Genomic DNA, 57,671 nt, shown 5'->3' on the forward strand with positions numbered 1-57,671 from the left:
AAATTCATTATAACTTCCAACCAAAGGTGCTGTAAGATCGATCTTAAATACATTATCAAGTGAAGGAAGGCTATAAGCCATATTAGAGAATGAATAACTGTTATATCCATATCCTTCTCCCCAGGCACCATCTTTCTGATCTACAACACGATTAATGAAGCGGTAATACTTTATCAGGGCACCTGTAAAGTATGGTTCCAGATTTTCGGTTTCAGGTCCGTCTGCATAAACAGCAGCCATATTCATCAATGAGCCACCTAAAATCATAGCCAGCCAGTTTGATGTAGCGGCAGTTATATCATCATTATAAACATAGGTACGGTGCGCACCATCAACGATATTTGCCATGATTGCTTTTCGGATAATACTGCTTTCTTCAGGGCTCATCACATCATAGGTCAGGTCATATGCCTCAGCAACGCGGTGTGCCCAACTGCCTGTACGGTGCTCACTAAAACGGCCCCGGTTTGTTTGCCACGGATGGGTCCAGTTTGGCCAGCCGGCTAACTTAACCAAAACATCTTTAACATAAATACCGGCTTCCTTATCGCCATGAAAAGCATAAGCTCTGGCATTTGTACGAAGGGCTTCACCTGTATGATAAATTTTATTGCCCCAGGCATTCCAGGTTGGAAGCCAGTCCTCTTTTGGGAACTGATCAAGATCAAATATCAGGCTGTTAACCGGAATCTTTTCACGCTGTTCCTTCGCATTCTTTAATATATTTTCATATACTTGACTAAACTCAGGTTGTTTAATTTTCAAATCCAGTTCTTTCTTCTTTTCAGCATCAAACAATAAGCGGGGATGCTTTCCTGCCATATTCTGAGGGGCAATATGGATTGTAAATTCTGTAGTTGCCAGTTCCTTTAAACCATCCAAAGCCTTGATTTTCCCAATATAAAGTCCTTCAGGAAAATTAAGCTTTAATGGCCTTGACGACCAATCAGAACCCGATTTGGTTAAATCGCCTTTAAAATATGCTTTAGACTGATCTGAAAATGAAACTATCTCAAGAGTCACATTTTTCGCATCCAGCGGCCATTTTCCGTTCAGAATGAAGTCATCTCCTGGAGCATAGTGTTTCTTTGGAATATACTGGGCATATTCAGGCAATTTATACATTTCCGGAGTATTGAAACGGAAAGCTGTTTCGCGGGCGGCGCTGAAGGCAATGTCATCAATTCCAAAATAGATCGGCATATCCGGATCTGCTGAAGGGAATTTAGTTATAAAGGCCAATGCATAAATCCTAACCTTATCTTTACCTGAGATCTTGGGATTCTCAGACACAAGATCATTAAAGCTGACGCTAGCAGTTACCCACTTATTCCGTTCGGGATTATTGATGGTAAAATCTAGTTTTCCCAGGTCTCCTGCGGCAAACCTGACTTTATAATATTCGGAAGGTGTATTCGACTTTAAATAATACCTGAATTTAACACTCGCACCGGGTACCAGATACATGTCCAGTAGTTTCTGTGCACCTGCATAAGCATCTACATTAGTAAAGGCACGAACCGTTTGAACCACCGAAATATTAGGATCACCGGGTACTATTTCATTTGGTCGAAAATCCTGATTATAAGCGATATCCTGCCAATGAGGGTATGAAGCCCATGCTCCCAGCTCACGATCTTCAAAGTTTTCAGTATAAGTCCAGGGCTCAAGTATAACATTTGGGTTAGATGAGACCGGTGCAGCAAGCTGTGCACTGGCTAATGGTGCAGAAAAAATTGCAACAGCAGTGAATAGATAAAATAATTTCTTCATTAATTAATAAATTATATAAAACAAAATTTTATTCATAGAAATTTAAGAAGCCTAAGCTTTATAGAATATGTAAAGTACTGTCCAAAACAGACATTGACCGAAAACTGTTCAGCCGATTACAATCAGGCTTTTAGGTTTTTTCTCAATTTATAGAGTCCATTTCCGTAAGCGATAACCTCTAAAGGCGTAGAAAACAAGGTAGGCATAGCAAGGGAATAGAACCCAATATGCACTACGGGCATCCCATATATCCACAAAATAACCGTAAATTAAAGGAAGAATGGCGTTACCTGCAAGCCCCATTACCATCAGAGAAGCACCGATCTTTGTAAATCTGCCTAGTCCGTCTAATGCGAGTGGCCATACACCAGCCCAAACCAATGAGTTGGCTAATCCCAGCATAACTACAAACCAGATGGAGATATCAGTAGTATGACCCAGGAAGGTAACCTCTTTCTTGACAAAGACAATAAGTAAGGTTAAAATAATTCCCAAAACTGTGCTAACCTTTAATGCGGTTAACTGTGAAAAAAACTTTGGAATGAAAAAGATCCCAACGAAGTAAGCACAAATCTGGGCAGTAAGTGTATAGGAAGGGAATACCTTTGCCTCAATTAAATTCAGGTTCATGGTTGCAGCATAGCTGATCACTGTATCAATGGAAATAACCTGAGTGCCCACATGAAGAAATATTGCTATTGCTCCCAGAATAAGATGAGGAAACTGGGTGATACTTGTTTTCGAAGAATTAGCCTGTGCCAGTTCATCACTTTCATGTTCCGTATCAATTTCAGGTAATGGAGAGTAACGGATAAATAATCCAATAAGAAACAAAAAAGTACCTACAATTGCATACGGTACGATCACCCTTTGAATCAACTCATGAAACACCACATCCCTTTCAGCCTGTGACAAATTCGCAACATTATCCAGCATTGCACTATCTGTTGCCTTAAATATAACGGCTGCAAATAACAATGGCGCCAAAATACCGGCTCCCTTATTACAGATCCCCATAATACTAAAGCGTTGAGCAGCACGCTCTTTTGGTCCAAGTATGGTGATATATGGGTTCGCTGCAGTTTGAAGAAGGGCTAGTCCAGCACCTATTGAGAATAAACCAAGCAGAAACAATTCGTAGGTCATCGTAATTGCTGCAGGAACAAACAAGAATGCTCCGCAAGCCATGACCCAGAAACCAACCATCATTCCTTTCTTAAATCCCACGTTCTTGAGCAGGTATGAGGCAGGTACAGAAAAAAGTAAATAAGAGATATAAAAAGCGAATGTTACCAAATAGGATTGAACGTGTGAAAGTTCAAATGAAATCTTAAAATATGGAATTAATATTGCATTGATCCAGGAAGTAAAGCCAAACATGAAAAACATGAATGCAATGATCACCATGCCTGTGATGGTATCCCGCTGACTTAAAGATCCTACTGTGACTGTTTTGTTTATACTCATTTTTTTGGTTTTAATTTCCGGATTTGATGCCCAATTCTTAAATATAATATTTTAATAAATTACCTTAATTATAATTTGGAGGCACTGTCTTCATCAATAAATAAGATCGCATGATCATGTCTTCTTAGTATTGTGGAAGGGTATTTTTCACTGATTTCACTATTTATTGTATGATCAATAGCATTTGCCTTAAACTTTCCGGGCACAATCGCGATTGCATAAGTTGATTTGAATAATGCAGGCATAGTAATAGTAAGAGCATGCGTCGGAACCTCATCAATCGTGTTGAAACAGCCATCATTTACCTGTTGAACCCGGCAATCCTGATCAAGATCAACAACTTTAACAATCAATGGATCATTAAAATCGGCAACATGCGGATCATTAAAAGCCAGGTGAGTGTTTTCACCTATACCCAGACAAACAATATCCGTTGGATATTGGATTAGGAGATCCGAATATCTCTTACATTCTTCCTGTGGATCCGTATTTCCATTCAGATAATTAACTGTACGGCAATTCACATGGCTAAACAGTCTATCTTTAAGGAAATTACCAAAACCCTGTGGTGCATCCGGATGTAAACCAATATACTCATCCATATGGAAAGCATTGATTTTCCCCCATTCAATATCCTTTTTAAGCAATTCGGCCAGAAATTCATTTTGTGAGGGAGCAGAAGCAAAAATAATATTCACCTGTTCCTTTGACTTTAGTATTTCAGCAATTCTGGCAGTCAATGTTTCTGCTGCTGCAGCACCTAATTCCGGCCTTCCGGCATATATGTTTACTTGTAATTTATCCTTTTTAATCTCTCTCATATTGGTTTTGTATTAATCTAATTTATTATAAATAATGCGTCCCTGCACAATGGTAGTACTAACATTGATGTTGGAATCAAAAATAACAATATCTGCATCTTTGCCACTGATCAGTGAACCTTTGCTTGCTCCAAGACCCAAAATATTCGCTGGAGTGAGTGAGGCCATTTTAACTGCTTCGAGGATAGGGACATCAGCCATATTTATCATATTTCGTACCAGTCGGTCGAAGGTAGCCACGCTGCCGGCAAAGGAAGTACGATCAGGCAATTTCGCTACACCATCTTCAACAAGAACTTTGAGTCCGTTGTGCTTGCTGCCCAGGATACTATCTCCCGGTGGCATACCTGCAGCACGCATAGAATCTGTGATCAAGGCAATACGGTCAGGGCCTTTTATCTTATAAATCAGCTTTAACAATGGTGCAGGAAGATGAATACCATCAGCTATGATCTCTACGTCCATCTCATCCAACAGGTAAGCCGTTTCAATCACGCCTGCATATCTGAAACAGTTTCTACGACTTACTCCTGACATGCAGGAATAAAAGTGGGTACCCAGAGTGAACCCTGCCTCAAATGCTTCAAGTGCCTCCTCGTAAATAGCATCGGTATGTGCCATTGCTACCAGAATTCCTTTTGAACGAAGATGGTTTGCAAATTCAATTGCACCTTTCAATTCAGGGGCAGCACTCCATCTTTTAATATCATTCGATCGCGACAAAATATCCATATATTCTTCAGGATCAGGGTTATGAATATATCGGGGATCCTGTGCTCCGCGCTGAGACATCGCAAAATAGGGCCCTTCAAGGTGCATACCCAAAAATTGGGCTCCCATTTTATTATTTTTATCGGCTTTTTTGTATAAATCAAGTGTATTATACAATTCTTCCAGTTCACTGGTTAATGTAGTCGGCATCAGGCCGGTAGTTCCATATCTGGCATGAGTCTCGGCAATCTTTAGGAAAGCTTCTTCCGATCCATCCATAAAATCGTGTCCCCCACCACCATGAACATGAATATCAATAAAGCCCGGAGAGATATAATTTCCCTGCGCATCTATTTCAACCGCACCGGGAACATCAATATTCCCTTCTGCAACCTCTTTTATTTTCCCATCTACAACCACAACTGTACCACTGATGATACGATAAGGTGTTAATATTTTACCATTGTATATTTTAAGTTTGTTTTCCATAATTTAATTGTATTCTATAAAAACAGAGAATTTACCATCCCGGTAATTTTAGTAAAAAATATTTGAGTTTAACCCTCATCTCATAAATATTACCACTATTAATCCAAAAGAGAGGTATACTATATTTTAGGACTCCGGAAAGAAGAAATGTCCTACCCTAATTGAAAATAAATCCGAAATCACCAATTTCTAAAAACTCTAAAAAAAATTATCCTGCTTTAGGGATGTAATTAATATTAATTATACTCTTTGTACCGGAATTGCCCATAACATCGACCACGTAAATTTCAATCGAATTCAGCCCGGAAATCAGTTTAACCTTTGCTCCATTTACTTTAATCGAACTTTTCACTCCATTTTGCACAATATTAAAATGATCAAAGCCCGGAGAATATGTTGCGAGATCAAACCGGATTTCCCCATCCTGTATATATTGTACAGCAAAATCTACCTGAAACAAGCTACCATAAATATCTGAAGGTCTGCGTACATAATTCCGATGCTCCGGTGTTTCAGGAGTTTGTGAATCAGTCCATGCGTAATACCCATCCCATCCCCAATGGGTTCTTCCATGAGTTACCGGTAATGGAGATGTTTGGCTCAGCCAATTGCTCCGGGGTAGCCAACGAACTTCAGCAGTATTGTAAAATCCATAACCACCCGAATAACCTGGGTTTGCCTCATTAAATGTCACTTTCCACCAGACATAATCTTTGGTTATTTTACCTGAAAAGGCATTCCCTCCTGCTTCCATAGCAATAGGAAGATCATTAGGATCAATTCGGCTTGCACGACGATCCCTATCTTCAAATGACCATTTATCCCTGTCAATTATCTCCCCTCCGGGATAATAGGTTTTCAGAAATAAATCATGCAGTTCCAGAATATTTAAAGGGATTCCAGTTGTTTTGTCATAAAACATGGTATCAAAATTGGGATCTGCCATGATCCACTTTTCATAATCCCGCGACCACACTTCAACCAGTTCATGACCTCCCCATATTGCATAATTTGTATTTACAATCCGGGCAGGAATCCCAAAGCTCTGGCAAGCCTGCGCGAAAACAATCGCATAATGAAGGCAGTTACCGCCTTTTTTAGATAAATTTCCCGGTGCAAGCGGGCCGCTGAGTATTTTACTCGCGTCCCAGCTCAGCAAGTCTTCAAATTCTGAGTTTGGCAAAAACCAATCCCAATTTGCGGATGTCCATGCCCGCAGGCGCTTAATCTTTTCCCATTCTGTTGTTGCCCCTTCAACCACCTGATCAAGTTTAAATTGCTTCCTGAATTCCTGAAGCTCCGGTAAGGCGGGGTTCTCATGAACAAAATCAAATGAAGTCCTGATTAAGGGGTAATTCTTTACTTCAGATATAAAAATACTGCCGCTTGAGGAAGTTGTACGCCACTTACTTATTAAATCCAGTCCAAGAATTTTTGGTGTACTGTTTCCAGTACCCGGATCAATATTATACTCAAGTTGAACGAAACGATGATTCCCTTCTACTGGTATAGTTGAACCATCAAAATTCCGCCATGCAGTCCATTCTCCGGCTTCAGGCAGATGTGTATTTCCGCTTCTGATCCGCGTTTGCCATTTTGATCCTTCAGTATTTATGATGCGGGCTTTAATCACTGAAGATTCCAAAATCACCGGAAAATACACCACGCCTCCTAAAGCATTATCGGCAAGATTAATTACCGGAGTTTGCAGCCAGGCTTTCTTTGCATAAGCCTGCATCTTTAGACGAATTGGATATTCTGCTAAATTAGATGAGCTACCGGCATACCTCCAGGTTTTTCCATTATCAATGCTCCGCTCACTATTTCCTGTAAATGATGTTGGCTGTCCAATGATATTACGAATAATCGAACTCAAAGCCATTGGAACCCTGAATTTTTCATTCTGATTGTGCACCCTGACATCGATCTGGTTTCTACCCATTTTTAAATAGGAAACCGGAATGGGTACTGAAGTCCAGAAATGCCGGAGTTCGTAAACTATTGGCTTATTTCCATTTACAATAAACTCAAGTTTTCCGCCGCTCATGGGTTCAGCCGGAACCATAGGATAAATGAGCATACTTATCCACGCATTCTTAGCAGGCAACACCGGTAATTCCAGAACCTTCCTGATGATACGGCCTTTTGACAGCGTATCCCATGCTTCAGAACGTATAGAACCTAAGGTAACTGCATCATTTTCAATCAGTAGATTATCTTCAAGTACAATAGCATTGTCTTCCAGTTTTAGGTTCTGAGAAATTGATTGCGCCCATAACTCTGCAGCAGTCCAGGTTTCAACTTTAGATTTCAGGGTATCAGCTTTCATTTCTGACCCCAAATCAGATGGGCATAAAAATGAATTAAGAGACCTTATTTCAAAACGACTCTCAAGATCTGCAGAAAAACCATCTATTATTCCGGCAAGACTTGCAATTGAAATTAAGACAATTCTGAAAATGGGTTTTATGGTCATAGTATAAATTCTTAATTTTTAACCACATAGTACGCATAGATCATACCTTTCAAAAGCCAATGACAGCAATCAATTCTATGTTTCTATGTGGTTTAATTAACCCTAAATTGAGCTAAGGTTTTTAATTACCCACTAACAAAAATACCGGACCTCCATATTAGGATGAAGATCCGGAAATTTAAAATTTCAGGGATGCAGTTTTCTGTTAAACAGAAAACAGAACCTTTATTTATTGATTTTCAATGCTACTGTTCCTGCCGGTAATTTCACAGCTACAGTTTTAGCCACTGCATCAAAAGTCCAGTCTTTTATTGTCTGTCCGTTAACCTGAACAGAACCTGGTTTTCCGGATACCATAATTTTCAGTGAACAGCCTTTCCATGATTTGATTTCGGCATCTATACCTGATGAAACCAAAGCCAATGTACCTCTTGTGCCAACATCTGAACTTAAAGATAAACCGTTACCGGAGATCGAACTTCCTTCGTAGTAAATTTTCTGAAGAGCTCCTGATCTGTCATAGCTTGCAGTAAATCGTTTCGCATCAGTTGTAAAACCAGCAGCTACACCATTTTCTGTTCCGGTTCTGAAGAAACCAATGTCCGAACCATTGCTGTGTACCATTTTAGCACCAATCCATCCCGGAGCTTCTAGCTTTGTTGTTACCGGAGCAGCACCCGAAGCTGGTTTAGATTCAGGTAAAATAACTGCAAGGAAATTAACCTCGTTAAGATCAGGTTTACTTGCAAGATCAAGGAATGACTCATAAAACACCTTTCCAACTCCTTTATCATAAATTTTTGAGGCATCAATCTCCGGACTAACTACATCCATAGTCAGCTTTGCATTAGGGCGATCGATGACCATACGTCCTTTTTCATAAGTGATCGCAGTTGTATTATTCTCTCCCGGAGGGGCATGAAACAACCAATCGTAAACATGTCCTTTTGGTGATTTGCTTTTCACTTCATCAAACAAAAATATAGGTCCAGTCTTTGTGTAAAGTAAGGTACGTGAATACTCTTCAAGTTTACCTTTATAAACTGAACTCAGCTCACTTTCAATTCCATCAGCATCTTTACCATTGAACAAATGCTGTACTCTTGGCCAATCGGTAAGGGCTTTGATACCATTATCGTAATGAGCAGGGGCCTGACTTTCAGGATCATGATCAACAAGCATTACGTTGTGTGCATTGGCCTGAACATGATAGCTCAAATATTCAAGGTTTGCATAATAGCCCAATGGACCGTATGCAGGATCAGTAAGCAAAGTTTCACCATTTTTCATGATCTGGAAACTTCCCTGGTCATAATGATAATGATTTGAGTTAGGCCCAACACGGGTACTCAAAACCATGGATGCATCATCCCAGCCTGAACGCATCACCATACCTTGTGCTGAAAAGAATTTGGATGCAGGCAATGTTTCTCTTGATACCGGAGTAATATCATCCCTGTACCATAAATAACTTAGATAACCGCCTTTTCCGGCTTCCCAGAAGGGCTTTACATAACTGTAAAGGAAAGGATTTTTTGTCCGGTTTACTAACCACCAGGAATGTATCTGTCCACCAAGATCAACTCTTGATCCTTTTGCACCACCACCATCTCCATAATCCTGCATCAAACCATTTGAATAGCTCGCCTGAATAAGATATTTGTAAAAATCTTTAAAACTGGTTGTTGTAGAATAATCCACTCCAAAATTACGCTCCAAAGCCGGGAGTAATTCACCCATATCCCTGCTTGCCATATTCATATAGCCACTTTTTGGCTCACCATAACTTCCATCCTCGTAATACGTACGATCGATAAATGTTTTTGTTTTGGTCAGAATGCCTGAGATGTATGGTTCAAGATTTGGATTGGAAGGATCATCCCCGTAAATAGCGGTAGCAGCTAAACCCATACCACCAGCCAATACTGCAATGTGATTGGTTTGGTTAGACGGCATACGATTCATTTCAACCATATCACGATGGAACATTTTTAATCCTTTTTCCATAATGGCGGTCCGTACAAATGCACGCTCAGATTCAGAAAGCAAGTCGTAAAGCATGTCATAACCGTAAGCTACAGGCTTGATTGTATATCCTACCGGATAGTAAGTCCAGAATTTACGTTCCAGCATCCAATCGGCATTCCATTTTTTGAAGGAGCAAAGTTTCAGTAATGCTTTTTTGGCTTGCTCACCAGCTGCACGATCGCCAGTGAAGATATATTGAAAACTTCCCTCTTCAATTACATTACCAAGTCTGGAATTAGGGCTATTCCAAAGAGCATAAGAATTAAAACCAACAGAAGTTTTAGAATGTGGACCACCTACAAGGTTTTCGGCGGTTAAATCTACTCCCTCATTGATTGCATCTACATCTACTTTCATAAAGTCTTTATGACTCAAAGCATTGTCAAGAATGCCTTTAGCAACCGGCGACTTTTCATTCGCAAGGCGGTTTTTGATCTCATCAGCAGAGAAATATAGCCTTGGGTGACCATTTATTTGTTTTCCGGGCATCAGGAAACGTATGGCCCAGTTTACTACTCCACCCTGATTATCCTCGCCTTTCAGACGGATTTCCCATTGACCGCGGGCATCCTTTTCAGAAAGTTTATACATTGCTGTATTTGCCCATTCATTACCACTGCGGCTGAATGAAATATTATCTTTAACAATTTTTCCTTTGCTATCTACCAATGTTCCCTTAACCTGCTGCAAGCTTAAATTTCCTTCGGGTGCAACTTTAAGGCTTATGTTATCCCCGTAGAAAAAGTGCTTATTCAAAATAGTTACATCAAACATATCCAGATTGGTAGATGCCGGAGAAGTGGCAATAAATTGTCTGTCGCGCTCACCATTGATGCTGAAATCATCCATCAGGATAGTGTAGGTGAACAAATAATTTACGATCGGATAAGTTCCTTTCAGGGTAATAACCTGAATATGCTCATTAGCTCCAAGGGACTTTCCATCCAGCTTAAATGCTGAAATTGGCAGATCAAGTTCTAACCAGGAATTTGCCTTTGGATTGTTTATTTTGTGAAAGTAACGTCTGCCGTCAAAGGTTCCCAGAGATAGTTCAAGAGATTCTGCATTACGATCACTCTGGAAATATACAGCAGCTTTCACCCGTGTGTCTGAAATCGTATACAAATTTAAGCGTCTTGTAAATCCCTGATATAATTCAGTCACATCATGGGCTTTAAACGGACGAGCAAGTGCATATTTGCTGTCTTTATAGGTCGGGGATTTAACTGCAAAATACAGCGCATCAAAGGCTATATCCTGTGCATAGGGATAAGTTTCCCAACCGAAAAGTTCACCGGTTTCAAAGTCGTTGAATAAAGTGTAAGGAGTCCTGCCGACTGGATTTTGAGCATAAGCAAGATTAAGAATCATGCAAATGGCAAGCATTTGTAAAAGGAATTGTTTCTTCATTTGTATATTATTTGTTTTTAATTTCCGCTACTGCGGGATGTTTATTTTTATGTCCCGCTCGTGCGGGATAGCATACGCATCGCATTCCCCGACCATACCTTTTGTTTTTCAGTCTCGTTTATGGCCTTAAAAGCTCCGAGTCTTAAAAATGGTGAAGTATAGTCAACAAAAGGAGTCTCTGTTCCAAAGGCCAGCTTATCAGCTCCGAAATTCTCAAGCAAATAGCTTAAACTTTCACTATTCGGCCCTTTAACAGCCACTCCGCTACCTCTTGATGTGTCGAAAAGGACATCTGCTGCCTTCAGTATTTTAACAGACTCAGCTGTTGTTGATTCCTGTTCGTCAGTGATTCTGGCCTCAAGAATCATATATTTTGCATCAGGCACTTTACTGACCAAAGCAGCAATATCGTTATAACTGATCGCCTTATCCACATCCAGCCAGGATCGTTCCCTCAAATCAGTCATTCTGAGTGGAATTGAAACCGGCATGCCGAGATCCCTGGCAGCCTTTACCATTTCAATACATGCTTCATCAGTCAGCTTATAGTGATGATAAATGGGGAATATCCGTATTCCTTTCATCCCAAACTCTTTATGGCATGTCTCTAAAGCATCCTTCCACCAGGGCAGAACCGGATTTATCGTTGCAAACAGAATGAAGCGATCTTTAAATGAGGCATCGGAGTTCAGTTCAGCAAATAATTCTTCATTTGCAATTTGTCCATCCACATAAAAAATCCCATTCAGATTGGATACAATTGCTTTATCCACTCCATAGGTATTCATACGTTTCAGCAGGTCTTTGAGATTATTCCCTCTTAAATTCCGGTATGGCCAGTGACCCACAAATGCATTAATATCAAGCAGCATGATTACCCGCCTTTCTCAATAAATTGTTAAAGTTTTCGAAGAATATCTTTTTCCTGTCTTCTTCACTCAGATCAGCCCATATAATCTTTCCAACACCGGTTTCATAATTCATATCGGTAGCAAATAACAAACGGTCTGCACCCAGATATTTAACCGCCATATCAATCATACCCTCATCACTAACACTACCACTCGTATCCAGATATAATGTTGGAGCCTTCTTTAAAATCCGGCACATATACTCCCAGTTACCTCCCCCACCGATATGACCACAAATAATCATGGCTTCGGGATAGCGGTTAGCTATTTCAACAAAATCTTCAGGAACAGAGGAGTTTGGGGGATTAGCAGGTAAATATCCAGGACGCCAGTTTCCAAGGGTGGTAACCCCGTGAAGCATCAATGGGATTTTATGCTGGATACATCGTTCAACAATCGGGTAATAAAGCGGATCATTGATCTTAACTGCATCATAAAGTTCGCCAAGCATCACCATACCATTGTCTACACAACGGTCTATTTCATCCAAAGCTTCTTTTTTATATAAAGGATTGATATAACATTGTCCTATAATCCTTTTGGGATGAGATTTCATAGCCTGAATGATGATATCATTATTGGCACGGATTTCTGCAACTGTTTTACCTCCGGGAATAGAGCAAGCTGCTTTTGTAATACCAAGCGCTTCACAACTTTCATCTACCTGAGCTGCATTACTGCCGGACCATACATGGTTATGAGCATCCAGCTTTGGATACTTCTTTGCCGATTCCATAATGGCTTTCCAGCCATCCTTCTGAAAGGTATTTGCAGCCTTTTCAGATTCTTCTTTTGAAGGTACACTACATAATACACCCGACATGGAAGCCCCCAAAAGCCCGAGACCACTGGTACTTAAAAATGTTCTTCGGTTTAAACCAAAATCAGTCCGGTTTTTCATGAATTGAAGTATAATTCAGATTTTTAAATCATTTGCTTAGATAAATGACCTGAAAAAAGGAAAAAGCCCCATTCGGAAAATAAAATATGTTGAAAAATATGGATAGACGAGTCTGTCCCGTAGGTACGGGATTGAATTTAATAATCCGTAGAGATTCTGTTAACTAGAACAGAGGAATTTCTTTCATTAGTCTTCGGGCATAAAGTCAGGGTTGTAAACTATTTCCCAAAGGTGTCCGTCAGGATCCTGGAAATAGCCTGCATAACCACCCCAAAAAGTGTCAGCGGCAGGTTTAATAATTTTTGCCCCGGCCTTTTCGGCAAGTTCCATTACTGCATTTACTTCTTCTTTACTGACAACATTATGTCCAATAGTAAACTCTAATGCAGAAGGCTTTTGGAAAGGAATACCTGTGTCGTTTACTAAACTTTTTCTTGGCCAAAGGGCTAATTTTAAACCATTTTGCAAGTTAAAAAATGCGACTGCACCATATTCAAATTCCTTCCCGATAATTCCTTCCGTTGATAATCCAAGTCCGTCTTGATAAAACCCGACTGACTTTTCCAAATCTGCCACTCCCAATGTCAATACTGAAATTCTTGGTTTCATAATTCGTTTGTTTTAGTTTACCTCCTGTTCTGTAGAGTTTAGGAAGCTCTACGGACTTTTCAATGACGAGGAGTCTCATGACTCCCCAAAATACAAATTGTCTTGTCTCTACATACAGTGGGGATATTTGATACTAGAAAAGGTCTTTTATTCTTGCTTGCTCATTCATATATTAAGTGATTTACCATTTCATTTCACCTGAAAATTTATGTTTGCTCTACTTTTTTGTCGCGTTTGTTCTTTGTCATATTAGTCCTGCCCCCAATGCAAATGAAATAATTATCAGCATTATTGCTATCGTTATTTGCAAAAATCGCAAGGTTATTTTCTTTAATAGCTTGTTGCCCAAATATGCTCCTGCAATTCCTGCAAGTGTTACACAAATTACCAAAGTCAAATTGTCAATCAGTCCTGATTTAGTGAACCTTGTCCCATAAATACTTAATCGGGTAAAATCCACAAAAGTTGAAACAACAACAGCTGTGGCAACAAATGCTTCTTTTGAAAGTCCTGCTTTAATTAGAAACGCACTTCTCAAAGCACCCTGATTGCCCGAAAGTCCACCAAAGAAACCACTTAAGGCACCTCCAATCGGAAGTTTGTCTTTTCCGAATTGTAATGTGTTGAAATACGGAATGAGGTCAATGCTTGCAAATATGATAAGCAAGATGGAAATGATTAATTTCACGGGATAAACTTCAAAGTGTTTTCCAAAGGCGTCATAAGAAAATAAAGGCTGTAAGTCGCTTATGTTTAATAAAATCCAGGAACCGGCAATTGCAGCAATAACTGCCGGAATTCCAAAACGCATCAATACTTCTTTGTTGGCATTGCGACCAACCAAAAATAGTTTGAAAATATTATTGAAAAAATGAACTACTCCTGTTAATGCGATTGCTAATTCAACAGGAAAGAATATCATAAAAACAGGTGTCAGAATTGTGCCAAGCCCGAAACCCGAAAAGAATGTAAGAATAGCAACTACAAAAGCTGCTAATGATATGACTATAATTTCCATTTATTTTTTGCGCTATTCAGTTTCTGTTGGAATTTGAATACCAAAAAATGGCTCTTTCCCTTCTGGTAGAGTTAAGCGAAGCGCCTCTACGGATTTTCCAATGAGGAGGAGTCTCCTGACTCCTCAAAATATAAATAGTAATTCTAATTTATTAAATAAAAGATAATTACATAAGTACTACTAGAAACTTACAATTTTGCTTTTTCATAGTACTAAACTATAGATTGATATCGTATAATATCGGCATTCTCTCCCCAATTACCTAATCCAAATTGCAATTAATAAGAGTAATTAACCCGGAAGCTTCAATTCTATATTGAACCAGACTTAAATTGTCAGGAAAGCACCCTTGTACAGCTATTTCAGGTTGAGCCAAATGGTACTTGTTGCCTTAGTTAAAGTATAGTTTAAGCATAGTCAAGGTATAGTTAAGGTATATTTAAGGTATATGATAAAAATATACTTAACCTATATTTTATTTTTATTTTGTATATTGTTTATTACCAAATACTTACACTATATGGCTATACTAAAAAACGGTCTTGAGTTTTCCGGGGGACTGGGAAACCTTTCGGCTTACAGGCTGCCGGGAATGAAGCAAACCATTATCCGTACTAAGGGGGGTGCCGATAAAAAGAAGATTCTGAAATCGCCTTCCTTTAAGCTTACCCGTGATAATTATACCGAGTTCGGTGCTTGTGCAAAAATGGGTGGATGCATCCGCAGGTCGATGCTGGCTTTAGCTCCTTTAGCGGATTATAATTATACCCCTATGCTGAACTCTCTGGCAAAAACCATTCAGCTTTTGGATACTGAAAGTCCGCGCGGTAAGCGGAATGTCTTTTTATCCCAACATAAACATTTGCTAACAGGATTCAGTCTGAACAGGAATACAATTTTTGAAAGTGTGGTCAGGCATCCGATGCAATTCAGTATCGACCGCGATCATAAACAGACCCATATTCAGTTTCCTGAATTAATGCCTGGTGTAAATTTAATGTTATCCAAACAGTATCCGCTGTTTCGTTTCATTGTCAATCTGGGCTGCGTACGCGACATGTGTTTTATTGGTAAAGAATATCATGCAGGCAATATAGCAAACAGCAGTGTGTACACCGACTGGTTTCATGCCAGCCAGCTGTTTCAGGCAATGGATGTTTCTGTGCAATTAAAGGATACGTTTGTAATTTCTGATCAGATGACGATAATCTTATCGCTGGGGATACAAATGGGGATTCAGATAACTGATACACTTGTCAATCCTGTGAAATATGGTGGCTGTGCGAAGATTATTGGGGTGGCCTGAGGTTCATGAAATAAAATTCAATCTAATATCACTGTGATCCCTCAGCTGCTGAAGCTACCGTGTACCCACAAATTTTATTTCATATAATCAGGCAACCGACCCCGAAGGTGGTCGCATGTTTATAGAAACGCTATAAAATACCATTTATCGACCCTGAAGGGCAATGTCATTAAGTTAAGGATAAATTACGCGTTAATTACAAAGGAGGTTCTCGCTTTCGCGAGAATGACAACTCCTTGGGTGTCGAGAGGAGATTCCGGCTCAAGGCCGGAATTGGAGTCTTATCGATAGCTGATTTATACATCGACAAGGCCTTGTTTCGGTCCTCACTCCGATCCTGACGAAAGTCAGGATCTCCCCTACTATTAAATATTGAACTGTCATCGTGGCGGAGGCCACGACCCCCTTTTCTTCTTAACTTAATGACATTGCCTGAAGGGGTCGTATGTGTCGCCTTGTTACATACGACCACCTTCGGGGTCGGGATTTCCGTGCTAACTTATGCTATAAACATTTGACCCTTTCCGGGTCATGTAAATTCAATTAAAAACCGTAGCTGGCAAATAGATGTGGGTACAAGGCAGGCTGCTGAAGGGTAGCTTTCGGGACGACAGTAATCTATTGCAACAGATCTCTCCTCGCGGAATATTTAGTGAATAAATCTAAATTCTGTCCTCGAAATATCTAACTTCTACAGAGATGACGGTATACAATCCCTCATGAGCGGGACAATCCCGCATGGGCGGGACTCTATCCCGTACGTACGGGACAATCCCTTTCGTACGGGATTATTCCTTCGATTTTTTAACCAATTCAGCCACCTTTTTACTGATTTGCTTTTCTACCGATTGAGTATAAGGTGCACGATGTCCGTACTCAGCCATTCCGCTGTCTCCTTCATATCCGCCTTCTTTCAAAACTCTCAGACTTGGGACATAACTTAAGAGATCATTGTTATAGCCAAAGACCCAGGTATCGTTCCATCCGTACAATCCTTTGAATTTGAGTGAGTAATCGACAACAGTTTCACCGGTTAAGGCAATAAAGGTAAATCCGGAGCCAAACCTCCAAACCTGAATGGGGTATTTCACACGATCAGGTGGCGCACCCAGGGTTTCATATTGATTGATCTGATGTTCAATTTCAGTTTTTGCCATACCGGTTTGGCCAGGTAGTTGTTTCTTTAATTCTGCAAGAGATAATCCCGGTTTAAGAAAGAGTTCCGTTTCACCCATTACAGCCTTAATCGGGCCGCTAATTGCTTTCATCGGGGCTGCAATCACTTGCTTAACGGATTCAGCAAGGATATGTCCGTACATCGAAGTAAGTTTCACAGCCTCAGCCTCATTTCCACGTATTCTGGGAAGTGGATTTGCATCTCCACCACAATTCTGAACAAACATCGCAAGCGATCCCGGATATTGCTTTTCCAGTTCAATCTGCGCAAAACCGGCATAATCGCCGCTGATGCTTAAGCCTCCCAAAGCAGTGGTATGGCATGAATAACCGAAAAGAATACCACGGAGTTGTCCCCCAGACTTAATAGTCAATACCGGAACATCCTGATCAACCTGTCTGCCGAATGCTCTTGTTTCAGGACCGCGTGATCTCCTGCGGTTCACGGCAATACCGGCCAGTCCCTGTTCAAAATTGATTTCTGCCGGAGAAAGATCTTTTAAGGCAGCAGCAATTACTTCATCATATCGCTGATAAACCATTTGGGTATACCGATCCTTCGCCGCCCTTTCCTGATCATTAAACTCATAATAGATCCATAATACATCTTCAGTAACCGGGCATGAATGATTATGAGAGGTATTTAAAATCAGGCGTTCTCTTGGTATTTTATACTTTTCTACTGCATTAGCCGCAATAATACCTACCATTTTATCACTCAGACCAACCAGGTCGGCAGTCACCATGACTGATAATTGCCCCGTTTCATCCCGCAAGGCCATTGCCTTAAGCCAGATCGGATGGACAATCTCATGCGACATCCGGGTTTTGCCTCCATAACCTGCCAGAGGAACGGATTCCGTGGGTGTGATATCTGCTTTGGCAACACCTGCCTGCCATTGGGCAAGAGCAGGGCTTGATAACAATATACTCGCCAGGATAATTTTACTCATTAGTCTATTCATTATCAAAATATAAAAACTGTTAACTAGTTAATTCGCATCTCTGCGTCACTGCGTCTTTGCGAGAGTCCTTCTAATATTTTATATTCCCTGTGTCAGTGCCCTCATCGCTCCACAAGAACTTCTCATTTTTTCTCTAGCAAAGACGCAAATAGTTAAAGATTATCCAAATTCATCTATTTGAGCCTTGGTTCCTAGTTCTTAGTTCTCAACACGTAATTCGTAATTCCGTAATTCGTAATTAATTATCCTTATTTCCTGAAAACAACAGGCACATTATACTCCGGCATATTCTTAATACAAGGTTCAATAACTGTATATGCATTTTCACCCAGGATCTTTTTCTTACTTGCCAATGGAAGGTTCGAAAATACCAGCCATCCTAACTGCTGACGCGGGTCACGCATAGGAAGGTCAGAACCATACATAATCCGGTCATCGCCCACGGCATCTACCATATATTCTATAATCCCCAAGGGAACCGGGGTAAGCGTAATTTCAGCAAAAACATTTTTATGCTTCTTCATCATAGCGATTGCCATATCAGCCATTTTGAAGCTTCCTCCGGCATGTGCAATAACCCAACGTACATTTTTATACTTTTCAGCCAGTTTATCTACCTCCAATAAATCGCCTCTGGAAGGATGGATCAGTGCATATAATCCGTTTTTATTTCCATATTCCCACCAGATATCATAAGCCGGATTATGGTATTCCATTCCATAGAAATGGTAAGGCTTCATTCCTATAATACGCTTATCTGAATATACCTGCGGAATCATTTCAGCCAGTTGCTCTTGAGTATAATGCGTCGGACTAAAAGTCGCGAGTCCCCAAAAACCTTTGGGAGAGGCATCCAGAGCCTCTTTGACTAATTTATTCCCCTGTACAGAATCATTACTCACCACTCCATTCCAGCTCATGAAGCCCCCTCCAACACAACCCAGTCGTTCCATCATCTTGAATATTCCCTTTGGTCCACCATTTTCCATATGGTATCCGGTACCTCCAGCCCCATGAATTCCTTCATGAAGCATATGCATATGCATATCAATCACAGGAACCGGAATAGGTTTACCATTCCGAACAGAGCTCATTAAAATATCTTCTGACCTGTTTGTATGAACTTTAGGAGGGCGTTGTCCACCCAGAAGTCGGATCAGATTTCCTCCTGCAATTTTGGCTTTTGCATCATCCGGTATATCTGCATAATCAATGTAGGTACGATGTGCCCCGGCCGACATAGTTGGTGCATCAGTGGCAAATATCAACTGATTAATATGTCCTTTTTTGTAGAGAAACTCTAAGCCTTCATTAATCTGCATGCGGTCAAAACTGATATGCAGATTAGGATGATCTTTCAATAATCCGATTGCATATCGCTGCTCCCCCCAGCTGATAGCAGAGACAAGCAGAGGAATTGATTTATATCGGGTTAGAAACTCATTCAATTCCTTCCAGCCACCAATTTCTGAAACTGTAGTAATGGTAAAAACCTTATTATCATTCAGATGCTTCATAAGCTCCTGACTCGATTGCGCGCTCCAATCCCAACCATTTGAGGCAGGATGAATCGTAACCGCCCGCACATTATGCTCAGCCATCTTAAGCTTTAACTGGGCCGGAGGAAGGCATTCATTCGTATGATGTGGCAATACATTCCATATTCCAAATAAATTGGGATAAGGCTTTAGATGATTGCTTAATTCCAAATTGGAATACATTGCATCGTAACTGAGGGATAAGGTAGAGGCAACCAGTGCCCCGGAAATGGAACAATGATCCAATTCCTTTATCAAATCTTCCAGTTGCCACTTTTCACCCGGATGTTTGTACCTTCTCGGACCAATGCGTGCGAAAGCATCGAAAAACAAAAGGTCTTTGGTCTGTGGCATCAAAAAATCGGCAGTAGAAGCAAGAAGGCTTCCTGATGTTGAAGCTAATACTGTGGTTCCTAAAAGGGTTATGGAATTTTTTTTAATGAATTCCCGTCTGGATTTATACATTGAATATTTCTTTATAGCTTTTGATTAGTTCTGTTAATTTCCTGGTTTATAAATACTGAGATCCCTGATCAGGCATGAAGCAGTTAATCCGGCAGTTCCCCGAATCCTGAACAGGATATTTCCATTTCCATGAGGAGTAGTATCCTGCATTTCCACAACCCGTTTCCCATCTATACTCATACGGATATCTTTACCAATTTTGGCGATCTCTACCTGGTAATAGATTCCCGCTACCATCATATCAGGATGTGAAGCATTCGCGATTTGCACAGATGCCGGATTTTTTAAAATGAAGGGATTTGCACCATGAGGGGCATTTTTATACGCAAAAAGGTAATTCTTACTATCTGCATTCAGCAATTTCATACCACCATCATAATCTGACGGTATAGTTAAGCCTTTTTTTTCTAAGGGATCTGAAGCGGATAAGATTGTTACAAGTACCGTAGCAGGAGTCAGTGCAAGGACTTTATATTTTAGAATAACATCGCCGTAAGATTCCGGGCTCATCAGCATGACTCCCTGACTATCTTCGGCTTCTGAAAGGCAGGTCTGTGCATTTAACACATTAAATACCTTCCCTTTTCCAAGCAATTTCCATTTCACGAGATCTTCGGCAGAAATCTTATGTTCCTGCCAATCAGATGGTATCTCTACCGAATTTCTAACAGATGCAAAAGAGATTTGAGCTGATAGAAGAAATAATAGAAGAAATCCGAGAGTTAAAATTCTATTGTTCATGGCTTATTTTGTATTTGTTTATTCTATTAATTTTATTTTTCTACCCATAACATTATGGTTGATGGCTTTATATTTCCTTTTAGGATTTTGCAAATAACCCTGAAACTTTACCTCCTCTGGCAATAATTCTTTCCAAAATTTCTATGGAGTAAAAAAATTGCCTAGGGGTATGCAATAAACCATTGGTGACAATCTTTTCGGGTTTGGCTGAGTAAACCTTGAAACAATCATTATAATAATCGATTACCAGCGGATCATGCGTATGTTCGATGGTCATAAGACCAAACACGAGAACATCATCCAGGGCACCCCAGGTATAATTCCCATTCTCAACTAATTTAGCTTTTGGATGACTTAGTGATAAACCCCCGAAATCGGGATTTGAGGGCATTCCCTTACCTAAAATATAGGTCTTTTCGAGCGTAGATATTCCCATTTCCATGCCTTTTCTAAAGGTAGGATAATGAGAAACCCGCAAGGCTTCATTCATAACCATCCAGCAAGCCTGAATCGAATGCCAGCCACTTACACCCTGAGGATAGAAAGCACCCCAATTTGGTGCATCAAAGGTATAGGGTCTGAAATAATCATCGAGTAATTCAAGTAAAACACCTTCATTAGGCTGCCAGTGATGCTCACAGATTACACGTACACAATAACGGGCAATCCGCTCAACAGCCGGATCACGGCTAACTTTAAGTAATGGAGTTAAAGCGGCTAAAAAGTGTTGCCAGCTTGGAAGACGGCGGGTTCCCGGCTCCAGCGCCTCGGTATGTGCATCAACATGCTGATAGGTTGGAGATAATAATCTGTCTTTAACAGATATGGCCGTTTTGATTGCCAGTTCAAGATCTCGAGGATCTTTTGTTGCGATATACAATTCTGCCAAACCCTGCATCATATAGATATCACCATAATGATCCAAAGGTTCTGTCAGTTTCTTTGTCCCATCGCGACTCACGAATGATGCCCATCTGTAGTCATCCGTCATTGCACTTTTGATCAGGAAATCACGGCCTTTTATGGCTGCGTCCAGATGCTTTTTATCATTTGTGATATGATTATACAGATAAGAGAACATCCAGACAGCTCTGCCCTGGAAGTACATGCCTTTCTTTTCAAAATCAGGTTCCTGACCCGGACTTATTGCATTGGCAAATCCACCGTACTTATGATCAATACCCCGCTCCCAGTTTGGAATGTAAATGTCTTTCAGATAATTACGGTGATACTTCAGCAGATCCGGAAGAGACATACCTCCCAATTGATCAATGCTTCCTTCGATAACTGTCTTATCACTTAGGTATTCAGTTTGTCCTTCTTCTCTAATTCTTTCTGAAGCAAGAATTTCCGGACTTAGCCCAAGTCCTATCATTGAAGCTAATCCCACTAAAGAATTCTTTTTCAGAAACTGTCGTCTTGAATATTCACAATTTTTCATATTCTAGTTTATTTCATTCGGAGCTAAAAAAGGTTATTAGTCCATTGATGCCAATCTGTAAACATATATTATTGCCTCTGGTCGGTGTTCTCACCGTACCATAAACGCTCTCTCATCTCATGGTCTGTGAAAACACCGACCAGAGAAAATAGTAATTACGGGCAAGCGACCCGATAGCTATCGGGTGACGAATTTAACCGGCATGATGCCTATGTAAATTCGTAAGTCGGAAAACTAATTCAAATTAGTAATTCATTGCCTTTATTCCTTGTTCTTTGCTCTTTGATCCCCATTATTTAAACACCAGTGTACCAAAATATTGCGGAAGATGAAACTGTGGAACAGGATTCTGAACAATATTCCAGGTTATGTAATGCGGATTAGTACTTCTGCTTGATGTTTTATAGAAATTGGCCTTCCATTTAACACCCTTTTCCGGTTGCGTGTAATTTCCATATTTTGCAAGCAATGAAAGAGGCATTTTAAACTCGAGGAACCAGGTTACGGGTTCGCTTATTTCCTGTTCCAGTTTTTTTGGCAAAGTATGTGCAATTTCTACGACATCAAAATCTTCCTCTTTTACATTAGTTCTTTTTCCATCCTTATGGTAAGCCATCAATCCTGTTCCCCCCGCATTAATCTCAACATTGAAATATCTAAGCGGCCAGTCCTTATCCGGTGAGAAAAAGAATTCAACACATGCATCTGTCGAAACAGAGCTGTTAAACTTTGTATTCTGAATTCTGACATGACGGTCCTCAACTTTATAGATCAGGTATACATTTTCAGAATCGTACATCATTTTTGCTGTGACCACAGGCTGAAATGCCGGTAGAGTCCCCATAAAATTCACAATTGGAATTTCCTTTACTTTCTTCCATTGCGGTTTATCCCAATTCGCATCAATTGTCAATGATCCTTTCAACTTCCTGACTTTGTAAACAGATGGCTTCTCAGATGAATATGCTACAGGCAGCATGTAAACCATGGCAATTAACAGTAAGAATGATATTTTTTTCATAATTATATATTTTTTGAGGTATGAGGTATGAGGTATGAAGTATGAGGTCTGAAGTATGAGGTCTGAGGTATCAGACATCCGACCTCAGACATCAGTTGTCTCAATTCTTCTCCAACCACTTCTTCGGCACCTTCAAACTCCATACCTCACTATCCAGCAAATAGTTTGGTTCTGCTGCGCCACCTGCAATCCAAATTTTATCTTTAAAAACAAATGCAGCCTGCTCATGCCTTTTGGTCCATTTTAAATCAGACTTTAACTCTGTCCAGTTTTTTCCATCCTTTGAATACCAAACATCACCCTTATTTCCTGATTCAGCCCAGCCACCCAGTACCCAAATCCTGTCTCTGTAAACCACTGTAGAAAACCAGATCCGTGGATCCCATGGAGCAGCGGCAGTGACCTGAGTCCAGTTTACCCCATCTTCAGAACACCAGACATCATTCAGTGATTCTGGTTTGGGAGCCCGAAGTCCTCCACCTATGATCCAGATCTTTCCGTCAAATACAAGGGCCTGTCCATGAGTTCTTTTTGACCAGGGTGCATTAGCCAGCTCAAGTTTCCATTCTTTGCCATCTGCTGAGGACCATACATCATTAAATAAGGTAGTGTCATTATTCTTATAAAAATCGCTGGTACCGCCCATTATCCACATGCGGTTTTTAAAAACCACAAATCCGGGTGCTAATCTTGGGCTCCATCCTGCATTGGGTGTTTCCAAAACCCAATCAGCTCCATTCTTTGATGACCAAACCTGATTGCTCGTATTTGTACCAGGTAATTTCCTTCCACCCATCATCCACATTTTCCCCTTAAAAACCATTGCTGCAGGAAGATCACTATGCTCCCAGGGTGCAGTTTCTGTAACCCTTGTCCAGTTCTTTCCATCCGGCGACTTCCAGACATCCCGCGGATTCGGTAATTGAGGTGTAAACCATCCGCCGAGAATCCACATATTACCTTTAAACACAAACTCCCCCTGAGAATCCCGGGCCTGCCAGGCAGCTTCAGGTGTTTCCTGCACCCAATTCAGGGTATTTGTTTGAGCAGATAAACCGGAACCTGTTCCGATTAAAATTGCTATCAATAGGATTAAATGCTTCATTTTCTTAAATTAATTGAACATATAAATGCCTATTCGCCTAGTTTATTGAAATTTTTGATTGGCCCTGAGGTATAGTCAGTGTCAGAATTTTTAAATTCTGATCATACTTCCAATTCTTTACACTCTGTCCATTCTGAACAACAGAAGACGGCTTTACCGGACTTACCATCATGAGTTCAGAAGGACTATCCGATTTTACTTCAAGAACTGTACCTCTATCTGAAAGGCTAAGAGAAGCGATAACAGAACTAGAAAATTTCAACCCTGAACCATAAGCATCAAAACTTTTGCCTTCAAAATAAGCTTCTTTTAGCTGATCTTCCGAAATTACTGCCGTAAATCTGCTTGCATCTGTTTTAAAACCCTCAACACTGGCATCTGAACTTTGATTCACCCTGAAAAATCCATAATACTTTGTGTTAACTTCATTCAACACAGCACCTATCCAGTCATTAGAATCAATCCGCGTAGGTTTTGGCCTTACTGCATAATCACCGTTAGCAGGTTTTCCTTCAGGCACCATTACCGCCAGAAAATCTGCATTATTTTGTTTCGCAGATGATATAGCAATAAAACTCTCATCCCGATCAGAGTTACGAATCACTCCCGTTAATGGCTGCGGGGAAAGTACATCCATAGTCAATCTAGCCGCAGGGCGATTTATGCTCATCCGATTATCCGCATAAGAAATTGAACTTTTCCCATTCGTGTGCTCGGCATGAAAAAGCCAATTGTATGAATGTGCATCAGGGCTTTTCACCTGATCAAAGAGAAATATCGGACCATTTTTAATGCTGAGTAAGGTGCGGGTATAATTTGACACAACTCCTTTGTAAACACTTGTGAGATCTCCTTCCACACCACTTGATCTTTCACCTGCAAATGAACTGGTAATTTTTGGCCAGGTCTTTAACGATGCTATCCCGTTATCAAAATCTCCGGGTGCCTGACTCTCGGCATTCATATCCACCAGCATCACATTATGTCCTACCGCCTGAGTATAATATCCGGGGAAATAAAGATTTGCATAATAGCTGCTGCTATGACCGGCGTCACTCAACAACTCTTCTCCATTATGTGTCAGCAGAATGGTACCCTGATCATAATGATAATGATTTCCATTAGGTCCGGCTTTATAAATCAGGATACTACCTGAATCATCCCAGCTTGAACGAATTACCATGTGGCCTTTACCTACAAAGTGCTTTGAAGTTGGAAGAGTCTCCCTGCTGATCGGTGTGATACCCTCTGTATACCAGAGGTATGGCAAAATACCTCCCCTTGCTACACCTGAATCCCATGATGGTTTAACATATTTATACATGAACGGATCTTTCATCTTATAAACAAGCCACTGCATGGGTTGCTGGGTAAAATTGTAGGTAGGAGAAACATCACCCAGATCCTGATATTTTCCCCTGTTATTCTGGGTTACATACAATGGATACTGGTAAAACTCTTTTAAATAGGTAGTAGAAGTATAATCTATCCCATAATTATTTTCGAGGGAAAACAGAAACTCTACAAACTCCCGGTATCCCATTTCCTGATAAGTATAGGGCTCATTGTAGCTACCTTCAGGCAGCATGGTGCGATCAATAAACTGTTTGGATTTAGCAAGGATACCCGAAAGATAAGGTTCAAGGCCAGGTAATTCCGGATCATCATTGGCAATCGCCATAGCCGCAAGCCCCACTCCGGAGAGGATCACACCTATGTGATTCGAATTGCTTGTTGGCATTCGGTTTAATTCAACCATATCGCGATAGAAAGGTTTGATGGAGTTTTCCATAATTCCTTTACGAATCTCTTTACGCTCCTGTTCAGAAAGAATTTGAAACAATAAATCATAACCCAATGCCGCAGCCATAGCGGCCGGAGCACCAGGATAATAGGTATGGTTTCCGTTTGCCTCCATCCATGGATGGTTCCATGATGGCATTGAGCAAAGTTCGGTAAGTGCTGCCTTAGCCTTCTCTCCGGCTTCTTTATTGCCGGTCAGATAAAATTGCCAGGCTTCATTATTAATAACCCTGGCAAGAGTATTCTGGGTGTTATACCAGCCACCCATGCTTGCACTGGCATAAGGACCGCCGGTAACAGATTCAGGAGCTACTGATGTAGGTTGAGGCAAGGAATTGATATCTACAGTTGATGGCTTATAAGTGTTGATAAAATTCTCTAATAATTTTTTTGCAGCCGGGGGTTCAAATCCGGCTCTTCTGGCAGCCAGTTCCGGGCCGGTAAAAAAGACCCTGGGATGGCTTGTTGCATTTAAACCCGGAACCTGAATGATAAAACTCATATCCCATGTAAAACCTTGTGCTCCTTCGGCAGTAATTCTTGCTTTCCACTGTCCTCTGGAATCTCCGGCTTTGATTGTATGTACTGCATTATTAGACCATATACCATCTCCTGCCCGGGAATCGCCATGTGTTCCATCATCATAAAATTTGACTTTTTTTAATCTGGTCTGCCCATCCGGACTTATAAGATCAGCGCTTACAGCATTAGGCTTCACACCATCCTCGGCCTTTACGCTCAATGATATGGTTTGACCTGTTGTATAATGGTTATGAATTACCGTCTGACCAAAGTGCTCCAGCCAGGTGGAACCTGGCTGGGTTGAAATAAACTGTCTGGGCCTTTCTCCGTTAAGCCGGAATTCATCCATCAGCATAGAATAGCTGGGTAAATGATTCACCACCGGATAAAAAGTTTTCATAACGACAACCTGAAGGTGCGCACCTGCACTCAGCGACTTACCTGAAGACTTGAAAGACTCAATTGGAAGGTCCACTTCAACCCAGGTGTTTGCTTTTGGCGAACTGATAGTGTGGGTGTACAATGTGCCTTCAAAAGTTCCCAGAGAAACATCCAGATTTGCCGGTTTTCTGTCACTCATTAAAAAGAAAGCAAACTTCAATCGCGTTGATGAAGTAGCATACATATCAATTCGCTTAGTAAATCCCTGTGTAAGATCATTAGCATCATTAGGCTTGGTTAAACGCCAAAGCGAACTCCCTTTTCCACCATAAGCAGGTTCCTTTTTGGTACTGAAGGCAGGATCGTAACCTGTGTCCTGTTGATAGGGATACGGCTCCCATGTGAACATCTCACCGGTATCGAAATTATCATAAATGACATATGGCACCCTGCTTCCTGATGTTTGCGCATTACCTGCACTTACGAAAAGGAGAAGTGACAGGAAAGGTGCTATTGCTTTTATTTTCATGGTGTGTTTCTGTTGTCTGTTGTCTGATGTCTGATGTCTGATGTCTGAAATCTGTTTTCTGTTATCTTTACCAATTGTCAGTAATTTATTGGTTCATTTTACACTTGGTTTTAATACCCTAGAAGGTTTTGTCAACTGTCAACTATCAACTGTCAACTGTCAGTTCATTTAACCCTATTTATCAGCTCCATCGACGCATCAATCAATACCTGCTCAGCCTGCGGTGCATAAGGACTTCCATTAACTGCATATCCGCCTTCTATATACTCTGCGGCGGTGGCGATATATCCATTAAATCCACCTGCCACACCCAAAATAAAGGTATTTGCATAAGGTGATTTTTGTTTAACGCTTAAACCAATTTCAGTAAAGACTTCAGCAGGGAAGGTTACCAAAACTGTTGTTCCGATACGGATGGCCTGCATAGGCATTAAATACGGTGCCGGATTAGCAGGAAGGGCTTCAATCCTTTTCGATTGACCGACCGCCTGGGTGGCAAGCCAATAATCAACTTTATACTTATCCAGTGTTCTTGGTCCGATGGTTTTACCTATATCGCCTTTAGCCACCAATTCACGGGCGGCTTGGTTCAGTCTTTCAACACCTTCGAGATCTTTGGGATAATAAATGACCAATTTTTCCTTTTCCTCTAAAGTCTTTTTGGCCTGCTCCTGCCAGCGAAGGGCTTCTTCATGTGTATAAGGGAAAGTTGTACGAACCGGGATTTTAAATTTATCATAAGCAACCTTTACATCCAGGTTTGCAGAGGTTTTAATCCCCGGTAATACCTTGAGAACTGCTTCTGAAAGGAGGGCACCTTTCTTTTCGGCAAATTCAAAGCTTCTGATTCCCTGCATAAAAGCACCCACTGCCGAAAGTTCTGCCTGGTAGCCTACTTTGGCATCGCCCTGAGCGGATTGAAAATATCCTACAATAACACCCTTCGGTAATTTATCTTTAATTCCTTTGATAGAAAAATACGGCCAGTCTTCTGTGAATTTTAAATTATGAAGATCCAAAGTTGAAGGATGGCAGCCATAATTGAAAAATACCCCCATTAGTTTGCCCTGCGCATTCTCAACTTTGATAACGGCTGCTTCAGGATCAGGTGGAACACCGCCATGCTCCATTCTTCTGTCATTCATTGCCATTCCAAAAACATCTGTTGAACCTGCTCCAATCTTCCCATTAACTCTGCCTTTCCATGCATTAACAGCACTTTGAACTGTTCTGCTTATGAAAAATTTGATATAAGCATCCTCCAGATTGCCCATAACAGGGCCGGAATGGGTATGGGTAGAAGAAACGATCACATTTTTAAATGGAATTCCGGTCTCTTTATTTACCCCTGTACGGATCTGGTCCATTACCAGTTCAGACATATTAACCACAGCAACAGTGATCATTGCAGAACTTGTTCCGTCAGCAGCCTCTACAACCAGACTTCGGGCAAATAGATCATCATGAACACCGGTAGAGGTATTTGCACCCCTGTCGTAACCGGCCATCCTCACACCAATTGGATTCGGGGGCGTAATTATTGTCTCTGCAACACCTACTTTTATTTGCGCTGAGAGGCTTTCAGATAAACCAATAAATACAATCAGAGTTAAGGAGAATAACTTTAAATAATGTGTTTTTTTCATTGCCTGATAGCTAAAAATATATTATAAAAATTCAGAACAGAAGATGGTCAAAGGCAAACATTCTTCTCAATTGAGAAATTTAAAAGGGAGAACAGGTACGGCCTTTCAGATCCGTACCTGATATTCCCATTTGTTTTATTTGGCTTTTGTTTCCAGCGCATGTACTGTTATCTGAGGAGGATAATTGTATTTCAATGCCTCGTCTTCCACATACTTTACAAAATCCTTTTCATTATTATTTACTTCACCAAAACTCCAGGCGCCAAATATCATGTACTCATAGCTCAGATCAGCGGTTACAGGCATCTTAAATACATGGTTTCCTCCATAGTTCTTTATCGCCTGATACTGAGGCTTAAATTTGTCTTTTATCACCAAACCTATTCCCTGCCATGGCACCATCAAAACCTCATCACCAATATCCTCATCCGGGATTCTTGCCTCAACATTTTTACCCATTGATATGGCAATCCCATTTTTATTTACTGAAGTATACTCATTCATTATCCTGCGAATACCTGCACCAAACATCACCTGGGCATTCGGTGCATTAAACTCATTGAATTTTGTCTCAACTGTACTCCAGCTTTTACCCGCATAGGCCGTATAGTATTGATCCAGTTCATAAAATCCCTGTCCTGAATTCCAATTGGTCGTGCTAACCTTGATCATGCTGCGTAGCGGACCGTTATACACTAAATCAAATGCAAAGCGGCTGTCGTCAAAGGGTCCTTTATTCTTGAATGGAGAATGATATGCGCGTGCTGGGTTCTCCATATCCATTGGGTTTTCAAAAATACACATCCCTCCTGCTCCGAAAGTGCTCGCTACTGTCATGATATCCGTCCCCATTTCCCAGGGCATATAATAGCCCGACTTATTGGTGGAATATTCATAATACGCGGTCAACATTGGTGCTCTCTTTCCGTGAAGGTCTACTTCATGAGGGTACCAAAGTTTCCAGCCCATATCTTTTGATTCCCAAAGCGGTACAATATGACGGCCATAATTGGCTATTGATCCATGAACCTGATGCTCATACATGCCACGCTCATAGTGGTCAATATAGATGTAGAAATCACGGGATTCTTTAGCTGCCAAATCTGACATGAAAAATATCTCATCCCAAATTCCATCCTTATTCTTATCATCTACCTGAAGTTCTACATAATGGCCGTTCGTTTCTTTTCTTCGCACGTAACCACTATTCGTCTTGAGCTGTTCAACCGTAGGCTCCGGATCGGAAGGAAGTTGGGGATCTACAATACCTATCCATCGTTCCGGGATGTTTTGCATCGGTAAAATTGTACGTGGGACTACGATCGGACATCCTTTGACCGGTACATTTAAAGGGTTTGTAACTGTAATCTTGATTCTTCGGGTAGGGGCATAATCTTTCCCTTCTGTATACCAGCCAGAACCCGTTTGGGCATTGGTCATTCCGGCTGTAAAAAGTAAGGCAACAAATACGGCAATTTTCATGTTTATACTAATTAAATTATATGGTTTGTTATTATTTACTCATGATTTATTTTCGGGCTTTCAAGTACGGTCTGCTCTTTTTATGAACTCATCAAACACTTGAAAACTTATTTCCACACAATCAAGTGGAACTTTGTCAGCAGTATCATCTGGACGATGATAAACAGGCAGGGTTTTCTCATCATAACCGCGGCTGTTTGCATGCAAAGCTATGGCACCTGAAGGTTTGAAGGGTAATGAGTCCATCACAAATCCATCATTTTCTCCGTAAATCGGGGTTGATTCAATATTCAAATCCTTATGAATATCCCTGATCATATCTTTGACTCCCTGGTCTTTTGAATTAATCCAGAGGTTTGGGCCATAGGTCAATGAATCAAAATTCAGGACATACCTGATATCATTCATTGTATTATCAGCAATGCGGCCCGCTGCATAGTGATGTGCACCCTCATAAACATACTCCTCGGAATCAGAGGCCACAAAAGTCAGTGTATGATTATGTTCCCTACCGGATGCAGCATGTGCAAGCATCAGCATGACAATCACTGAGGCTGCATTATCATTGGCACCCGGTGTATTAAAAATAGTATCCAGATGGGCAATGATCAGAATTTCCTTTTTTGTTTTGCCGGGTATACGACCTATTACATTGATTCCGGGAGCTTTATGTACAGGCTTATATTCAGATTTAATACTTGCCGAAAGTTTATTTTTTGCACTTCGGTCCAGAAGAAGAACATCCTGCTTCCCAATCCCAAAAACTGGAACGGATTTATCAAGGTTTCCTGAGCCAGATCCTGCTATAGCTCTCCCATATTGATTGACAGAAAAATATGCCAGAATCTGACCATTTTGCTCGTCTGTAATAGCATAAGCACTTCCAATTTTAGCAAAAACTCCACTTACACCATTTGCAGGAGTACCAAAACCTCTCTTCTGAGGTATAGCCTCAATATGCTGAGCTCCAACAATCAGACTTGAACTATTTATCGGACCCCAGTCATCAAATTCGTATCTATCAAAATTTACCTGAGGAAGGGAACGCTGCATTTCCTTAAGAACTATCTTTGCCGCTTTTGCAAAAGCCTTACTACCACTGGGTCTTGGTCCAATATCAGTAACAAGTTTCTTTAATAAGGCAATAGTATATTCCTGACGTTTTTGTGCGCTTGAAACAAGATCGGAGGATAAACTGCTTTGAGCGAAAGACCATTTATTGCTTAGCATTAAAAATACCAGTCCACCGGTCATTTTCAGAAATTCAGCTCGCTGAAGCTTTTTATAATTCATCATAATCTAAATTGTCCCACCATAAACTTCTATTGACCAATTTTATGGATTATAAGTAACATTTAGCTCGCTAACCGGGCCCAGTATCCCTCGGATATTTTTGGTGCGCACCTTTATCGTATTTAAACCACTCTGAAGCGCCCAATCCCATGACTTCTGGCTTTGACTTTGCCATTCTCCATCGGTATTGGCAACGAGAAAACTATCAAATCCTCCGGGAGTAAAAGCATCAACTTCAACCTTTAGAATTCCGGATTTATTAGTCTCATTCAAATAAATTTTAGCCTGGTTCAGGGGCTGGTAAAAATCAGATTCACGGTTAGTATATCGCTGATATTCATCACGCTTTGGAAATACATCATCGTACCAGTTTAAAAATCCATCCCAACCCCACATAGTATCACCGGTATGTACCGGAACAGGCAGAGGATTTGACAGGAAGTCGTTGCGGGGAATGATGCGGAAATGACCCATAATTTCAAGAATGTGAGTGCCACCTCCTCCCTCAATTGGGAAAGGATTATTACCCTGACGCTGTGCAACTTTTAATGTTTTAACCAATTCCGGACCAAACTCCGGAGCGAAAGGACGTTCCCAGGTTTCTACACGTGGCATTGCGGCTGCAAGCAGATTATGGATTTCAAGCAAATTAAACGGAATACCTGTTTCCGGGTCAAAATAATAATAGTCGCGGGTTGAGTCCATATAGATCCACTTATTAAGCTGATTTGACCATACTTCTGTCACTTCATGGCCACTCTCCCCTTCACTATGTATGTTTATATGTCGTGCCTGATATCCCATAGAAAGGAGCGCCCCAATCAAAGCCTGATTTGGGTAAAGACACATTTCAACCATTCTACGGCCTTTAAAAAACGGTCCGTTAAGCTGTGGCATACCGGTTTCTTCCGATATCAGCGGAGTTACAGTAACATCATTCCAGTTCCAGGAATAAGCTTCACTCCTGAGTGGCACACGATAAGCCCAGTTCAGAAGGCGCATCATCACTTCAAATTCTGTATTGGCACCTTTAACAATCTGATCAAGCTTATGGTCTTCCCTATACTTTTTCAGTTCAAGGTGATTTAAATTTTCATAGGAGAAGGGATAAGATGATTGAATTATCCTTCCATTATTTTTCACATGGGCTTGTAATCCGGCTTTCGTGTTTAGTGAATTATCTTCCCATGACGTTGAATAACGAAAATTTCTGATGAGTGGGGTCCGTAAAGGATCGGTGGTGTTAAGCTCAGCTTTCCATTGGAAATAGCGTTTATCCCCCAGAGAATACTCCCGGCCTCTTACAAGCGGCTGCCAGGATGTCCATGATTGATCACCAACAAATGGACCTGATCCATAACGGAAAAAAACTTTGGCAGATGTCATTAAGGGTTCTTCAATATCAGCCCAAAAACTCGCTTTCAAATTGCCTAAGCTTCGCTTAAGCGGACTTCCCCCATCCACAAGGTCAATTAAAGGAGAAATGTATTCGCCGGATGGCAGGAACCTGTCTAAGCTAAAACGCACAGAATACTCCCCGTCAATCTGATCCATTGCTCCGAGCTTTGTATCGCTCCATGTATTGCCGCCATTGCTGCTTTTCATAGAACGGTTCGGGCTTGTACGTGTTAAAGATCCACGTTTAAATTCATTGATGTGAGCAATCAATACCCGCCAGGAAACTGAATCTGTCTCGGTCCACATAAGAACTTCATTCTTTCCCTTTCGTAGTTTTTCATGTGGGATGTCGATGTAATACCATCTGTCAAGTCCTGACATTTTAATATACTGATGTGCATGTGGATATGCGATGACAGAAGCAGGTCTGATAAACTTCTCCCCGTTCAGGGATAAATGCAGTGGGGCACGGTTACCTTTAACCTCCATTCCTTTAAATACCAGTCTGGCAGAAGCTGCAGTAGTATTATCAATCTCTAAAATCTTCTTTATTACAATTCCCTTTTTCAAATCTTCAACCCATTCTACCGGACCTTTAGTATAGGTTTTATACCCTTCGGGAAGACCGGCAGCCGGTGCATCATCCTCAACAAGTTCAGTATCCTGTAGTCTGATTATTTTTTTACTTTGATCAAACTTTAATTTGATCAATTGCGCTTCCTTCTCAATACCTGCAGCATCAAGATTGGTTTCTTTAAACCTGAACTTTGAATTGATTTTAGGATCATCAGTTCTTGCAATACCGGCAAGTGCCTTGTAGCCTGACTTACTTTCTTCTGTTAGCTGCCCAAATAATGAGAGTACAGTTAAACAGTTGAGCATCAGTAATGCAAATAGGGAAGATACTTTTCTCATAACCTTTAAGTTATATAGATTTTGATAAAAGAAAATTAACAGGAAAACTCATAAATTATAATAACATGATGGAATTCAACGGGAGCCCTGTAAACTCTCAAATAAGAATTTTGTTATATAATTACTGAACTACTTAAGAGATCAAACGGTTGTAATCCGAAACTCAGCAATATGTTTATATATACAAACTAAAGCACAGATAAATAAAATTTGCTTATAAGAACAATTTTTCTTTGATAGAAAAATTAAATTAAGCTGTATAATGTCTAATAAAGAGTAAAATAGCAGTTATTGATTATGAAAATCAATAACTGCTATTAAAAACATCAATCTGTTGGAGTTGGGAACGAAGCCAAAGGCTTAGCATCCCACCATACCCGTGTTGCATAGCTATCCGGGCCACCCAGAAGAGCCAGGGCAGCGTCTGTTGCTGCTTTGTTGGTCGAATAAGAGTTAGGAGGATAGATTAATCTTCTTGCCAGCTGAGTTCTGCTAAGAGCAGGATTATCGGATTGAATAATTGCATATCCTCTAGGATAACCTGTTCTACGGCGTTCAGCCCATGCCTCAGTATCATTCATTGGGAAAAGGGCAAGCCATTTCTGCGTGATGATCTGCTCCAATTGTCTTTCAAAACTTCCTGCTGTTTCATAAAGTACTGGAATATCAGTTACAGGCGGACTATTCCGTGCATCCGGATTACCGAATCTATCCAATGGTTTTGAAGGCTTCTTAGTACTGACAACATAAGCATTAACTTCAGCATCAGAAGCAGTAGTCCGGAATTTAAGGGATGCCTTAATTCCTTCATTGTAAAAGTGTTGTGCTGTTCCGCCCATATTCCAACCTCTCAGTGCTCCCTCTGCTCTCAGGAAAAACACTTCGGCAGCTTCCATAATATGATCAGGCTCATTGGTACCTCCGTTATTAATTGGTAACCATTTTTTTCCAACATAGGAATATGACAAATCAAGATTGTTTCCTCTTTGAGCTGAAGGGTAACCGTTTCTAAATCCAACTAAACCACCAAAAACGGCAGTTGAAGGAGTTAAACGTCCACAGCATGGCTGAGTATATACAGGAATCCTTGGATCCTCGTATCCATTCATAAGACTTGCAAGAGTAGAGCTGAGCACAAATTCACTGATATAGGTAATCGTACTTAGTTTGTTCACGTTTGTACCATCAACTTTAACTTTTGAAAGTGCATTATCCGCATTATTTACAATAAAACCTTCAGGCGCAGCAGCAGCTTTTTCGGCCTCCAGCTTCGCTTTTGCAGGCTCAACATAAGAAATACGCATGGCAAGTCTCAAACGTAAAGAGTTAAGGAATTTAAGATTCTTTAACACATCCCCATTGTAAACAAGATCATGAGAACCTCCACTTATTGCGAAAATTTTAACTGCCGGATTTGCTGCCCTAAGATCTGCTGCCGCTTCATCCAATATCTTAAAGAAATCGTAATAAATATCCTTCTGAGAATCAAATGGAACACTGGTTTTACCATTACCAAATTCAGAATAGATTATTGGCCCAAAGTAATCAGTCTGACGGTGATATAATGCAACTTTCCATATCTTAGCGAGTGCACTCTCAGGCTTCAGATTATTTTGAGCTGTATTTTTAAGTACTAAATCCAGCTGATTTGCAGCAGCTCCATAAGCAGTATTCGAATAGAATCCTTCCATCAACAAATTTAACCAGCTGCCCGGTCCGTTAAAATTAGCGGAAGCAAAGTTAGGATGTATGATCGCGTGAAATTGTGAGTACTCTCCCGCGAACAGGTTATTCCCCTGATACCAGGCTCTCATTCCAAAATGCTGAGCTTCAGCGAATGCAAAGCCAACCATATTCGGAGTCATTTGCTCAACAGTAAGCTGAGCTCTGGGTGTATTGAGATCATCGAAATGGTCGGTACAGGAAACTGTACCAATGGTAAGAAGGATGGCCATAGAGGCTACACTTCTATTTATATAATTTGATATTTTCATAATATTAATTTTATCTCTATTTAAAACTTATTAATAAAATTTACTAAAAATCAACCTTGAGGTTTAAACCAAAAGTCCGTTCAGTAGGTGGAACATAGGTTTGAAAACCAGCTGATGCAGTACCAGCTCCCGAAAGAATTTCCGGATCCCAATTACCATTCCTGTTTAAGAAGAACAGATTCCTTCCAACCAGGGATAGTTTAACACCCGAGATAAATCCGACTTTGCTCAACATTGATTTTGGGAAAGTATAACCAAGTGTGGCCTCTCTAACCCTGGTATTAGTAGCACTTACGATAAATGCTTCACCAATAGGTGCATTCCTGCCCCCAATTAGTCTCCAAAAAGTTTGTGAAGTTATTGCAGTAGTATTAGGAGATCCGTTGGCAAGAACGCCAGTCTCATTTGGAAACAAATTCTCTCCGAACACTAATCCTCCCTCTCTGCCTTGAAGAGTTTCCTTGGTCATTCCTTCCCCATATAAAAGTCCGTCAGTGATGGAAACCATGCTACCCCCTTGTCTGTGCTCAATCAGGAATCCAAAATCAAAGTTCTTATATGAAAAATTATTTGTGATGGCACCCATCCAGTCCGGATTAAAATTAGCAGCTAATACTGTTCTTCCGGGAGTAAGGGTTGGTATACCATTTGCGCCAACAATTACTCTTCCTTGTGCATCTCTATTCCAACCTCTGGTATAAATATTACCGAATTCCTGTCCCTGTGCGACAACGAAATCAGACATATATGAATCACCACCAACAATTATTCTTGGACGATCATCAGAAATCTTATTAACCCAGTTCCTGTTTTTTCCAAAATTACTGCTTATATCCCAGGTCAATCCATTTGCATTCTGTACCGGTGTTGCCGATAAAACAACTTCTATACCTGTATTCTGAACATCCCCACCATTCGTAAAGAATGAAGCAGCCCCAGAACCGGATGGCAAAGCGATTGTAAACAACTGGTCAAATGTATTTGTTTTGTAAGCTGTGATATCAAGTCCTAAACGGCCATTAAACAAACGGGTATCAAGTCCAAGCTCATAACCTTTCGTCGTTTCAGGTCTAAGATCTGGATTCGGCAAAACAGCACCCAAAGTTATGAAACCAAAGTTTCCTCCAGTTCCTGCAAAGGTAGCTGAGCGGCTTAACTGATAAGGTGATGCACTGCTACCTACTTTTGCATATGAGGCTCTAAGTTTGGCATATGAAATTACATCCGGAAGTCCCGGGATCATATCTGTAAGAATTGAAGATACACCTACAGAAGGATAAAAATAGGACCGGCTGTTTGCAGGCAGAGTTGAACTCCAGTCATTACGACCGGTAACATCAAGATACAGATAACTCTTGTATCCAAAATTGGCTGAAAAATAGGCGGACTGCATTTCTTCTCTTGTACTTGGAACAAAAGAACCTTGTGTAAGAGCAGTATTTCCAAATGAGAAGAAGTTTGGAATAATGAGTCCTTGCTGCGTACTTGCAGTCATGCTTCCTGAACCATCTGTCTTTCTAAGGGTACCTCCGATCAAACCTGAAACATTAAGGTTTTTGGTTATGTTGTCAGTGTAAGACAAGATGGCATCATGGTTCCAGATTTGGCCCGGTCCAGTAATGCTGGCACTATAACTACCAAAATTATCCTGACCACCTCCATAAGAGTCAATCCAGGCTTTTCTTTCATTGGTATTAGAACCGCCATCAAAAGATGTACGCCCCATGAACTTAAGCTTATCAGTAAAATCAATAGTTGCTGAAGCTAAGGCAATTACACGATCAGTAGTTGTAAAATTAACAACCCGGTTCATGATCCAGAATGGGTTCCTTCCAATTGTAGAACCCGGATTCCAGAAGTTTTGCTTATTAGCACCAGATGCGTCAGTATACTCAAATTGCCTCAGATCATCAAACCGAATATTACGTGGCAAACGATAGATATTCATGTATGGATTATTGGCAGCATTATCACCAGTTCCATTCTGATTATCTATTTCATTTCTGATATAGTTAATTTTAGTATCCAGGGAAAGCCATTTTTTCAACTTACTTGTTACTCTTACAGATGCATTATCTCTCCTTAAATTATTATTCTCCATCAACCCCTTAGCATCTTCTCTGGTATAAGAAAATGCTGTTTGAGTATTTGCAGAACCTACAGAAGCATTAACGTTATGCGTCATATATGTTGAGTTCTGGAATATGTCCTTATAGTTATTCGGCTGAGGAGAAAATGCATACTGGGTTCCTGCCAAACCAGGAGCAGCCGACCAGTGATTAACCATCTGACCGGTCATTTTTGGACCCCATGATTCTTCAGCTGATGCATTATAAACTCCTGATACTCCCTGTCCATACTCACTCTGTGGTTCATAATAATGAAGGGGCCTTCCTGTTTGGAATGTTTCATTTACACTAATTTGAACCTGACCCTCTTTACCCTTTTTTGTTTCGATAATAATAACACCATTCTGTGCTGCACTACCATATAAAGCCGCTGCATTCGGGCCTTTCAATACGTTGATAGATTCAATATTATCCGGACTAAAGTTAGCTATGTTTGTGCTCATAGGAACACCATCAACAACATAAAGCGGACTACTGTTTCCAGAAATTGAACGGTTACCTCTCAGAACAACACGCGCCTGGCCACCTAAACCGGTACCAGCTGTTTCAATGGACATACCAGCTACTTTACCCTGCAAGGCGTTCACCACATTCAATGTACGGGTTTCCGTTAGTTCTTCTGCACTTACACCCTGAGTAGCATAAGTAAGGGATTTTGACTCCCGCTGAATACCAAGGGCTGTTACAACCACTTCACTCAAAGATGTAGATGACTCAACCAAACTAACATTAATCAATGTCTGATTATTTACTGCAACCTCTTGTGTGACATATCCAATATAAGTAAAAACAAGTATTGCATTATCAGGAACAGTTAAAGAGTATCTACCGTCGATATCAGATGATGCTCCAATCTCAGTACCTTTAACCTTAATACTTACTCCCGGAAGTGTTTCACCTTTAGAATCTTTAATTTGACCTCTGACAACAATATCGAGCAGGTTTGAAGACGCAGTTCCGCTTACTTTTCCGGCACTTGCATCATTACCCGTCCTTAAATTATTGATAATCATTATTCTGTTATCAACCTGTTTGAAATTAAGTGAAGTATTGGATAACAATTCCTTCAAAATATCAGAGACTGTCATATTTTCTGTAGACAGCACTAATTTATCAACATCCTTCACATCGGCATATCGATACATAAATTGAAATTGACTTTGCTTCTCAATTTTTTGAAAGGCCTTTACTAAAGACTCGTTTTTAAGCTCAAGTTTTATCTCAACTTTATCAATGGCCTGGCTCTTTACAGGAGGAGCTGAGAACAACTGAATTGAGGTAGTTAAAACAATAAAAAATGCTAATCTGAGTTGCATAATTATTAATAATAATTTATCAAAAAGTAGCCTTAAATGATAGGCAAAATGGGATTTTTGCTGATTTTCAGCAAGAATTGTAAAAATATTCATAATTTTACACGTTTTAAAAGTTATCAAAATGACTTCTAATTTTAGAAGACAGGATTTAAAACATCAATTGTGGTACGATGGCAGTCGGACAACAATTATCCCTCTGAATACACTGTTCATACAGGATTTCAGAGGGTTTTTTATGGTGGTAGGTCAAAATGCATAATCTTCGTTTTATTTCTAAAAATAGTTATTTATAAAGTGACAATTCAATTCTCTACATTATTTTGAACCCAGAGTAATAACTGTTTTATCAGCATTGTATTGAAAAACAGCTTCATTAAATTCCGATATACTTTTTAAAATCTGATCAAGAGTTTCACCTTTCCTTACAATAGTCGTAAACCGCTTGGAGCTGATGCTATCATCAGAAATCATTATCTCAACCTTATAACGACTCTCTAATAGTTTGGTAGCCTCAGCAACAGTCACATCGCTAAGTAATAAATCCTGCTCTTTCCATTCTAAATACTCAGGTGCATTAACCACCTTTTGAACAATATTTTTACTGGCTTTATTATAGGTAATCTGCTGATTTGGCATAATAACTCCAAGTGTTCTATTACTTTGATCTTCAACCCTAACCTTACCCCTGCTAACCGTTACCCGGATACTTGAATCATCAGACCATGCATTGATTTCAAATGCTGTTCCAAGAACTATTGTTTTAAGTTTACCTGTGTGAATAATAAATTGTTTAGAGGAATTATGTTTAATGTCAAAATAAGCCTGTCCATCCAGATATACTTCTCTTTTCGCCAGGCCATCAAATGAAGAAGGATAATTGAGTTTGGCTCCGGGTCTTAAAATAACGGTACTTCCATCGGGTAACTGAATCAATCTGTTCTCCTTTATATCTGTCAGTCGGGAAATAACATTAGCCTGTTTAACAGGTTCATTCTTCAGGAAATATAATCCTGCACTGAACACAATCAGCAATACTGCTGCAACAGCTAAAAACTTGAGCCATAATCCATTATTTGACGAAGAAACATCCTTAGGCAGGATCTCATCGTCTAAAATCTCATCCCAAATCCTGTTTTCAATTTCGTTCCTGATATCTGCTTTCCGATGCTGCGATAAAGAATCAAAAATATCAGCCTCTGACTCAAACAGATTATAATGCTTAATAAGCAGTTCAGACTCCTCTTCTGAGGCTTCATGCTTCAAGTATTTGTTCAGTAATTCAGAAAAATATTTATTGTTCATTTAGCAAAATAATGTCTCACTCTACATCATAGACCATATTATGTAACAATATCCCATTGCAAAATAAAATATTTTTTAAAACCCTGTGGTCGGTGTTATCACAGAGCAGATGAAGTGAATTGCTTGTGAAATAGAGAACACCGACAAGAGTGACATCTATATGGAGTAAATCGGGAATTCAGACTTACGGATTTAATTAGGCATCATGCCCGATAAATTCGTCTTCGCTTTTGCACATTGTGTAAGTCGGAGAAACCTTAGTAAAAGAAAACACGTAATTGTTCAATTGCTTTCCCTAACTGATTTTGAACAGTTTTTCTGGAAATCTGCATCTGACTGGCAATAGTCTTTGTAGGCATATCATCATGAAAACGAAGTCTGAAAATTTGCTGCCTTTTGGGAGGAAGAGTCAGGAGCAATTGCTCATAAGCTTGATAGAATTCCTGCCAGAGAATATTTGAATCTGCTTTTTCATTATGGGCAGGGATATTGTCAAACACTTCTAAATATGGAGTTGTATTTTTATTCTTTGCGGCAAGTTTGAATACCCGATTACGTACAGATATACTTAAATAAGCAGGTAAATTATTTATTGGACTATGTCTGTTGACCCAAATACTTACAAAAATCTCCTGCACAATATCCTTTGCCTGATCTTCATCTTTCAAGCGTTTGAAAGCATTCGAATAAGTTTGTTCCCAATACTTATTGTACAAAATATTGAAGGCAGCCCTTTTGCCTTCCTGCAACTGCAGCAACAGCAATTTGTCATCCTGAACTTCCGGGCAATTACCTTCCATTGATTAGATTTTTGAAACAATATAATAATTTATAACTATATCTTATCTTAACTTCTAATTGATATTCCTAATAATATGTAAGTTACGTTTACGTACCCGAAAATCCAAAAAAAAATATATTTATTTTTACACATCTTCTAAAACAACGTAAATTGAAGAAATGCAGAGAAAAAACTATTCTTACTGATTGATTAGCCCGGAAATAGCATTCAAATCATACACAATCTTACCATCCCGAATGGTTAACTCACAATCAATTTTTTGTTTGCCTTCAAAACTGTTACTAGCTACATCACGAAAACCAAATTTACCATCCCGAATAGACAGGACAGCTACATCGGCCAAAGCTCCTTCAGAGAGATTGCCCAGTTCTTCCCGTTTAATAACTTGTGCCGGTGTCCAGGTACTTGCTTTTATCAGATCAGGAAAATTCATTCCCATGGCCATGAAAATAGACAAAACATTTAACTGATCTTTCATCGCACCGTTCACACTTCCCTGATGCAAGTCCGTTCCCATAGTATTGGGATAAAATCCGGCCTTTAAAGCGGGAAGTGCCTGATTAAAATTAAAACTTCCTCCACCAAAACCAACATCAAATATGATCCCTTTTCGCTGAGCTTCAAGAACAAAAGGTTTAAATTTTTTCGTTTTGAGGTCAACAATAGGCTCAACTACCCCCCTCGAAGACTGGATGAAGGTGTGAGTGTAAATATCCCCCGGTCGGAGGTATTTGGTAAAAAGTTCTTCAATAGATATAAAAATTGTATTCAGGTCAATCATTACTGGCATATTCGCCAATTTTCCAGCCTCTACACCTCTGATGATTGGGGTCCATTCAGAACCCGTAAAATGTGCAACCTTAAAACCCACAACATCGTTCTTGTTTGCAATTGCAACTTCAGCAGTTTTTTTGGCATCCATATCACTAACATTCTGCTCATACTTTTCAATACCCTTCATCCCCTCACCAACAATATTCAATAATGAAAGAACTCTGGTTTTTGACACATCAATAATGTTCTTCTTAAAAGTTGGAAAAGATCTCCAGCCGGCACCTCCAGCATCCACAACTGTGGTAACCCCTGCACGGAATGTCGATTGATCCGGAAGAACGGCTACTGTACCCCCGCTCAGATAACTGTTAGGATCAAAACCATAAAAGACATGAGCGTGCAAGTCGATTAGTCCCGGAGTAACATACATTCCAGCAGCGTCAACTACCTGAACGGCAAGCGAAGTGTCAATGCTCTTTGCAACCCTGACAATCTTTCCATCTTGAATAGCCACATCCATTTTTTCGTTGATATTATTCTTTGGATCTATTACATGGCCACCCTTAATTAATATTCTATAGGGTCTCTGAGCCTGAACAGAGCCTGAAATGAAGATAATTACAATAAAAAGAATAAATAGTTTGCGGAGCATGACCAGATAAATTAAAAGAATAAATATAAATTTTGCAATGCAGGTTTAAACCCTGGCTTTCATCAATTCCTCAGTAAAACGTTTAGCAACCACCTTTTCATCTCCCGGCTGCATCATCCATACCGAAAGAATCATCGCATCATTGATACTCTTTGGTGCTTCAATTGATGGCTCCCCATTACGCAAATTTAGGGTCATCTCCCGCGAAGTTAACTTAATCAATGACTGATCCCAGGAAATCCTGAGGGTTGGAGTTACATTTGCAATGGGTGGCACAAAAATTTCAGCTTTGACCCCGTTCACTTTGGTCACTGCATTCAGGATAACATTGGCTCTGTCTTCCCACATTTTCCATTCCTTTCCATGATCCAGATTGACAAAACGATCAAGAGCCGCATACATGCCGAATATTTCCTCCTTGTTCACTTTCATACCACGACCGATATTTCCTCCACCGGGAGGCGCACTTAGTCGGGCTGCTGCAATAATTTCTTTTCTTCCCATCAAAATACCCGCACTTTGTGGTCCGCGAATGGCTTTTCCACCCGAAACACAAACCACATCGTAGCCCATATCATTGAACTTCCATAAATTCTCAACAGGAGGCACATCCGCTGCAATATCTACCATTGCAGGAATTTTGTGTTTTTTAGATATAGCCAGCCATTGATCATGTCCAATTTTGCCCCATGGTTCTGCTTCATTATAATACCATGTCATTGCAGTTTTTGGATTAATGGCAGCTTCCATTTCTTCAGCAGTCTCTACAAAAACACGTTTTATACCGGTGTTTGTTAATGCATGGTCATATGATCCGCTATGGGTCTTCTGAAGGATGACCTCATTTTTCTCAAAACCCGAAACATCAGGCAATAAAGCAACTTTTGCCTTATCCATACCGGTTAAAATCCCGGCAGTACCAAGTACCAATGCCGACCAGCATCCGGATGTGACCATAGCAGCCTCTGCATGGCAGATAGCAGCAATTTTTTCACCTACTTTATCCTGAAGATCATTGTACAATACATACTTTTTTGAAGCAAACTGAATGGCATCCATTACCTCATCAGGCATTAATGAGGCCGTATGGGTAGTATAGACTCCATAAGCATTAATGAAGGTCCGCAGGCCCAGTTCTTTAATCAGGTCGCGTTTTACAAGTGCTTTTACACTTGCATTTGCGGTATTATAGGGAACACCGCTAAGTCCGCCAGCCAAAGGTGCCACGGACAAGTATTTAATCAGATCTCTGCGTTTCATTGTAATATTACTTAGTTGAAGAAAGTAAGGCAGCTGATGGTTTATCTAGATAAAATATGCAATTGGGATGGGTTTGCAGGATACTGGCAGGGAAATTATTACTGACCTCATTCTCCAATGAATTTTTGACGGCTTCGGCTTTTCTGGAATCAGGAACTGAACATATTATCATCTTTGACTTGCATATCTGCCTGATCGACATGCTGATAGCCTGCTTCGGAACTTCTTCTATTGTCTTAAACCAACCCTCATTAAACTGCTGCAACCGGCATTTTTCGTCCAGATTTACAACAATATAAGGCAATTCAGTATCGAAATCTGCGGGAGGATCATTAAATGCCAGGTGCCCGTTTTCACCAATTCCTACCAAAGCCACATCAATCGGATGTTCTGCAATGATTTCATTTAATCGTTTACATTCTGCCTCAGGATCATTTTCACCATCCACCAGGTGACTGGCCTTTAATGGAGTCACCAGATTAAGAAAGCGTTCCTTTAAATATTTCCTAAAACTTGCAGGCTCGGTTTCAGGTAAGCCAATATATTCATCCAAATGGAACATGACCACTTTAGACCAGTCAATACTCTGATCAAGTACAATATTCTTCAATGTTTCAAACTGGCTTGCACCTGTGGCCAGAATTACATTAGCCTGTCCCTTTTCATCAATAGCATTTTTAATTCCTTTAATAGCTGCAGCCGCAGACACTTTTCCTAATTCTACAGGGTTTTCGGATATATTAATTTTCATTTGTGTTAAAATTATTTTTTTAATGGCGTTTAAACCCTTAAGGATTTATATATTATTAATTTTATTATTTCTTAGCTGTAACAGTAATTTCAATTCTTGCTGGTCCGATCAGACTTTTAATTCCCATTATCGAACGTGTTGGACGTGGTTCATCAAAATAAGTACGGTAAACAGTATTCATCCGTTCAAATAGTTCCATATCAGTCAGATAAACTTGCACAGACACTACATCCTTATAATCCATGTCTGCCTCTTTAAGAATCACACCAATCTTATCCAGTGCCTGCTTAACTTCTGTTTCAAATTCCTCAGGAATAATGCCGGTTTTGGCATCCTCACCACTAAATCCAGCAACATAAAGGGTACCATCAACCAGGATTCCCGGGGTAAATGGAAGTCCCCTGTTATAACCTTCGGGCATTATAATTTTGCGTTCTGAAATTTCTTTCTTTGACTCTGTTGTAACAGTGCCTACGCAGGAGGTCAGTCCAAGAATAAAGAATGAACCTAATAGAATTGTTGATTTCATGTTGTTTGATTTAATACTTAAAGTGATAAAATTACAATTAAATAAGACTGGGGAATAAGCTATATTTCCTTAGTTTTTAGAATTCTTCCTTACCTCACTAACTTCAAGACTACTGACTGGTCCAGCCTTATTGCCAAAACTTTGGCGGATATAAGTTAAAATCGATGCAACAGCATGATCGTCAAGAAATTCTGCATGTGCAGGCATCATACCCTGCCAGGATTGTCCGTTAACCATAATTTCTCCATCAAGTCCGTTAAGAATCACATTGATAAGCCTCTGCTTATCTCCGTTTACCCAATCTGCACCGGCTAGGGGTGGAAAACGACTATTATCACCTTTGCCATCGCGCTGATGACAGGATGCACAATAGGTATTGTACAAAATACTGCCTGCCAAACGATCGCCTCTATGAAGATTATCTTTCACTTCATCTGGTGTTTTAATATATGATCTGCTCTTTCTAAGTTCCATAGCTGCAAGCTGTTTCTCTCCGAACTCGCTTTTGTCACCCTTGTACATTACCCGCCAGATCTTCCCCTTATTGGACTCAGAAATATATAAGGAACCATCAGGTCCGGTTGCCAGACCCATTGGACGATATACTGCGTCACTGGTATTAATTACTGTATCTACACCAGTAAACCCATCAGCAAAAACCTCCCATTCACCGCTGGGTGCCCCGTTCTTAAAAGGTACAAAGCAAACAATATAACCTGCCTGAGGATAGGGTGAACGATCAGTTGATCCATGAAATGCGACAAAAGCACCTTGTTTATAACGTTCCGGGAATTGATTACCCTGATAAAACATCACATCCATTGGTGCCCAATGGCCCGGAAAACCAAATACAGGAATATCAAATTTGGATGCCCTTCCTATAATCTTACCATCACCACCATAGCCCGGTTGCAAAACATTTTTCTTTTGCATATGATCATAATAAGCATATGGCCAGCCAAAATCAGAACCCTCTGTAACCTTAAGTAAAGGCTCTGAAGGCAGAACAGCTGCCTGCCATGCTGTGTACAAATCAGGATAAATGGTACGAAAATTATCGATTCCGTTCATAACAGCATACAAATTATCATCCAGCGGACTCCAGACCATCCCAACTACACTTCTGATACCTGTCGCAAATTTATAACCGTCCTGCTGAGTTTGATTAGTCTTAGAGACATCAAACCTCCAGATACCACCATGGGTTTCCAGTTCAGGTGATGGATCCAAACCCTTACCACCCGGTATTCCAATGGGTCCATATTTAGTAATATCCTGGCCTGCATCTGAAGGTGTTCCAAAAGGAACGTACATATACCCTCTGCGATCAAATGCAACTGGCTTAGTTGTATGCCAGTTATTTGCCACGTTCGGACTAAGGTCAGTCAGCACTACTTCTGTTTTACTTTCGGGAACTAATTGACCCGGAGTGAGTTTGTTTTTGAGTACCTGATTAACTGTACTGGTATAGAGGTAGCCATCATGTATGGTCATTCCCACAGCAGAACCACCAATATCCTTATAATCGCCAAAATAAACAATTGAGTCTGCCCGGCCATCCTTATTCAGATCACGCAATCCTACGGTACCTCCTGAACCCTTCATTGCCCGGTTAAATGTTAATTTGACATAAATATCCCCATTGTCATTTACAGCCAGATGCCTGGCTTTACCAATACTGTCAACTACAACGAGTGCTTCGAAATTATCCGGAAGGAACAAACCTCCCTTGTCAGGCAAACCATCAGGTATTGTTCTGGAAATTTTTGAACATGAGAATATTATAAGGACAATAAGAATCAGCACAATCCCGGTTCTAATTTTCGGATTGGTATAATTTTTCAGTGATTGATTCTCAAAGTTCATTCAGGTTGTCCTATCGACTTAAATATTTGATTAATAGTCCCATGTTCTTTTCGTACTCACGGGTAGAGATATAGTGCTGATCTGAGGCATCTACAATACCTTTACCATTTTCATCACTGAGCTTCGCAGTATTCATTTCCGAGCCATCCGGCAAAACCGAATAAGGCCTGCTGATCTGAATGTGCTTTACAAGCCATCGATCCTGATCCAATGCTTTTATGATATCCGACACCATATTATCATTGGGTATAGCCCCACTTGAAGGAACTGCCGGAGAAAGGGACTGGGGTAAAGTTCCATCTTTGATTATACCCGGCTTCAAGGGAGAATTCCTGCTGGCTTCTTCCACCGAAAGTGCATTTACCCGCTGATATTCATCTTTGAGATATTGAATATTAATATTGGTTTTACCTCCATAATGTGCAAGAAGATTATTATCATCATAATCCCACCAGTAATGACCATCCTTCACTCCTGTACCTTTACGGTGAGCATAAAGCCCCTTATTGGTCCCGATCTCAATGAATGTTGCATGGGTACGCGTTCCCCCAAGGCTTTTTTCGGCAGGCAAGCGACAGCTTTCAAGCCACTGGATGGCATCCGGAATACGTGCCAGGAATTTTCTGTCGCCCGTCAACTGGTAATATTTCATCAACAATAAAACATGGGTATAGGTAAATCCTGGCATCAGGGCAGGTGGTTCATAACTTCGTGCATGTGCAACCTGCAGTTCCATATTATATTGTTGCCCCCAGCCTCCCTGAGGGTTCCCCTGCTGGGTGATCAGATAAAAATTCATTCCTCGGCGAATAGGGTCCAGAAAACGCTCCTCTCCCAGGTTGATATAACACTGAATCAGAAAATCGATATTCCCTGATATTACTTCATCATTAAATGTATAATAAGCGGAATAGTCTTCTTTACCGTTTTTGGGATGATTGTCCTTAAGAGGAAAACGCTGTGGCCATCCACCAAGCGGATACTGACTGTCAATTATTAACTGAATAGCTTTATCTAGAGCCGGTTTATATTTAGTGTCCATTTTCTGAAGGTAAAGCCTCAGAAGAAAGGAAGCTGGTCCCGAAGTATTGGAGTCATCAAAAGTTGAAGTGCCATAATAGTAATAGTATTCCTCAAATCCCCAGGCATTTTTCCCAATAGTATTGTACCAATGTTTTAGAGATCGGTCTCCGGCAAAGTCGATCATATAATTCCAGCCACCTTCAGGAAGCTGACCCCAGATCAGTGCAGAGGCAACTTTTTCTGCTGCAAGATAGTAGTACTCATCGCCGGTTGCTTTATAGGCATCGAGAAACACATTTCCCATACTTACAGTTCCTGGATCCTGAACCCAAACCTGAGTTTTAAAACCCTCCAACTCTCCCCAGCGACGGGAAAAATCAGGAAGGTAATGAGCTACATAACCACCATTAACACTTGCTTTTTCCACCATAAAACAGGTTGCACGTAACATTGCTGAACGGGCTTCCTGTTCCAGTTTTTTGGACTGGGCAAAACCATTGAATGTTGTCAGAACCAGTATAGAAAAAGCAGCGAAAAGTGATTTGAAGGTTGACATCCTGATTTGTTTAATAGTTTACAATTTTCTTAACTCTGGCAATTTGCTTTTCTGTAAGAATAATCTTCCCTGCTGCCGCATTTGATTCAAGCTGTTTCACATTTGAAGATGAAGGAATAATTGGGCCCATACCCTTCATTGTTAACATATAGGCCATAACCAGTTGGCTTAGTTCAACCCCCATTTCGTCAGAAATAGCCGCTAGTGCATGTAATTTACGCATATTCTCCGGGCTTGTTTTTACCTTTAAGTCGCCCTCGTCGAACAAACGATCGCCCGGACCGGCATTTACAGGATTAAGATACCGGTTTGTCAGCAAACCTCTGGCCATCGGGCTCCAGCCTACATATGAAATCCCCTGTTCAGAAGCATAATTCAAAACACCCTTATCATTTGCTGCTTCCCCATCAAGCAGATCAAACTGATTCTGCACAGCAAGAATCCTGCTTCTGACAGACATTTGAGACTGTACAGCCTGATAGGTTTTAAGGATCTCAACACTGGCATTTGAAACGGCAAAATAGCGTACCAGATCCTGTTTCACCAGATCTTCAATTGCTGCCAGACTTTCTTCAGGAGGGGTTATTCCGTCAAATCTGTGAAAATAAAGCAGGTCAATATGATCAGTTTGAAGCCTCTCCAAACTGGCATATACTGATTCCATGATATTCCCTCTTGATAGCCCGCAATGGTTCGGACTTAATCCGTCCATCGTTCCGGACATTTTTGTAGCCAGAATTACATTGCGTCTTTGATCCGGGTTCTTTTTAAACCATTTCCCTATTATCCGCTCAGAATTTCCTGAAGCATTATTATATCGGTTTGCAGTATCCCAAAAAGTAACTCCCAGATCAATGGCCTTGTTGAGAATACTAAAGGAATTCTTCTTATCAATTCGTGAATCATCCCCACTATCCGGATATCCCATTTTCCACGTTCCAAGACCTATATTTGAAACTCTTAAACCTGATTTACCGAGAACACGGTAAGGCATATCGTTAAACTTATCAATAACAAATGGGGCATTATAAAATGCCTGGCCTTCATACTTATTCTTACTCATCTGCAAATTTTAATAAATTATTAAATTCTAATAACAAAATTTTATTATTTATCAGGTCTATGTATTTTATGAAAATAAGCCTGAAGGCTTCTCTCCTCTACTTAATATCCTGTCAATTGCAAGTATACCAACCATTAATTGTCTTGGATAATGATAATGCTCTGCTCTCACCTGAGTATGCTTTTGCATTTTTCTGTCGCCACTATCAATCACAAATGCATATTCCGGGCGAACATAATTCTTTCTGATGTAAGCTTCGGTCTTAGCATAACAATCAATTGCCCACTTGTCTCCGGTATGTTCGATCAGGATCATAGCACCGATCAGAATCTCTTCATGAACCCAGCGTAATTTATTCAGTGCCCAGGAATTATTGTTTACATGGCTAAGTTCATGAAAAAACCCGCCATAAACATCATCCCATGAAGTATCCACATGTCTCTTAAATTCATTTGAGGACCTGTGAAAAAGATCAGCATCCTTTATAAGAACTGCATAGTTCATTACAAATGCTAAAGTTTCACATCCATGTCCAAGGTCACCATATTGGGAGGCTACAGGATCAGGAAGCGGACTCAAATCATGCGCCAAAGCTTCATTCAACAATCTGTATTCTTTATTTAAGTGATGGTTCATGATGGCATCTACACAACGATCTGCAAGCGCCTTGATTTCCTTATCATTCCTCTGTCGAAGCATTTGGGTACAAACGCTTAGTAAGATCATCCAATGTCCGAGAATACGTGGACCAGCTATTCTGTTTTCTGCCTTGTAGTTATAGGTAAATTCAGGTCTGTCATAACGCTGCACAGCTTTGAGCACAATTTCTTTTGCCTGATCAAAATACTTAGGTTCAGCGCTTGCTTTAGCATATTCTGCCAGCCCCTCTGCTACGAAAAGATTCCCATATATATCCCCTTCGGTATCACCAATTGGATTACCCTCCTTACTGAAAGAGGAGATATAATAGCTGCCATCTACAGGCAAACGCTTTAAAATAAAGTCTTTGGATTTACGGGCGATTTCAAGATACGCAGGATCCTTATCCAGGTTATTATAAAGGAATGAATACATCCATATACCTCTTCCTTCGAACCATGCCCGCTTTGTCGTATTGATCAGTTTTCTTGTCAGAATATCTACCGAGCACATAAATCCGCCCAGTTCATGATCCACTACATACTTACCCATATTCGGAATAAATTTACTGAGTAAGGCCTCCTTATACTGTTCACGGAGCTTTCTCAGATCCAGACCAGTAATTTTTTTAAGCTCCTGTGATTCTGAAGCTTTAACTCCGGCCGGCAAAACGGAACCAGCTATGGCAACTGTCCCCATAAGACCCAATCCTGCCAGTGTATTTTGTTTTAAAAAACTACGTCTTGAATATTCCTTTTTAGTCATATCGAATAGGTTCAATTAAATTTGATAATATCAACCGAAAAGTCCGGATGGCTTGCCATTACGTTTTATCATTCTTTTTAAGGAAAGCAGATTCAGCATCAAATGACGGGGATGATGATAATGTTCAGCCCTCATTTTTGCGTAATCCTTCATAAAGCGGTCGCCGGCAGAAGCCCAAAACAAATTACCCGGCTTAGCAAAACTCTTTCGAACATAATCAAGGGTTTCATTAAACAATTTCTTTGCCCACTCATCGCCTGTATGCTCTGCGATAAACATACTTCCTATCAGCACCTCTTCCTGTAGCCAAAGCACCTTATCAACTTTCCAGGTATTGTTATCAACATGATCCAGTGCTCTGAAATAACCTCCATACACATCATCATGTGCCACAGTTACATGTCTTTTAAAGACCTCTGTGATTCGATCGAAAAGTTTTTTATCCTTTCTGCGGGCAGCTTCGAAATGCAGCATCCAGCACATTTCAATACCATGACCGGTATAAGCGAAATCCTTGTATGAGTTATCCGGGCGACTGAAATCATGGTTAAGCACCTCATTAAATAATTGATATTGAGGATTTAAATGATGGTTAAGGCAAGCATCCAGACATCTGTCAGCTAATTTCTCCATATCCGCATCTGGCCCGTTCTCTAATATCTGAGTGGCAGCACGCAGAAATACCATCCAATGACCGAGTACCCTTGGGCCAGGAATCTTAGTTGCTCCTGGATTCAAATAGGCTACATAATAATCATAATCAGGACTATCGTATCTGTCAAGGCAGGATAAAATAATCTTTTTGGCTATAGTGAAATACTTTTTATCACCTGATGCCTTAGCAAATTCTGCCAGACCCTCGGCAACAAATAAGCTGGAATAAATATCCCCCGGGCCCGACAGGGCCTTACCATCTTGACTGTAGGAAGATGTAAAAAACTTGTCGTCATCTGGAAGATGTTTTAGTATAAAATCCTTTGATTTACGTGCAATTTCGAGGTATTTAGGATTCTTTTCGAGCGTATTATAAAGAAAAGAATAGGTCCACATTCCCCTGCCTTCAAACCAGGCAGTCTTATTTGAATTGGCCTGCCGGCCATTTGTAATATCTATGGATGTCATGAACCCACCAAGTTGATGGTCAATTACATATTTATCCATATTTGGAATAAACCTGTTGAAAATCTCCGCCCGGTAAAATTCATGAAGTTTATTTAGGTCCAGACCGTTTGGTTCATAACCTTCAAATTTTTCGTAAGGTTTATCCTGGTATGATCCATATGCATTGATGCTAATACTACCTAACCCCGCCAAAAGCGTGTTTGACATGAACTGTCTTCTTTTCATAAACTGTCTAAATAACCTGATAAACTAACTGAAAATTCCCCGAACTAAAAATACAATTTATTTGATATTGCTTACCCTGTTTTTGATTTAAAAATTCAGCAGATCATATATTGGGTACGTAAACAATTGGGCAATTGAAAGGCTTAGTTTATAATAATCAATTTACAAAGGCAAATAAAGCGCCCCCAACGATAATTCTTCAGTTTCTAACAAAATGAGATTTGACTTTGCAAACATTGTAACAATACTGAGCATAAAATAGCTTGAACAGGGCTTAAGATTATATTTGCATCCAATATTAAGAAACGGCAATTCTCAGGTTTAAACCATTATATCCTACGGGCATCTAACTGATTTGAAGTTTGAAATTACCATATGCCCGAAACGATTATTTTTATGAAAAAAATTATCCTTACCCTATTTTTAGTTACCATCTCCTTTTTGAGTTATTCACAGAATTTTCAGGTCAAAGGAAGTGTTCTTGATACAGCAGGAGTACCCCTAACCGGAACACTGATAAAATTAAAAAATGGTAAAGATAGTATCCAGACATCTGCAGATATCGACGGAAATTTCAATTTAACAAATGTAAAATGGCCTGATTTTACACTTTCTGCTGCATTTATTGGATTTGAAACATTTATAAAAGCTTTTAAGATTTCGAACGGTAATTCGCTGGTTGTACCACCGATCATGCTAAAAACTTCCTCAAATACTTTGGATGAAGTTGTTATAACCGCAGTTACAGCAATTAAAATCAGTGAAGATACCGTTACATTTAATGCATCCTCTTTTCCTGTTAGGGATGGAGATGCGGTAGATGAGATTTTAAGAAAACTTCCGGGTGTAAAGGTTGATGTTGACGGCAATGTAACAACTCAGGGTGAGGCTATTACCAAAATCAGAATAAACGGAAAGGATTTTTTCGGAACAGATGTAGCAACTGCTATAAAAAATCTTCCTGCTGATATCATCAAAAATCTTCAGATTATTGATGATTATGGTGATCATGCCAATATTACGGGTATAAAGACCGGTGAAGCTGAGAAAGTATTGAATCTTACTATACAGGAAGATAAAAAACGGGGATATTCAGCAAGAATGTTTGGTGGTATGGGAAGTGAAGATCGATATAATACCAGTTTGAGAGGTAATACTTTTAAGGGGGAACGCCAGCTTTCATTTGATGGAACCCTCAATAATATCAATATGCGTGGTGGGAATTCAAATGGAATCACCAGCACAAATTCAGCAAGTATGAATTACCGGAATGACTGGAGTAAAAAAGTATCTGCAGATGCAGGATACAGGTTTAATAACCGTAAAAATGAGACTTTTAGTAAAACCTACTCTCAGAATTTTTTGGAAAATTTTACCAGAATTGAAAATGCTGAATCCGACAATAATAGTGACAATTATAGCCATAACTTTTCAGGCAATCTCGTTTTGAAGCCCGATACCTTAAACTTTCTCAGAATTTCCCCAAGCTTCTCCCATAATTCTGACAATTCTAATAATATAGGTGTAACTGATATTTCTCAACAAAACCTAAGCACAATCAGAAATAATATATCAGGAACAAATTCGCTGAATTTAAACATGGGTACTCGATTCTATTACAATCACAAGTTCTCAAAAAAGGGCAGAAATATGAGTATTAGTGGGAACTTAAATTATTCAAACGGAGATAATGAGCGGAATGTATTGAATAATTACCTGATCAAGCAGGCCGGAGGTGATTCAACCCGAATTCAGAATCAATTAATAGCCAATGCAAACAACAATTCATCACTTTGGTCTAATCTTACCTATATGGAACCTATCTGGGCCAAAACTTATGTTGAATTTAACTATAGTCACAGTCGCTCAAGTACTACTACAGACAGAATTACCAATGATATTATTGGCGGAAATCAGATATTCAATTCGGATCTGAGTAATAATTATGAATATCAGTTCTATACCCACAGGTTTGGGGCAAGCTATAGATTTATAGAGGAAAAGCTCAATTATACCCTTGGATTTAGTGCTCAGCCAGCTATTCTCAAAGGACAAAATTTAAGCAGGGGAATAAATACTGAAAATCGCACATTCAATTTGATACCTTCAGCCCGATTGGTATATAAATTCTCAAAACAACAAGCGTTAAACGTTAACTATTGGGGTCGTAATAATCAACCTGGCTTCCTTCAACTACAGCCAATAACCGACAATTCCAATCTTCAGAATACCATTACCGGTAACCCTGACCTTAATCCGGAATTCATCCATACCTTCAATGCCAGGTACAATCAATCTGATTGGAATATGGGACATGTTTTACACGCAAACCTTTCATACAGTCAAACTCAGGATAAAATTGTAACTACAAAAGTTCAGATCCCAAACACTGTTAACCAGCTAACCAGCTACACCAATACTGATGGATTCTATTCTTTAAGAGGAGATTACTCCTATGGCAAGCCATTTGCCGAACGTAAATATACCCTAACCTACTCTGGTTCAGCATACCTGAACAATAACGTAGCATTTATTGACCTAAATAAAAATATTGCCAAAAACTTCATGGTACGGCAGGAAATTGAATTCGAAGTAGATATCAAAGATGTTATTGATGTAGAATTAGAAACTTCATACGCAATTAACACTACTAAATATACTCAGGCAAATTTTACAGATCGCCAAACCAATAGCCTGAGTTTTCAGCTTAGGGGAAGAAATTACTTTTTCAAGGATCTAACTTTGGGTTATGATCTTAGAAAAACCATTAACTCTGGTTTTGATAACGGAATCGTTAGAAACCCAACGATTCTCCGTTTATATACTGAATATCGTTTCCTAAAAGGGAATAATGGAACCTTACGTTTTGAAGGCAATGACCTATTAAATCAGAATACAGGTATTTCAAGGGATGTATTTGACAATATTATCATAGACCGTCAGATTAACAGACTTGGACAGTATTTCATGCTCTCTTTTGCAATGAGATTAAATAAGTTTGGAGGAGGATCACCAACGAGGTAGTTGAGAGTGGAGAATTGAGAATTGAGAATTAAAGCTCTAAATCGAGAATAAAATTCTTTATCAGTAAATCAAACTCTCAATTCTCAACTATCAATTCTCAATTAACACCCCGTATTTCGTCGCTTTCATCATCGAGAAATAATCAAAAACCCGTTTAGAAAGTGCGCTGAAAACTCCTGTTGGTGTTGCTGAGGTTTTATAATTTTCCATGATAGCAATGGCATAAGGTCTGTTTGATAAATAGACAATAGCCCATTCTGTTGACACCCCTCCCATTCCGCCGGGTTTGAAAGCAAGTTTAACATTTGCCGGAAGTCCATTAGCTATTTTACTATTCGCAATCGGATTATTCTTCAGGATAGAAAGGATCTCCTCAGAAGTTGATTTATCTATGAATTTTCCTTCATACAATAACTTCATAATCCTTACGGCTTCTGCAGGAGTAGAAATATTCTCCTCATTTCTTAGTGAAGCGGGTTGATCAATCATCTTGCGCTGCAGTCTGGTATTCGAAAACCCAAGTGAGTGCATGGTATTAGTCACATTTTTCATTCCAACCAGTTCGATCAGAGTATTGGTAGCTGAATTATCACTGAGGCCAATCATTAGTACGCATAAATTCCGAATGCTGAGATTAACCGGATCGACCATAACATTCAGTATGCCAGAACCAGCGACTGTATTTGAAGGCAATATTGGCCTGATATCGGATAGTGCAAACTTCTTTTCATGTGCCTGTTTATAAACCTCCATCAGGATTGGAATTTTAATTGCACTAGCCTGTGTAAAAATGACATTCTCATTAATACTAATGGATTCTCCACTACTTAAATCGACAGCCATCAGACCACTTAATGATGGAGATGCAGCCATGATGGTTTGCAGATCTTTTTCAGTCTTTTGTTTTAGTATTTCCCTTACTGATAACTGCCCAAAAACAGTGAGATGTAAAACACAAAAACCAATAATAAGTAAGGACCTCTTCATCTAATAATACTTAAACTTTAAAATCAGGATTTTCAGTAATACGTTTACCTTCGCTTTTAAAGGCCTTGATATAATCTGATATCCTTTTCTTAGCTTCCTGCAGATTCTCATTATTCAGGTTAATATTGAGCAGGTCAATGAACCATGGTATTTTAAATTCATTGAAAACATAGATCTCTGTAATCTCTCTTGCAATTGGCAGGCTTGTGGTTTTTGATGCATCATAAACATCCTTATTGTTTGCTTTGAGCAATTTCTCATACTCCTCATCTATAAGCCTTCTAAGAAGCTCCTTTGTGAATTTATCTCCTGCCCTGACTCCTGTACCGGGATCATCCTCTGTAAACACAGCCCCCTTGTGTACCCATTCCCAAACAATACTTAATCTGATTTCTCCGGTTGCCATATCCTCCATCAAATAGAGAATATCATCATTCCCAAAATCATCTGCAGCCTTAAGTGCAGCTGCCTGCATACCCTGAGCAAAGGCATTTCCATACTGAATGGCTACACTAAGCAGATTTCTTGCCCCCCTGATCGTAATCGGTGCC

General features: G+C 40.0%; 38 protein-coding genes (1 of these 38 running past the window's edge). 2 read left to right on the top strand and 36 right to left on the bottom strand.

Going from position 1 to position 57,671, the window contains the following annotated elements:
• The 10 genes from Q8S11_RS13400 to Q8S11_RS13445 form a co-directional block, all read right to left on the bottom strand.
• Positions 1–1,773 (bottom strand): hypothetical protein (locus Q8S11_RS13400; RefSeq protein ID WP_305662622.1); only part of this gene is annotated, 1,773 nt, incomplete at its 3' end.
• A gap of 147 nt (positions 1,774–1,920) precedes the next feature.
• On the bottom strand, positions 1,921–3,240 hold the full coding sequence (locus Q8S11_RS13405; protein WP_305662623.1) for a sugar MFS transporter: 1,320 nt from the start codon (positions 3,238–3,240) through the stop codon (positions 1,921–1,923).
• Between the two features lie 68 nt (positions 3,241–3,308).
• A complete protein-coding gene (locus tag Q8S11_RS13410) occupies positions 3,309–4,061 on the bottom strand; it encodes a glucosamine-6-phosphate deaminase (RefSeq protein WP_305662624.1) in 753 nt (250 codons plus the stop codon).
• 12 nt (positions 4,062–4,073) lie between these two features.
• The gene (gene nagA, locus Q8S11_RS13415; protein WP_305662625.1) at positions 4,074–5,261 is read right to left on the bottom strand and encodes an N-acetylglucosamine-6-phosphate deacetylase; all 1,188 of its coding nucleotides are present in this window, start codon (positions 5,259–5,261) and stop codon (positions 4,074–4,076) included.
• Between the two features lie 208 nt (positions 5,262–5,469).
• The gene (locus tag Q8S11_RS13420; RefSeq protein WP_305662626.1) at positions 5,470–7,737 is read right to left on the bottom strand and encodes a transglutaminase-like domain-containing protein; all 2,268 of its coding nucleotides are present in this window, start codon (positions 7,735–7,737) and stop codon (positions 5,470–5,472) included.
• Between the two features lie 225 nt (positions 7,738–7,962).
• Positions 7,963–11,175, bottom strand: coding sequence for a DUF4962 domain-containing protein (locus Q8S11_RS13425; protein ID WP_305662627.1), 3,213 nt, complete (start codon positions 11,173–11,175; stop codon positions 7,963–7,965).
• A gap of 47 nt (positions 11,176–11,222) precedes the next feature.
• Entirely contained in the window at positions 11,223–12,047 is an 825-nt protein-coding gene (locus Q8S11_RS13430; protein WP_305662628.1) for an amidohydrolase family protein, read from the bottom strand.
• A complete protein-coding gene (locus Q8S11_RS13435; protein ID WP_305662629.1) occupies positions 12,037–12,987 on the bottom strand; it encodes an amidohydrolase family protein in 951 nt (316 codons plus the stop codon). Before Q8S11_RS13435 ends, Q8S11_RS13430 begins: the two co-directional genes overlap by 11 nt.
• A gap of 186 nt (positions 12,988–13,173) precedes the next feature.
• Positions 13,174–13,596, bottom strand: coding sequence for a VOC family protein (locus Q8S11_RS13440; protein WP_305662630.1), 423 nt, complete (start codon positions 13,594–13,596; stop codon positions 13,174–13,176).
• A gap of 244 nt (positions 13,597–13,840) precedes the next feature.
• Entirely contained in the window at positions 13,841–14,614 is a 774-nt protein-coding gene (locus tag Q8S11_RS13445) for a sulfite exporter TauE/SafE family protein (RefSeq protein WP_305662631.1), read from the bottom strand.
• 520 nt (positions 14,615–15,134) lie between these two features.
• On the opposite strand from Q8S11_RS13445, the gene Q8S11_RS13450 reads away from it, so the two are divergent.
• Positions 15,135–15,920: a hypothetical protein gene (locus tag Q8S11_RS13450; protein WP_305662632.1), complete on the top strand. Its 786-nt coding sequence runs from the start codon at positions 15,135–15,137 to the stop codon at positions 15,918–15,920.
• A gap of 788 nt (positions 15,921–16,708) precedes the next feature.
• Here the strand turns inward: Q8S11_RS13450 and Q8S11_RS13455 are convergent.
• The 24 genes from Q8S11_RS13455 to Q8S11_RS13570 all read right to left on the bottom strand — a co-directional run bounded on the left by Q8S11_RS13455 (position 16,709) and on the right by Q8S11_RS13570 (position 53,109).
• Complete coding sequence (locus Q8S11_RS13455) at positions 16,709–18,061, bottom strand: neutral/alkaline non-lysosomal ceramidase N-terminal domain-containing protein (protein WP_305662633.1); 1,353 nt, start codon at positions 18,059–18,061, stop codon at positions 16,709–16,711.
• A 248-nt stretch (positions 18,062–18,309) separates the two neighbouring features.
• Entirely contained in the window at positions 18,310–20,064 is a 1,755-nt protein-coding gene (locus Q8S11_RS13460) for an amidohydrolase family protein (protein WP_305662634.1), read from the bottom strand.
• 33 nt (positions 20,065–20,097) lie between these two features.
• Positions 20,098–20,805, bottom strand: coding sequence for a hypothetical protein (locus tag Q8S11_RS13465; protein ID WP_305662635.1), 708 nt, complete (start codon positions 20,803–20,805; stop codon positions 20,098–20,100).
• Positions 20,806–20,884: 79 nt separating this feature from the next.
• Positions 20,885–22,246: an AGE family epimerase/isomerase gene (locus Q8S11_RS13470; RefSeq protein WP_305662636.1), complete on the bottom strand. Its 1,362-nt coding sequence runs from the start codon at positions 22,244–22,246 to the stop codon at positions 20,885–20,887.
• A 292-nt stretch (positions 22,247–22,538) separates the two neighbouring features.
• A complete protein-coding gene (locus Q8S11_RS13475) occupies positions 22,539–23,267 on the bottom strand; it encodes a carbohydrate-binding family 9-like protein (RefSeq protein ID WP_305662637.1) in 729 nt (242 codons plus the stop codon).
• Between the two features lie 100 nt (positions 23,268–23,367).
• The gene (locus tag Q8S11_RS13480) at positions 23,368–24,372 is read right to left on the bottom strand and encodes a hypothetical protein (protein ID WP_305662638.1); all 1,005 of its coding nucleotides are present in this window, start codon (positions 24,370–24,372) and stop codon (positions 23,368–23,370) included.
• Positions 24,373–24,409: 37 nt separating this feature from the next.
• Positions 24,410–27,607: a heparinase II/III family protein gene (locus Q8S11_RS13485; RefSeq protein ID WP_305662639.1), complete on the bottom strand. Its 3,198-nt coding sequence runs from the start codon at positions 27,605–27,607 to the stop codon at positions 24,410–24,412.
• 164 nt (positions 27,608–27,771) lie between these two features.
• A complete protein-coding gene (locus Q8S11_RS13490) occupies positions 27,772–29,253 on the bottom strand; it encodes a neutral/alkaline non-lysosomal ceramidase N-terminal domain-containing protein (RefSeq protein ID WP_305662640.1) in 1,482 nt (493 codons plus the stop codon).
• 135 nt (positions 29,254–29,388) lie between these two features.
• Entirely contained in the window at positions 29,389–30,735 is a 1,347-nt protein-coding gene (locus Q8S11_RS13495; RefSeq protein ID WP_305662641.1) for a DUF4861 family protein, read from the bottom strand.
• Between the two features lie 60 nt (positions 30,736–30,795).
• Complete coding sequence (locus tag Q8S11_RS13500; protein ID WP_305662642.1) at positions 30,796–32,031, bottom strand: M28 family peptidase; 1,236 nt, start codon at positions 32,029–32,031, stop codon at positions 30,796–30,798.
• A gap of 39 nt (positions 32,032–32,070) precedes the next feature.
• A complete protein-coding gene (locus tag Q8S11_RS13505; protein WP_305662643.1) occupies positions 32,071–34,341 on the bottom strand; it encodes a hypothetical protein in 2,271 nt (756 codons plus the stop codon).
• 326 nt (positions 34,342–34,667) lie between these two features.
• Positions 34,668–36,335 (bottom strand): SusD/RagB family nutrient-binding outer membrane lipoprotein, encoded by a 1,668-nt coding sequence (locus Q8S11_RS13510; RefSeq protein WP_305662644.1) that lies wholly within the window; start codon positions 36,333–36,335, stop codon positions 34,668–34,670.
• 43 nt (positions 36,336–36,378) lie between these two features.
• A complete protein-coding gene (locus Q8S11_RS13515) occupies positions 36,379–39,873 on the bottom strand; it encodes a SusC/RagA family TonB-linked outer membrane protein (protein ID WP_305662645.1) in 3,495 nt (1,164 codons plus the stop codon).
• A 222-nt stretch (positions 39,874–40,095) separates the two neighbouring features.
• Positions 40,096–41,082, bottom strand: a complete 987-nt coding sequence (locus Q8S11_RS13520) for a FecR family protein (RefSeq protein WP_305662646.1) — start codon at positions 41,080–41,082, stop codon at positions 40,096–40,098.
• A gap of 257 nt (positions 41,083–41,339) precedes the next feature.
• Positions 41,340–41,882 carry an RNA polymerase sigma factor gene (locus Q8S11_RS13525; RefSeq protein ID WP_305662647.1) on the bottom strand — a complete coding sequence of 181 codons (543 nt, stop codon included), beginning with the start codon at positions 41,880–41,882 and terminating at the stop codon, positions 41,340–41,342.
• A 180-nt stretch (positions 41,883–42,062) separates the two neighbouring features.
• The gene (locus Q8S11_RS13530) at positions 42,063–43,310 is read right to left on the bottom strand and encodes an amidohydrolase/deacetylase family metallohydrolase (protein WP_305662648.1); all 1,248 of its coding nucleotides are present in this window, start codon (positions 43,308–43,310) and stop codon (positions 42,063–42,065) included.
• Positions 43,311–43,355: 45 nt separating this feature from the next.
• The gene (locus Q8S11_RS13535) at positions 43,356–44,570 is read right to left on the bottom strand and encodes a PLP-dependent transferase (protein ID WP_305662649.1); all 1,215 of its coding nucleotides are present in this window, start codon (positions 44,568–44,570) and stop codon (positions 43,356–43,358) included.
• 7 nt (positions 44,571–44,577) lie between these two features.
• On the bottom strand, positions 44,578–45,321 hold the full coding sequence (locus Q8S11_RS13540) for a glucosamine-6-phosphate deaminase (protein WP_305662650.1): 744 nt from the start codon (positions 45,319–45,321) through the stop codon (positions 44,578–44,580).
• 64 nt (positions 45,322–45,385) lie between these two features.
• Entirely contained in the window at positions 45,386–45,850 is a 465-nt protein-coding gene (locus tag Q8S11_RS13545) for a RidA family protein (RefSeq protein WP_305662651.1), read from the bottom strand.
• A gap of 69 nt (positions 45,851–45,919) precedes the next feature.
• The gene (locus Q8S11_RS13550) at positions 45,920–47,716 is read right to left on the bottom strand and encodes a c-type cytochrome (protein ID WP_305662652.1); all 1,797 of its coding nucleotides are present in this window, start codon (positions 47,714–47,716) and stop codon (positions 45,920–45,922) included.
• Positions 47,717–47,726: 10 nt separating this feature from the next.
• Positions 47,727–49,295, bottom strand: coding sequence for a pectate lyase (locus Q8S11_RS13555; RefSeq protein WP_305662653.1), 1,569 nt, complete (start codon positions 49,293–49,295; stop codon positions 47,727–47,729).
• A gap of 10 nt (positions 49,296–49,305) precedes the next feature.
• Complete coding sequence (locus tag Q8S11_RS13560) at positions 49,306–50,358, bottom strand: aldo/keto reductase (protein WP_305662654.1); 1,053 nt, start codon at positions 50,356–50,358, stop codon at positions 49,306–49,308.
• A 66-nt stretch (positions 50,359–50,424) separates the two neighbouring features.
• Complete coding sequence (locus tag Q8S11_RS13565) at positions 50,425–51,762, bottom strand: AGE family epimerase/isomerase (RefSeq protein ID WP_305662655.1); 1,338 nt, start codon at positions 51,760–51,762, stop codon at positions 50,425–50,427.
• A gap of 30 nt (positions 51,763–51,792) precedes the next feature.
• Positions 51,793–53,109 (bottom strand): AGE family epimerase/isomerase, encoded by a 1,317-nt coding sequence (locus tag Q8S11_RS13570; protein ID WP_305662656.1) that lies wholly within the window; start codon positions 53,107–53,109, stop codon positions 51,793–51,795.
• A gap of 396 nt (positions 53,110–53,505) precedes the next feature.
• Between Q8S11_RS13570 and Q8S11_RS13575 the strand changes: the two genes are divergently transcribed.
• On the top strand, positions 53,506–56,133 hold the full coding sequence (locus Q8S11_RS13575) for an outer membrane beta-barrel protein (RefSeq protein WP_305662657.1): 2,628 nt from the start codon (positions 53,506–53,508) through the stop codon (positions 56,131–56,133).
• A gap of 90 nt (positions 56,134–56,223) precedes the next feature.
• On the opposite strand, the gene Q8S11_RS13580 is transcribed toward Q8S11_RS13575, so the two are convergent.
• Together Q8S11_RS13580 and Q8S11_RS13585 are read right to left on the bottom strand one after the other, a co-directional pair.
• The gene (locus Q8S11_RS13580; RefSeq protein WP_305662658.1) at positions 56,224–57,120 is read right to left on the bottom strand and encodes a serine hydrolase; all 897 of its coding nucleotides are present in this window, start codon (positions 57,118–57,120) and stop codon (positions 56,224–56,226) included.
• A gap of 10 nt (positions 57,121–57,130) precedes the next feature.
• Positions 57,131–57,671, bottom strand: the 3' portion of a protein-coding gene (locus Q8S11_RS13585; RefSeq protein ID WP_305662659.1) for a hypothetical protein. It continues 1,346 nt past the right edge of the window; the window shows 541 of its 1,887 coding nt (coding positions 1,347–1,887); its start codon lies beyond the right edge, outside the window — the gene reads right to left on this strand; its stop codon occupies positions 57,131–57,133.

Origin of the sequence: Daejeonella sp., assembly GCF_030695525.1 — a bacterium.
Lineage (GTDB): Bacteria > Bacteroidota > Bacteroidia > Sphingobacteriales > Sphingobacteriaceae > Daejeonella.

What these genes read in the sequence shown, in the direction of transcription:
- Q8S11_RS13405 (WP_305662623.1), bottom strand. Translation starts at nt 3,240, where the DNA reads ATGAGTATAAACAAAACAGTCACAGTAGGATCTTTAAGTCAGCGGGAT.
- Q8S11_RS13410 (WP_305662624.1), bottom strand. Translation starts at nt 4,061, where the DNA reads ATGAGAGAGATTAAAAAGGATAAATTACAAGTAAACATATATGCCGGA.
- nagA (WP_305662625.1), bottom strand. Translation starts at nt 5,261, where the DNA reads ATGGAAAACAAACTTAAAATATACAATGGTAAAATATTAACACCTTAT.
- Q8S11_RS13420 (WP_305662626.1), bottom strand. Translation starts at nt 7,737, where the DNA reads ATGACCATAAAACCCATTTTCAGAATTGTCTTAATTTCAATTGCAAGT.
- Q8S11_RS13425 (WP_305662627.1), bottom strand. Translation starts at nt 11,175, where the DNA reads ATGAAGAAACAATTCCTTTTACAAATGCTTGCCATTTGCATGATTCTT.
- Q8S11_RS13430 (WP_305662628.1), bottom strand. Translation starts at nt 12,047, where the DNA reads ATGCTGCTTGATATTAATGCATTTGTGGGTCACTGGCCATACCGGAAT.
- Q8S11_RS13435 (WP_305662629.1), bottom strand. Translation starts at nt 12,987, where the DNA reads ATGAAAAACCGGACTGATTTTGGTTTAAACCGAAGAACATTTTTAAGT.
- Q8S11_RS13440 (WP_305662630.1), bottom strand. Translation starts at nt 13,596, where the DNA reads ATGAAACCAAGAATTTCAGTATTGACATTGGGAGTGGCAGATTTGGAA.
- Q8S11_RS13445 (WP_305662631.1), bottom strand. Translation starts at nt 14,614, where the DNA reads ATGGAAATTATAGTCATATCATTAGCAGCTTTTGTAGTTGCTATTCTT.
- Q8S11_RS13450 (WP_305662632.1), top strand. Translation starts at nt 15,135, where the DNA reads ATGGCTATACTAAAAAACGGTCTTGAGTTTTCCGGGGGACTGGGAAAC.
- Q8S11_RS13455 (WP_305662633.1), bottom strand. Translation starts at nt 18,061, where the DNA reads ATGAATAGACTAATGAGTAAAATTATCCTGGCGAGTATATTGTTATCA.
- Q8S11_RS13460 (WP_305662634.1), bottom strand. Translation starts at nt 20,064, where the DNA reads ATGTATAAATCCAGACGGGAATTCATTAAAAAAAATTCCATAACCCTT.
- Q8S11_RS13465 (WP_305662635.1), bottom strand. Translation starts at nt 20,805, where the DNA reads ATGAACAATAGAATTTTAACTCTCGGATTTCTTCTATTATTTCTTCTA.
- Q8S11_RS13470 (WP_305662636.1), bottom strand. Translation starts at nt 22,246, where the DNA reads ATGAAAAATTGTGAATATTCAAGACGACAGTTTCTGAAAAAGAATTCT.
- Q8S11_RS13475 (WP_305662637.1), bottom strand. Translation starts at nt 23,267, where the DNA reads ATGAAAAAAATATCATTCTTACTGTTAATTGCCATGGTTTACATGCTG.
- Q8S11_RS13480 (WP_305662638.1), bottom strand. Translation starts at nt 24,372, where the DNA reads ATGAAGCATTTAATCCTATTGATAGCAATTTTAATCGGAACAGGTTCC.
- Q8S11_RS13485 (WP_305662639.1), bottom strand. Translation starts at nt 27,607, where the DNA reads ATGAAAATAAAAGCAATAGCACCTTTCCTGTCACTTCTCCTTTTCGTA.
- Q8S11_RS13490 (WP_305662640.1), bottom strand. Translation starts at nt 29,253, where the DNA reads ATGAAAAAAACACATTATTTAAAGTTATTCTCCTTAACTCTGATTGTA.
- Q8S11_RS13495 (WP_305662641.1), bottom strand. Translation starts at nt 30,735, where the DNA reads ATGAAAATTGCCGTATTTGTTGCCTTACTTTTTACAGCCGGAATGACC.
- Q8S11_RS13500 (WP_305662642.1), bottom strand. Translation starts at nt 32,031, where the DNA reads ATGATGAATTATAAAAAGCTTCAGCGAGCTGAATTTCTGAAAATGACC.
- Q8S11_RS13505 (WP_305662643.1), bottom strand. Translation starts at nt 34,341, where the DNA reads ATGAGAAAAGTATCTTCCCTATTTGCATTACTGATGCTCAACTGTTTA.
- Q8S11_RS13510 (WP_305662644.1), bottom strand. Translation starts at nt 36,335, where the DNA reads ATGAAAATATCAAATTATATAAATAGAAGTGTAGCCTCTATGGCCATC.
- Q8S11_RS13515 (WP_305662645.1), bottom strand. Translation starts at nt 39,873, where the DNA reads ATGAATATTTTTACAATTCTTGCTGAAAATCAGCAAAAATCCCATTTT.
- Q8S11_RS13520 (WP_305662646.1), bottom strand. Translation starts at nt 41,082, where the DNA reads ATGAACAATAAATATTTTTCTGAATTACTGAACAAATACTTGAAGCAT.
- Q8S11_RS13525 (WP_305662647.1), bottom strand. Translation starts at nt 41,882, where the DNA reads ATGGAAGGTAATTGCCCGGAAGTTCAGGATGACAAATTGCTGTTGCTG.
- Q8S11_RS13530 (WP_305662648.1), bottom strand. Translation starts at nt 43,310, where the DNA reads ATGCTCCGCAAACTATTTATTCTTTTTATTGTAATTATCTTCATTTCA.
- Q8S11_RS13535 (WP_305662649.1), bottom strand. Translation starts at nt 44,570, where the DNA reads ATGAAACGCAGAGATCTGATTAAATACTTGTCCGTGGCACCTTTGGCT.
- Q8S11_RS13540 (WP_305662650.1), bottom strand. Translation starts at nt 45,321, where the DNA reads ATGAAAATTAATATATCCGAAAACCCTGTAGAATTAGGAAAAGTGTCT.
- Q8S11_RS13545 (WP_305662651.1), bottom strand. Translation starts at nt 45,850, where the DNA reads ATGAAATCAACAATTCTATTAGGTTCATTCTTTATTCTTGGACTGACC.
- Q8S11_RS13550 (WP_305662652.1), bottom strand. Translation starts at nt 47,716, where the DNA reads ATGAACTTTGAGAATCAATCACTGAAAAATTATACCAATCCGAAAATT.
- Q8S11_RS13555 (WP_305662653.1), bottom strand. Translation starts at nt 49,295, where the DNA reads ATGTCAACCTTCAAATCACTTTTCGCTGCTTTTTCTATACTGGTTCTG.
- Q8S11_RS13560 (WP_305662654.1), bottom strand. Translation starts at nt 50,358, where the DNA reads ATGAGTAAGAATAAGTATGAAGGCCAGGCATTTTATAATGCCCCATTT.
- Q8S11_RS13565 (WP_305662655.1), bottom strand. Translation starts at nt 51,762, where the DNA reads ATGACTAAAAAGGAATATTCAAGACGTAGTTTTTTAAAACAAAATACA.
- Q8S11_RS13570 (WP_305662656.1), bottom strand. Translation starts at nt 53,109, where the DNA reads ATGAAAAGAAGACAGTTCATGTCAAACACGCTTTTGGCGGGGTTAGGT.
- Q8S11_RS13575 (WP_305662657.1), top strand. Translation starts at nt 53,506, where the DNA reads ATGAAAAAAATTATCCTTACCCTATTTTTAGTTACCATCTCCTTTTTG.
- Q8S11_RS13580 (WP_305662658.1), bottom strand. Translation starts at nt 57,120, where the DNA reads ATGAAGAGGTCCTTACTTATTATTGGTTTTTGTGTTTTACATCTCACT.